The 56159-nt window shown below is 67.6% G+C and carries 57 protein-coding genes and 2 tRNA genes (2 of these 59 running past the window's edge); 35 read left to right on the top strand and 24 right to left on the bottom strand.

The genetic code is table 11. From position 1 onward, the window contains the following. The 12 genes from ACIBI4_RS22220 to ACIBI4_RS22165 all read left to right on the top strand — a co-directional run. A protein-coding gene (locus ACIBI4_RS22220; RefSeq protein WP_399205694.1) for a DUF2637 domain-containing protein crosses the window boundary here: on the top strand, positions 1 to 466 show its 3' portion. 173 nt of this gene lie to the left of the window's left edge; only the last 466 of its 639 coding nucleotides appear in the window; its start codon lies beyond the left edge, outside the window; its stop codon occupies positions 464 to 466. A gap of 12 nt (positions 467 to 478) precedes the next feature. Further along, entirely contained in the window at positions 479 to 667 is a 189-nt protein-coding gene (locus tag ACIBI4_RS22215) for a hypothetical protein (protein ID WP_399205693.1), read from the top strand. 25 nt (positions 668 to 692) lie between these two features. Beyond that, positions 693 to 1028, top strand: a complete 336-nt coding sequence (locus ACIBI4_RS22210; RefSeq protein ID WP_399205692.1) for a SpdD-like protein — start codon at positions 693 to 695, stop codon at positions 1026 to 1028. A gap of 90 nt (positions 1029 to 1118) precedes the next feature. Next, a complete protein-coding gene (locus tag ACIBI4_RS22205; protein ID WP_399205691.1) occupies positions 1119 to 1301 on the top strand; it encodes a hypothetical protein in 183 nt (60 codons plus the stop codon). After that, the gene (locus ACIBI4_RS22200; protein WP_399205690.1) at positions 1294 to 1494 is read left to right on the top strand and encodes a hypothetical protein; all 201 of its coding nucleotides are present in this window, start codon (positions 1294 to 1296) and stop codon (positions 1492 to 1494) included. The genes ACIBI4_RS22205 and ACIBI4_RS22200 overlap by 8 nt, the downstream gene beginning before the upstream one ends. Then, a complete protein-coding gene (locus ACIBI4_RS22195; RefSeq protein WP_399205689.1) occupies positions 1491 to 2924 on the top strand; it encodes a DNA cytosine methyltransferase in 1434 nt (477 codons plus the stop codon). The genes ACIBI4_RS22200 and ACIBI4_RS22195 overlap by 4 nt, the downstream gene beginning before the upstream one ends. After that, complete coding sequence (locus ACIBI4_RS22190) at positions 2924 to 3334, top strand: hypothetical protein (protein WP_399205688.1); 411 nt, start codon at positions 2924 to 2926, stop codon at positions 3332 to 3334. Before ACIBI4_RS22195 ends, ACIBI4_RS22190 begins: the two co-directional genes overlap by 1 nt. Continuing rightward, positions 3327 to 4703 carry a replication initiator protein RepSA gene (gene repSA / locus ACIBI4_RS22185; protein WP_399205687.1) on the top strand — a complete coding sequence of 459 codons (1377 nt, stop codon included), beginning with the start codon at positions 3327 to 3329 and terminating at the stop codon, positions 4701 to 4703. The genes ACIBI4_RS22190 and repSA overlap by 8 nt, the downstream gene beginning before the upstream one ends. A 2-nt stretch (positions 4704 to 4705) precedes the next feature. After that, positions 4706 to 4903 carry a helix-turn-helix transcriptional regulator gene (locus tag ACIBI4_RS22180; protein WP_399205686.1) on the top strand — a complete coding sequence of 66 codons (198 nt, stop codon included), beginning with the start codon at positions 4706 to 4708 and terminating at the stop codon, positions 4901 to 4903. Beyond that, positions 4903 to 6165: a tyrosine-type recombinase/integrase gene (locus ACIBI4_RS22175; RefSeq protein WP_399205685.1), complete on the top strand. Its 1263-nt coding sequence runs from the start codon at positions 4903 to 4905 to the stop codon at positions 6163 to 6165. Before ACIBI4_RS22180 ends, ACIBI4_RS22175 begins: the two co-directional genes overlap by 1 nt. A gap of 267 nt (positions 6166 to 6432) precedes the next feature. Then, entirely contained in the window at positions 6433 to 6681 is a 249-nt protein-coding gene (locus ACIBI4_RS22170) for an SCO4226 family nickel-binding protein (protein ID WP_399205684.1), read from the top strand. Positions 6682 to 6777: 96 nt separating this feature from the next. Continuing rightward, on the top strand, positions 6778 to 7269 hold the full coding sequence (locus ACIBI4_RS22165; RefSeq protein WP_399205683.1) for a GNAT family N-acetyltransferase: 492 nt from the start codon (positions 6778 to 6780) through the stop codon (positions 7267 to 7269). 233 nt (positions 7270 to 7502) lie between these two features. Here ACIBI4_RS22165 and ACIBI4_RS22160 read toward each other — a convergent pair whose 3' ends face one another. The 6 genes from ACIBI4_RS22160 to ACIBI4_RS22135 all read right to left on the bottom strand — a co-directional run bounded on the left by ACIBI4_RS22160 (position 7503) and on the right by ACIBI4_RS22135 (position 15329). Further along, positions 7503 to 7964, bottom strand: a complete 462-nt coding sequence (locus tag ACIBI4_RS22160; RefSeq protein WP_399205682.1) for a hemerythrin domain-containing protein — start codon at positions 7962 to 7964, stop codon at positions 7503 to 7505. After that, positions 7954 to 8916, bottom strand: a complete 963-nt coding sequence (locus ACIBI4_RS22155; RefSeq protein WP_399205681.1) for an alpha/beta hydrolase — start codon at positions 8914 to 8916, stop codon at positions 7954 to 7956. The genes ACIBI4_RS22160 and ACIBI4_RS22155 overlap by 11 nt, the downstream gene beginning before the upstream one ends. Positions 8917 to 9421: 505 nt before the next feature. Further along, complete coding sequence (locus ACIBI4_RS22150; RefSeq protein ID WP_399205680.1) at positions 9422 to 10894, bottom strand: Cys-Gln thioester bond-forming surface protein; 1473 nt, start codon at positions 10892 to 10894, stop codon at positions 9422 to 9424. Positions 10895 to 11156: 262 nt separating this feature from the next. Next, positions 11157 to 11681: a single-stranded DNA-binding protein gene (locus tag ACIBI4_RS22145; RefSeq protein WP_399205679.1), complete on the bottom strand. Its 525-nt coding sequence runs from the start codon at positions 11679 to 11681 to the stop codon at positions 11157 to 11159. A 139-nt stretch (positions 11682 to 11820) separates the two neighbouring features. Next, positions 11821 to 13743 (bottom strand): GTPase, encoded by a 1923-nt coding sequence (locus tag ACIBI4_RS22140; protein WP_399205678.1) that lies wholly within the window; start codon positions 13741 to 13743, stop codon positions 11821 to 11823. Positions 13744 to 13748: 5 nt separating this feature from the next. After that, a complete protein-coding gene (locus ACIBI4_RS22135) occupies positions 13749 to 15329 on the bottom strand; it encodes a dynamin family protein (RefSeq protein ID WP_399205677.1) in 1581 nt (526 codons plus the stop codon). Between the two features lie 331 nt (positions 15330 to 15660). Between ACIBI4_RS22135 and ACIBI4_RS22130 the strand changes: the two genes are divergently transcribed. Next, positions 15661 to 15736: transfer RNA gene (locus tag ACIBI4_RS22130), tRNA-Arg, on the top strand. 277 nt (positions 15737 to 16013) lie between these two features. Beyond that, positions 16014 to 16754 carry a TIGR02391 family protein gene (locus ACIBI4_RS22125; protein WP_399205676.1) on the top strand — a complete coding sequence of 247 codons (741 nt, stop codon included), beginning with the start codon at positions 16014 to 16016 and terminating at the stop codon, positions 16752 to 16754. A gap of 38 nt (positions 16755 to 16792) precedes the next feature. Here the strand turns inward: ACIBI4_RS22125 and ACIBI4_RS22120 are convergent, their stop codons facing one another. The 3 genes from ACIBI4_RS22120 to ACIBI4_RS22110 form a co-directional block, all read right to left on the bottom strand. Continuing rightward, positions 16793 to 17659, bottom strand: coding sequence for a carbohydrate ABC transporter permease (locus ACIBI4_RS22120; protein WP_399205675.1), 867 nt, complete (start codon positions 17657 to 17659; stop codon positions 16793 to 16795). Continuing rightward, positions 17656 to 18573: a carbohydrate ABC transporter permease gene (locus ACIBI4_RS22115; protein WP_399205674.1), complete on the bottom strand. Its 918-nt coding sequence runs from the start codon at positions 18571 to 18573 to the stop codon at positions 17656 to 17658. The genes ACIBI4_RS22120 and ACIBI4_RS22115 overlap by 4 nt, the downstream gene beginning before the upstream one ends. Positions 18574 to 18718: 145 nt before the next feature. Then, a complete protein-coding gene (locus ACIBI4_RS22110) occupies positions 18719 to 20041 on the bottom strand; it encodes an ABC transporter substrate-binding protein (protein ID WP_399205673.1) in 1323 nt (440 codons plus the stop codon). 269 nt (positions 20042 to 20310) lie between these two features. Here ACIBI4_RS22110 and ACIBI4_RS22105 point away from each other — a divergent pair, with 269 nt between their 5' ends. Together ACIBI4_RS22105 and ACIBI4_RS22100 are read left to right on the top strand one after the other, a co-directional pair. Continuing rightward, entirely contained in the window at positions 20311 to 22725 is a 2415-nt protein-coding gene (locus tag ACIBI4_RS22105; RefSeq protein ID WP_399205672.1) for a glycoside hydrolase family 2 protein, read from the top strand. Then, the gene (locus ACIBI4_RS22100) at positions 22722 to 23759 is read left to right on the top strand and encodes a LacI family DNA-binding transcriptional regulator (protein WP_399205671.1); all 1038 of its coding nucleotides are present in this window, start codon (positions 22722 to 22724) and stop codon (positions 23757 to 23759) included. Before ACIBI4_RS22105 ends, ACIBI4_RS22100 begins: the two co-directional genes overlap by 4 nt. A 35-nt stretch (positions 23760 to 23794) precedes the next feature. On the opposite strand, the gene ACIBI4_RS22095 is transcribed toward ACIBI4_RS22100, so the two are convergent. The 5 genes from ACIBI4_RS22095 to ACIBI4_RS22075 form a co-directional block, all read right to left on the bottom strand. Continuing rightward, positions 23795 to 24814, bottom strand: a complete 1020-nt coding sequence (locus ACIBI4_RS22095) for a LacI family DNA-binding transcriptional regulator (RefSeq protein WP_399205670.1) — start codon at positions 24812 to 24814, stop codon at positions 23795 to 23797. 163 nt (positions 24815 to 24977) lie between these two features. Continuing rightward, positions 24978 to 26330: a cellulase family glycosylhydrolase gene (locus tag ACIBI4_RS22090; protein WP_399205669.1), complete on the bottom strand. Its 1353-nt coding sequence runs from the start codon at positions 26328 to 26330 to the stop codon at positions 24978 to 24980. A gap of 395 nt (positions 26331 to 26725) precedes the next feature. Beyond that, positions 26726 to 27691 (bottom strand): ROK family protein, encoded by a 966-nt coding sequence (locus ACIBI4_RS22085; RefSeq protein WP_399205668.1) that lies wholly within the window; start codon positions 27689 to 27691, stop codon positions 26726 to 26728. Between the two features lie 337 nt (positions 27692 to 28028). Continuing rightward, complete coding sequence (locus tag ACIBI4_RS22080) at positions 28029 to 29474, bottom strand: tyrosine-type recombinase/integrase (RefSeq protein WP_399205667.1); 1446 nt, start codon at positions 29472 to 29474, stop codon at positions 28029 to 28031. Next, positions 29471 to 29671, bottom strand: a complete 201-nt coding sequence (locus ACIBI4_RS22075) for a helix-turn-helix transcriptional regulator (RefSeq protein ID WP_399205666.1) — start codon at positions 29669 to 29671, stop codon at positions 29471 to 29473. Before ACIBI4_RS22075 ends, ACIBI4_RS22080 begins: the two co-directional genes overlap by 4 nt. A 587-nt stretch (positions 29672 to 30258) precedes the next feature. Here ACIBI4_RS22075 and ACIBI4_RS22070 point away from each other — a divergent pair. The 6 genes from ACIBI4_RS22070 (at position 30259) to ACIBI4_RS22045 (ending at position 35597) form a co-directional block, all read left to right on the top strand. Then, a complete protein-coding gene (locus ACIBI4_RS22070) occupies positions 30259 to 30678 on the top strand; it encodes a hypothetical protein (RefSeq protein ID WP_399205665.1) in 420 nt (139 codons plus the stop codon). Positions 30679 to 30718: 40 nt separating this feature from the next. Next, the gene (locus tag ACIBI4_RS22065; RefSeq protein WP_399205723.1) at positions 30719 to 31084 is read left to right on the top strand and encodes a hypothetical protein; all 366 of its coding nucleotides are present in this window, start codon (positions 30719 to 30721) and stop codon (positions 31082 to 31084) included. A 5-nt stretch (positions 31085 to 31089) separates the two neighbouring features. Next, positions 31090 to 31785 (top strand): hypothetical protein, encoded by a 696-nt coding sequence (locus ACIBI4_RS22060; RefSeq protein WP_399205722.1) that lies wholly within the window; start codon positions 31090 to 31092, stop codon positions 31783 to 31785. Between the two features lie 607 nt (positions 31786 to 32392). Next, the gene (locus ACIBI4_RS22055) at positions 32393 to 33211 is read left to right on the top strand and encodes a DUF2637 domain-containing protein (protein ID WP_399205664.1); all 819 of its coding nucleotides are present in this window, start codon (positions 32393 to 32395) and stop codon (positions 33209 to 33211) included. Between the two features lie 342 nt (positions 33212 to 33553). Further along, positions 33554 to 33895 carry a plasmid mobilization protein gene (locus ACIBI4_RS22050; RefSeq protein WP_399205663.1) on the top strand — a complete coding sequence of 114 codons (342 nt, stop codon included), beginning with the start codon at positions 33554 to 33556 and terminating at the stop codon, positions 33893 to 33895. A gap of 4 nt (positions 33896 to 33899) precedes the next feature. After that, a complete protein-coding gene (locus ACIBI4_RS22045) occupies positions 33900 to 35597 on the top strand; it encodes a mobilization protein (protein WP_399205662.1) in 1698 nt (565 codons plus the stop codon). Positions 35598 to 35666: 69 nt separating this feature from the next. Here ACIBI4_RS22045 and ACIBI4_RS22040 read toward each other — a convergent pair whose 3' ends face one another. From ACIBI4_RS22040 to ACIBI4_RS22020, 5 genes are all read right to left on the bottom strand, one after another. After that, a complete protein-coding gene (locus ACIBI4_RS22040; RefSeq protein WP_399205661.1) occupies positions 35667 to 35882 on the bottom strand; it encodes a hypothetical protein in 216 nt (71 codons plus the stop codon). Positions 35883 to 35905: 23 nt separating this feature from the next. Further along, positions 35906 to 36514 carry a restriction endonuclease gene (locus ACIBI4_RS22035; RefSeq protein ID WP_399205660.1) on the bottom strand — a complete coding sequence of 203 codons (609 nt, stop codon included), beginning with the start codon at positions 36512 to 36514 and terminating at the stop codon, positions 35906 to 35908. 311 nt (positions 36515 to 36825) lie between these two features. Beyond that, entirely contained in the window at positions 36826 to 37572 is a 747-nt protein-coding gene (locus tag ACIBI4_RS22030) for a WbqC family protein (protein WP_399205659.1), read from the bottom strand. A 34-nt stretch (positions 37573 to 37606) separates the two neighbouring features. Further along, positions 37607 to 38296 carry a YdcF family protein gene (locus ACIBI4_RS22025; protein ID WP_399205658.1) on the bottom strand — a complete coding sequence of 230 codons (690 nt, stop codon included), beginning with the start codon at positions 38294 to 38296 and terminating at the stop codon, positions 37607 to 37609. After that, on the bottom strand, positions 38293 to 39339 hold the full coding sequence (locus tag ACIBI4_RS22020) for a helix-turn-helix domain-containing protein (protein ID WP_399205657.1): 1047 nt from the start codon (positions 39337 to 39339) through the stop codon (positions 38293 to 38295). Before ACIBI4_RS22020 ends, ACIBI4_RS22025 begins: the two co-directional genes overlap by 4 nt. A gap of 119 nt (positions 39340 to 39458) precedes the next feature. Between ACIBI4_RS22020 and ACIBI4_RS22015 the strand changes: the two genes are divergently transcribed. The 8 genes from ACIBI4_RS22015 (at position 39459) to ACIBI4_RS21980 (ending at position 46341) form a co-directional block, all read left to right on the top strand. Beyond that, positions 39459 to 39869: a hypothetical protein gene (locus ACIBI4_RS22015; protein WP_399205656.1), complete on the top strand. Its 411-nt coding sequence runs from the start codon at positions 39459 to 39461 to the stop codon at positions 39867 to 39869. After that, on the top strand, positions 39869 to 40366 hold the full coding sequence (locus ACIBI4_RS22010) for a hypothetical protein (RefSeq protein ID WP_399205655.1): 498 nt from the start codon (positions 39869 to 39871) through the stop codon (positions 40364 to 40366). Before ACIBI4_RS22015 ends, ACIBI4_RS22010 begins: the two co-directional genes overlap by 1 nt. Then, positions 40276 to 41400: an adenosylhomocysteinase gene (locus tag ACIBI4_RS22005; protein ID WP_399205654.1), complete on the top strand. Its 1125-nt coding sequence runs from the start codon at positions 40276 to 40278 to the stop codon at positions 41398 to 41400. Before ACIBI4_RS22010 ends, ACIBI4_RS22005 begins: the two co-directional genes overlap by 91 nt. Before the next feature lie 10 nt (positions 41401 to 41410). After that, positions 41411 to 41953, top strand: a complete 543-nt coding sequence (locus tag ACIBI4_RS22000) for an NUDIX hydrolase (RefSeq protein WP_399205653.1) — start codon at positions 41411 to 41413, stop codon at positions 41951 to 41953. 124 nt (positions 41954 to 42077) lie between these two features. Continuing rightward, positions 42078 to 43661 carry a restriction endonuclease gene (locus ACIBI4_RS21995; RefSeq protein WP_399205652.1) on the top strand — a complete coding sequence of 528 codons (1584 nt, stop codon included), beginning with the start codon at positions 42078 to 42080 and terminating at the stop codon, positions 43659 to 43661. 150 nt (positions 43662 to 43811) lie between these two features. Continuing rightward, positions 43812 to 44315 (top strand): DUF4365 domain-containing protein, encoded by a 504-nt coding sequence (locus ACIBI4_RS21990; RefSeq protein ID WP_399205651.1) that lies wholly within the window; start codon positions 43812 to 43814, stop codon positions 44313 to 44315. Position 44316: 1 nt separating this feature from the next. After that, positions 44317 to 45453 carry a hypothetical protein gene (locus tag ACIBI4_RS21985; RefSeq protein ID WP_399205650.1) on the top strand — a complete coding sequence of 379 codons (1137 nt, stop codon included), beginning with the start codon at positions 44317 to 44319 and terminating at the stop codon, positions 45451 to 45453. A gap of 102 nt (positions 45454 to 45555) precedes the next feature. Continuing rightward, positions 45556 to 46341, top strand: a complete 786-nt coding sequence (locus ACIBI4_RS21980; protein WP_399205649.1) for a hypothetical protein — start codon at positions 45556 to 45558, stop codon at positions 46339 to 46341. Between the two features lie 133 nt (positions 46342 to 46474). Here ACIBI4_RS21980 and ACIBI4_RS21975 read toward each other — a convergent pair whose 3' ends face one another. From ACIBI4_RS21975 to ACIBI4_RS21960, 4 genes are all read right to left on the bottom strand, one after another. Then, positions 46475 to 47350, bottom strand: a complete 876-nt coding sequence (locus ACIBI4_RS21975) for a transporter (RefSeq protein WP_399205648.1) — start codon at positions 47348 to 47350, stop codon at positions 46475 to 46477. Between the two features lie 433 nt (positions 47351 to 47783). After that, complete coding sequence (locus tag ACIBI4_RS21970) at positions 47784 to 48572, bottom strand: tyrosine-type recombinase/integrase (protein WP_399205647.1); 789 nt, start codon at positions 48570 to 48572, stop codon at positions 47784 to 47786. Between the two features lie 650 nt (positions 48573 to 49222). After that, positions 49223 to 50134, bottom strand: a complete 912-nt coding sequence (locus ACIBI4_RS21965) for a XamI family restriction endonuclease (protein WP_399205646.1) — start codon at positions 50132 to 50134, stop codon at positions 49223 to 49225. A 5-nt stretch (positions 50135 to 50139) separates the two neighbouring features. Next, positions 50140 to 51378, bottom strand: coding sequence for a DNA cytosine methyltransferase (locus ACIBI4_RS21960; protein ID WP_399205645.1), 1239 nt, complete (start codon positions 51376 to 51378; stop codon positions 50140 to 50142). 594 nt (positions 51379 to 51972) lie between these two features. Here ACIBI4_RS21960 and ACIBI4_RS21955 point away from each other — a divergent pair. From ACIBI4_RS21955 to ACIBI4_RS21935, 5 genes are all read left to right on the top strand, one after another. After that, positions 51973 to 53112, top strand: a complete 1140-nt coding sequence (locus ACIBI4_RS21955; RefSeq protein WP_399205644.1) for a DUF262 domain-containing protein — start codon at positions 51973 to 51975, stop codon at positions 53110 to 53112. A gap of 2 nt (positions 53113 to 53114) precedes the next feature. Then, a complete protein-coding gene (locus ACIBI4_RS21950) occupies positions 53115 to 53873 on the top strand; it encodes a HEPN domain-containing protein (protein ID WP_399205643.1) in 759 nt (252 codons plus the stop codon). 177 nt (positions 53874 to 54050) lie between these two features. Further along, positions 54051 to 54344 (top strand): hypothetical protein, encoded by a 294-nt coding sequence (locus tag ACIBI4_RS21945; RefSeq protein ID WP_399205642.1) that lies wholly within the window; start codon positions 54051 to 54053, stop codon positions 54342 to 54344. Between the two features lie 86 nt (positions 54345 to 54430). Further along, positions 54431 to 54524 (top strand) — tRNA-Arg (locus ACIBI4_RS21940). Positions 54525 to 54782: 258 nt separating this feature from the next. Further along, complete coding sequence (locus tag ACIBI4_RS21935) at positions 54783 to 55094, top strand: hypothetical protein (protein WP_399205641.1); 312 nt, start codon at positions 54783 to 54785, stop codon at positions 55092 to 55094. Positions 55095 to 55189: 95 nt separating this feature from the next. Here the strand turns inward: ACIBI4_RS21935 and ACIBI4_RS21930 are convergent, their stop codons facing one another. Further along, on the bottom strand, positions 55190 to 56159 hold the 3' portion of the coding sequence (locus tag ACIBI4_RS21930) for a cytochrome P450 (RefSeq protein ID WP_399205640.1). Its footprint extends 104 nt past the window's final position; 970 of the gene's 1074 nt are visible here — the last part of the coding sequence; its start codon lies off the right edge, out of view; it ends in the stop codon at positions 55190 to 55192.

Genomic DNA, 56159 nt, shown 5'->3' with positions numbered 1-56159 from the left:
GACCGGACAGACCCCGCGCCTTGCGTGGTCCTGGTTCCTCGTCGCCTTGGTCGCCTCGCTCGGGGCGAACGTCGCCACCGCCGGATTCCTCGACCTCGACCAGCCTCCGGCCTGGCTGCGGTTCCTGGTGGCCGGCTGGCCCGCGCTCGCCTTCCTCGGCGGCACTCTGCTCGCCCACGCCCCGGGTGCCGACGAGCAGCCCGAGCCTGTCCCGGCGGTGGAGATCGAGCGCGACGGACCGGCTGATCCACAGTCTGTGGACACCGCGACCGTGCGCGAAGAGCCTGCCCCGGTCCCGGAGTTGCCGCCTGCTGTGGCGGTCCCGGGTGCGCTGCTCGCTCAGGCCCGGAAGATCGCTGACTCTCACCGTGCCACGACCGGCGAGCAGATCGACGCGGACACCCTCAGTGCCCGCCTTCGGGTGCCCGCCCCGATGGCCGCCGCCATCGCCTCCCAACTTGCCTGAAAGGAACCAGTCGTGTCCGTGCCGCTGTGGCTCTTCCTCCTGATCGTCGGCTGGCTTGGCGTGAAGCTCTTCCGCCCGCCCCTGTGGCTGGTCGTGGTGCTCCTGCTCGGCGGCTACCTGCTGGCCGACACCTTCCTGGCCCCCGCCATCGACTCCGGTACCGAGACCGGCACCTCAGTCGTCAATGAGCCCAACAAGTGACCTTGCTCTGAAAGGAGTTCAGTTCATGTTCAAGCCCCACGTGCCGTCGAATCCGGTTCCGACCGGGGAGATCATCCCGACCATCACCACCCTGGGCCAGGCACCCACCGTGCCGCACGTCCAGGCACCCGCTCCCTGCGCCTGCCATCACCCGCACCACGCGCCGGCTGCCCCGGTCCGATCCGGGATGAGCCCCGGCACCGTGATCGCACTCGCCGCTGCCGGAACCGTCGGCGCCCTCGTGATCGGCGTGGTCCTGGTCTCCATGGTCCTCGCGGTCGCCCTCACCGGCATCTCACTCGCCGTGTGCGTCCTCGCGCTGCGCTCGCTCCTGACCACACCGGACACGAAGCGACGCTGACCGGCCCCCGGGGCGGCATCAACCGCCAAGTCTCACCGCCCCGGACGGCCACGCCCCAACCAACCCAATGAATCGGAAGGAACACCCATCATGCCCGAGAACACCGCTGCCCCTGTCCGCATCTGCTCCGACTGCGATGGGTTCGCTTCCGTCGCGATCACCCTCGGCGGACGGGACCGGAACGGTCACCTGCGCACCATCACCGCGCACTGCAAGACGTGCGTGGGCACCGGCACCCGCCGCAACGCTCCCCGGGCGGTGGCCCATGTCTGACTTGACGCCCACGCATGAGTTCCCTGGCATCCGTATCGGCCTGCACGCACCCGATGACGAGCCGTTCGCCGACTACGTCTGTGGCGGCTGCGGAGCAACCAACCAGGCCACCGGAACAGAGAACGTGACGGCCCTGGTGCGGCACTGGGAGCTCAATCACGGGCCCGCCCACGCGCAGGTGGTGGCCCGATGATGCGCCGCTCCGCGACTTCACGCCCCACCTCCATTCACCTGTTCTGCGGTGCGGGTGGTGACTCCGACGGCTTCCGCCGCGCCGGCTTCGACGTCGTCCTCGGTGCCAACCACTGGAACCGTGCGGTCGAGACGCACGCGGCGAACTTCCCCGAGGCTGAGCACCTGTGCGTCGATCTCGACCACTACGACATGCGGCGTCTGCCCAAAGCGAGGGTCCTGGTCGGCTCCCCGATCTGCACCGAAGGAAGCCCCGCAGACGGAATTGCTCGACCCAAGGCCGCGCCCACTGCCGGGCAGTTGGATCTGTTCGAAGAGGGGCCTATCGCGGATGCGGCCTGGGAGCGGACGCGTGCCACGGCGTACGACATCCTGCGCGCTGCCGAGGTGCACAACTTCGATGCGGTGGTGTGTGAGAACGTGCCGCGCTTCGCGACCGCCTGGCCGCTGTTCTCCTGGTGGCTGCACGGGATGGAGATCCTTGGCTTCCGGCATCAGATCGTCTCCGTCACTGCCGCCCACATCGGCGACGACGGCAACGAGCATGCCGCGCAGTGGCGTGACCGGATTTTCATCGTCTTCACTCGCCGCGAGATGCGCGCCCCAGACCTCGACGTGCGCCCGCCGGCCTGGTGCACAGAGTGCGAGTCGGACGTCTTAGCGGTGCAGTCCTGGCGCATCAACCGGAAGACCAAGCGGGCGCACACGATCGGCAAGTACCGCCAGCAGTACGACTTCCGCTGCCCCAACATGGCCTGCCGACACCAGATCGTAGAGCCCTACGTCCGCCCCGCCGCCTCAGTGATCAACTGGTCTGATCCAGGGATCCGGATCGGCGACCGCCCCGCGCATGGCAGGGGCCCGCTGGCCGCATCCACGCTGCGCAAGATTCGGCTTGGGCTGGCCAAGCACCGGGTGCCGACCATGGTCACGGTCAACCACTCCGACACCGGGGACGGCCGCGCGTTCCCCGCCCACGCCTCTCCGCTGCCGACCCGCACGGTCCGGATCGGTGACGGCCTCGCGGTCCCGCCGGGACTGGCTCCGTTCATCACTGAGCACCGAGGCGGCGGCTCCACCACCCGTGCGATCCATGACCCGCTGGCATCGATCACCGCCGGGGGCAACCACCACGGGCTCGTGATCCCATACCGCAAGGGCGATGCGACCAGCACCGCCGCGCCGCTGCACACGATCGCCACTCGCACATCCGCCGGCGTGGTCCTCGGTACCGACGCGGACCCCGAGCAGATCGCGTTGGAGGACTGCTACTTCCGGATGCTCTCCCCGCGCGAGCACCTGCGCGCCCAGCGCTTCACCGACGACTACACCGTGCTCGGGCACGGCGGCGAGCAGACCAAACAGGCAGGCAACGCCGTGCCCGCCAATGTCGCCCAGTGGATCGCCACGGCCCTTCTGGAGGTGCTGTGATGACCGCACCCGCAGAGGTTCGCGCGCTCACCCTGTGGCAGCCCTGGGCGTCCGCCATGGCGTATGGCACCAAGCGTGTGGAGAACCGGCGTTGGGCCACGGACTACCGGGGATGGGTCCTGATCCACGCCGGACTGACGACGGACCGCGAGGCATACGGGCTGCCGCTCGCCCGGCCGTTCCTCAACCGCCCTCAGCCCCGGGGCGCGATCGTCGCGGTTGGCCGGCTCGTCGACTGCCACGAAGGCGACGGGTACTGCACCCTGTGGTCCGCTCCCGGGCAATGGCATTGGAAGTTCACCGACCTGCGCACCCTGAGCGAGCCCCTGCCTTGGTCGGGTGCACGCGGCCTGTGGACCCCCACACCTGGGCTCGTCGCCTCCGTCCGGGAGGTGCTCGCCCATGCCTGAGGCTGACACGGGCACGCTGGATCCGGTCGTGCTCGCGGACGTGCTGCGGGTCGCCTCCGCCCCGGACTTCGACGCCTGGCGCGAGCAGATCCGCCGCACCGGGGGCTGCTCCAACCCGATCCACCTGACCGGCTGGTCCGTGGTCAAGGACAAGACCACGGGCCAGGTGCTGCACCACACCGACACCGGGTCCCAGCCTGGCGGCCGGCTCCGCATCGCCTGCGGAAACCGCCGCGCCTCCCGCTGCGAACCGTGCGCCTACCTCTACGCCGGAGACGCCTTCCACCTCGTCCGAGCCGGGCTGACCGGTGACGACCGCATGGGCATCCCCGACCAGGTGCGCGACCGCCCAAGGGTCTTCGCCACCCTCACCGCCCCGTCATTCGGCCCGGTGCACAACCGCCCCGACGCCGGCCGCTGCCGCTGCGGTGCCCGCCACGGCGAGGATGACCCCGCCCTCGGCACCCCGCTCGACCCCGAGACCTACGACTACGCCGGGACCGTGCTCTTCAACAACCATGCCGGGGAGTTGTGGCACCGCTTCACCAACCGGCTGCGCCGCGAGCTGGCCTCTGCCGCTGGACTGACTCAGGCTGCGTTCCGCGAGACGGCCCGGCTGTCGTTCGGGAAGGTCGCCGAATTTCAGAAGCGCGGCGCCATCCACTTCCACGCCGTGATCCGCATCGACGGACCCGACGGCCCCGACACTGCTCCGCCGGTCTGGGCCACGCTCGATCTGCTCACCGACTGCATCCGAACTGCCGCCGCACACCCGTACGTCTCCACCCCGGTACGCGCTGCGGAGGGTCAGCCGACTCGGATCCTGCGGTGGGGCTCACAGCTCGACATCCGGCCCATCAAGGCCTTCGGCGACGGACGCGACCTCACCGAAGGCGCCGTTGCCTCCTACGTCGCCAAGTACGCCACCAAAGCAGCCGAGACGACCGGCACCCTGGACCGGCGCATCGGTGAACTCGCCGAACTCGACCGCGCCCACGTGCCCGAGCACGCCCGCCGGCTGATCCGCGCCTGCCACGACCTCGACCCGCTCTACCCCGACCGCAAGCTCTGGCTCTGGGCCCACATCCTCGGCTTCCGGGGCCACTTCCTCACCAAGTCCCGCGCCTACTCCTCGACCTTCGGCGAACGCCGGGGCGTCCGCGCAGACTTCCGCGCCGAACAGCAACGCCAAACCCTCGGCCTCCCCGACCCTGACACCACCCTCGTCCTCGCCCACTGGGCCTACGCCGGCCACGGCCACACCCCCGGCGAATCCGCCCTCGCCGCAACCATCGCCCACGACATCGCCCTCAACCGCGAAACCGCCCGAGAAGAACGTCCAGCCCACAACAGCAAAGAGGAGTGGTGACCATGGCCCAGTCCCTGCCCGACCGGTACCTCACCCCGATCGACGTCGCCGACCTCCTCGGCGTACCGATCGAAACCGTCTACCAGTGGCGCCGCAAGCGCACCGGGCCCAAGGGCTTCCGCGTCGGCCGACACCTGCGCTACGACCCCGCCGACGTACGAGCCTGGGTCGACTCCCTCATGGAAGGGGCTGCTGCCTGATGGCCGGACACATCCAGGACCGCTGGTTCAAGGTCGAGACGAGTCCCGACGGGAAACAGGTCAAGGTCAAGTCCGATCGCCATGGTGTAGGTCTGCGCTATCGCGCCCGCTACATCGCTCCGGACGGAACCGAGAAGTCCAAGAGCTTCCCTGACAAGCAAAAGCGCCTCGCCGAGAACTGGTTGACCAACATCGAAGCGGACATGACTCGCGGGCAGTACATCGACCCGCGAGCCGCCCGTACGACGTTCCGGGAGTATGCAGAACGCTGGCTCGCTGCGCTGACGACCGACCTGACGAGCCGTGCTGCTGTCGAGGGCCGACTACGCCTGCACGCCCTTCCGTACCTCGGCGCGCGCCCGATCGGCTCGTTCCAGCCTGAGCACATCCGCGAGTGGAACCGGCAGCTCGAAGCAGCCCTATCGTCCCCGACGTACCGGCGTCTGATCTTCGATGCGGTCTCCTCGGTGTTCAACGCGGCGGTGGATGATCGCCTGTTGGCCACGAATCCCTGTCGTGCGCGCTCGGTGAAGGCGCCTCGCCCCACTCCATCGCGGGTGCACCCGTGGACGGCTGCCCAGGTCTTCGCTGTACGCTCCGGGCTCCCGGACCGCTACCAGGCCATGGCGGATGTCGGCGCCGGCTGTGGCCTCCGACAGGGCGAACTGTTCGGTCTCGCCGTGGACAACATCGGGGATCTCGGCTGGCTCTACGTCCGCCAACAGGTGAAGAAGGTTCGCGGAACGCTCGTCTTCGCCCCGCCCAAGCGCGGCAAGCTCCGGGACGTACCGCTGGACCCCGAGGTGTCCGCAGCGCTGACCGAGCACATGAAGCGGTTCCCTCCGGTTGAGGTGACCTTGCCGTGGCTCACTCCGACAGGCCCTATGAGGACGTACCGGCTGATCTTCACGGGCAGCGGTGGCAACGCGCTGTGGAGCAATGACTTCAACGACCGCGTATGGAAGCCCGCGCTCGCCCTGGGCGGGATCATCCCTGTGCCGACGAAGGGGCAGCGTCATGCCGCCGCTCGGGAGCACGGGATGCATGCTCTACGGCACTTCTACGCCTCGGTGCTGCTCGACGCCGGCGAGAACATCAAGGCTCTGAGCCTCTACCTCGGGCACAGCGACCCGGGGTTCACGCTCCGCGTGTACACGCACCTCATGCCGTCCAGCGAGACCCGGACCCGCAAGGCCATCAGCGCCATGTACCGCGCGGCCGGTCACGCCCACGACGGCCCAGAGACGGCCCAAGCCGCCTGACACGGCCCCTCATTGGCGCTAAACCCGCTGGTGAGGGGCTGTTTTATGCCCTCGCGCGGCAAGTAACACCCCATCTTGCCTGACGGCTACCCCTGGGGGGAAACCCGTATGGTCGAGCGCCGCTGACCTGGGATTCTGCGGCCTGATACGTCCCAGCCCATACGGTCGCCGCCACGTCCGTACAGGCGCAGAATAGAAGTGATGGCTGGCAAGTGGGTTTGCCAGTCGCAGCAGCGGGACGCGGAAGTTGGAAGGAGGTGCGACGCCATGCCCCAGTTCATGGACGTCCACCACGGGATGAAGGACATCACGGCCGACCAGCTGAGGGAGGCCCACAAGGCCGATCTCGCCATCGAAGGACAAGAAGGCGTCCACTTCGAAAGGGCCTGGGCGGACCCGGAGTCCGGCACGGTCTACTGCCTCTCCGAGGCTCCCTCGGCCGCAGCGGTCAACCGCATTCACGAACGCACTGGTCACCCGGCCGACGAGATCCACCCGGTTCCCCTCACTGTGTGAACGGAGCCCACCACCGCCTGTTACACTTCGGACAGCTCTCCCGGCACAGCAAGCCTCCCGGCCCGGACACCGTCCGCCGCCGCGGAGGCTTTTTTCATGCCTTCCTACGCGCACCTCGCCCACGCCCACGACCGCCCGGCCCTGGAACGCCTCTGGCTGATGTTCCGCCATGACATGTCCCAGTACCAGGGACAACTGCCCCACCCCGACGGCACGTTCCGCGACGACCGGTTGCGGGCGGCCTTCGTGGATCCCGGGTGGGCGCCGTATCTGCTGCGGATCGGCGAGGCTCCCGCGGGGCTCGCCCTCGTTCGCGGTCTGGACGAGCCCGTCCGCGTCCTGAACAGCTTCTTCGTCGTACGCGGCGCGCGGCGCCGTGGGATCGGGCTGCGGGCGGTGCGGGAGGTCACCGCGCGGCACCCGGGCCCGTGGAAGGTCGCCTTCCAGGACTCCAACGCGGGCGCGGTGGCCTTCTGGCGCCGCGTCGCCACGGAGATCGCGGGCGCGGAGGGCTGGGCGGAGACCCGTCACGCGGTCCCGGACCGGCCCGACCTCCCGCCGGACGTGTGGATCTCGTTCACGGCGTGAGGCCGCCCAAAGACCCGGCCCTCTGGTCCTCCTGGAGTGGGGTCGTCACCGTGCGCGACGCCCCGGCCGGGATGGTGTGCTCGGTGCCCATGAGCGAGAACGTGAACGGGTACGTGGCGACCGGCCGCGTCGCCCCGGAGGATGACTTCGCTTCGTGCGCCGGACAGGGTCTTGAGGCTGCTCGGACAGGCACACCCGACGGGGCCGTGTGTGTCGGCCCCGGCGGGTGTGGGTCAGGTGATCGGACCGAAGATCACTTCGGGGTCGAAGTCGGTTTCGGTGGCGTCGAGGACCGCGACCAGTTCGCGCTCCTCGTACTTGAAGTGGGTCTCCATGACCGCCTCGATGCCGTCCAGGTGGCGGTGCACCACCTCGGGATCGGTCGACTCGGTCACGGCCTTCTGCAGACCGCCGATGAGGTGCTCGATCATGTTGTGGTCCGCGCTCAGCTTCGCGATCACCGGCGCCAGGTCGGGGCGGGCCCGCACCAGCTCCGGGAACAGCGCGCCGTCCTCGGCGCGGTGGTGGCCGGAGAGCGCCGCGCAGAAGCCGTGGCAGAACAGCAGCAGGTCGGTGGTGGCCTCGCCGGGCGCACCGCCGTCCAGCCCGGCCCTCGCCAGCGCGAGGGCCGTCCGCAGCTTGCCGTGTACGCGCCGCAGCTCGGCGCCCCACGCGGTGACTCGGTCAGCCGGCACGGACGTCCTCCTGTCCGGTACCGACGTCCGCCCGCCCATTGAGGACGCCCTCGCGGCGCAGCCAGGCGGCGCATGCGGTCGTCCACGAGGCGGTGTGCGGCTCGTGCGCGATGAACTTGTGCGCCGCGCCGCCGTATTCGACGCCGTCGGCCAGTCCGATGCCGTGGCTGCCGCCCGGGTAGATGTGCAGTTCCACCGGAACCGCGGCGGCGGCCAGGGCCCGGGTCCATTCGAGGGCGTTCGGCAGGCCCGGCGGATCCTGGGCGGTGGCCCACACGAACGTCGGGCACACCGATGCGTCCACGTGCTTGGCCGGGGACAGCTCGTCCTTGAGGGGCAGCAGATCGCCCAGCAGGTTCGCCACCACCGGCGGCGGCAACAGGTCGAGGTCGGCGAGCGCGTAGGCAAGGATCGCGAAGTCCGGCCGGGGCGGGTCGACGACCCCCTCCTCGATGGTCAGGACCCGGCCGGTCATCAGCAGACCGGCAAGCTGGCCGCCGGCGCTGGAACCGATGACGCCGATCCGGTCGGTGTCGATCTCGACACCGGGACCGTGGTCGCCCTTACGGAGGTGGTCGAGAGCGGCCCGGGCGTCTTCGAGCGGGGCCGGAAAACGCTCCGGCAGCAACCGGTACGAGAGGACGAAGGCGTGGATGCCGAGGCCGGACAGCCAGCGGGCATAGCCTTCGCCCTCGTGCGGCGGGAGCTCCCTGAACCCTCCGCCGGGCAGGACGAGAACGGCGGGCCGTGGCCCCTGATACCGGTCATCCGCGGGGTAGTGCGTGAGCTTCTGTGCGATGGGGGCGGGTATGGCCGTGGCCACCTTTCGATTCGGCGCCTCCATGCCTGACGTTTCCTCCGCCACCGGCACGCGACGCTGCGCGACAGCGTAATCGCCAAGATCGTCGGTGTCAGGGGGTTTCGGCGAGGCGCTCGACGGGTCGGCGCCCACGGCTCGGGAGCGTGAACTGCCGGGTGTGCGGGGTGGGTTGGTGCGGTACAACGGATTGGCGCCGTCCGGCGGGTCCGGCATGTGCCACCGGCTCGGGCCCGTACGGCGGCTCCGTCCCCCTTCCCCTCAGCGTCAACCTCCCCCGGCCGGCCTCCATCCCGCCTCGCCCCGGATCCGCTTCGTCCGACCCCAGGCTGCCAGGACCGCCAGGACCGCCAGGGCATCGGGAGGCGTGGGCGTCCGAGGGTCCACGGCGGTGCGTCGGCGCCAATCGTCGGCTATGGCGAGGTCGTCCGCGGTCCAGGGCTCCGGCTCCGCCACCTCGGCCAGTCTCCGCAATTAGCGGGCGTACCGCGCAGACTCGGCCGGTTCCGGGCCGTCGGGATCAAGGTCCGCTCCCCCACGGGCCGACGACCGCGCGCCGGCCGCGGGCCCACGCCTCCCGGAACGGACCCGTTCAACCCCTCCCCCAAGCGGTCCGACGCATCACCTGCCGCAGCAGCGCTCACTCACTCCCCTCAATCGCGCCCTTCCTGCGCAGCAGGAACACGACCAGGCCGCCCAGCACCAGGAACCCCACCGCGACCCCCGCGATCACCGGCGTGGCGTCGGAGCTTCCCGTCTCGGCCAGATCGTGGCCCGTGCCCGACGCACCCCCGGCCGTGGCGGGACTCGGGGCGGACTGGGGGGCTATGTCATTGCCCTCGGTGGCCGCGGTCTTCGTGGCGCAGTCGAGGACGCCCGTGAAGCGCTCCTCGAAGCCGCCCGTGCCCGTGACGGTGAAGTCGTAGGCCTGGTCCTCCTGCAGCGGGATCGTGACCGTGCGCTGCGCGCCCGCCGCGATCGTGTGCTCGGAGTCCATCAGCGAGAACGTGAAGTCCTCGTCGCCCTCGTTGCGGGCGGTGATGTCCACCCCGCCCTTGGCGCAGTTGCGCTCGGCGAAGAGCGCCGGGATCGGGCCCTTCTCCGCCCAGTTGACCGTGGCGCTCGCCGACACCGTCGACTCGCTCGAGCCGGCCACGATCTGCGTCTGGCTCCGCGTCTCCGCGACGAAGGCCCGGCCGACCGGCACGCTCGTCGACGCCTGCACCGTGAGCTCCGCCGAACCCGCCGCACCCTTCGGCACGTCGAAGTACAGCTCGCTGCCGTCGGCCGCCGACGTGACCGGCCTGCCGTCCGCGCCGACGACCTTCACTCCGCTCGCCGCCGCGTCGACCGGCGGGCTCACCGTCACGCTGCGCGCGCCGGTCCGCACCGTGACCGGGCCGACCCGCTCGCCGGACTTCCCGGAGACCGCCGGCGGGTCCAGGACCAGGGACGCCTTCGGCTCCCCCACGCCCCGCGCCTGCCGCGCCGCCTTCTCCAGGTGGTCCGCGAGCCGCTCCGCCTGCGGATCGGTCGCGGACACGTCCGCGCCGTCCGAGAACCGCCAGATCGCGACCTGTGTGCCGGCCGCCGCGTCCGCCTCGGTCAGCCCCTTCGCGTTCGCCTTGCGGGCCAGCTCCGCCAGATCGTTCACCTGCGGATACGAGTTCCGCAGGATCCAGTGGATCCTCCCCGCGTCCCGGTTGGCGTGCAACGAGGTCGCGCTCCAGGACGTCTCGCGGTACGTGGCGTCCTGCTGGGTCGGGTTGTCGATGTCGATGCAGTACGTCTTGATCATGCCGCCGCCGTCGACGGACATCTCGAAGAGCCCGGCCGGTATCTGCCACTCGGCACCGTCCGCGCGGACGACCGCCTGGCCGTAGGTCTCCAGACCGCCGAGCGTGGCGGCCGCACCGCCCGGCAGCTGCGGCGCCTCATCGGCGGCCGCCGGGCCCGCGGCCGCGAGCGCGCCGGCCATGACGAGACCGGGGACGAGCAGCCCCGGCGCCGTCCGCGTCACCGCGAGGCGGGCGGCGCCCCTGCCACGGGCCAGACCGCGTACAAGTCCGAGTACGGCTGCGCGTACAACGGACGACGAGCACGAAGAAAACACGAACTTCCCCTCCGGGCGGAACCCATGAACACCTGACCCCACGACCACGTGGGGCGGGACGGTCCCGCCAGCACACCCAACTCAACAGCCCCGTGAGCTACGCCCGGCATCCTAGGGACGCGCGCCATCACGGATCCCGATCATGCGGTCCCATCGGCCTACTGACGCGTAATCGTTATCGCCGGTCAGGCAGAGGCCGACGGGTCCGGCGGAGGGCCGGTGCAGGTCCTGTGAACGCCCCGGCCGCTCCGCCCCGCAGGCCTCAGAAGACGGGCTCCGGCTCACGGTCCGGCAGGAACCCCGGCTGCGCACCCCCGACTTCACCGCCCGGATCCCGTTCGAACTGCGGTTCCGTACCCCGGCCGCCCTGCCCGGCCCCCGCTCCCCCGCCGCCGCCCGGACGCTCCACGAGTGACGTGTTGGCCCGCGACACCCGGCGGAACGCGGCCGTGCCCCGCGACAGGTCGTGCCCGAGCGCGACGGCCTCGATGTCCACGCCGAGCAAGGACTGGTTCCCTGGCGTCCCGTTGTCCTGACGGACTTTCAATTTGCCGTGCACCACGACGGGATCACCCACCCCGACCGATGAGGCGATGTTCTCCGCGAGGGAGCGCCAGGCGAACACCGTGAGGAAGTTCGTGTGCCCGTCCCGCCACGCCTGCGTCGAGCGGTCGTAGAGCCGTGAGGTCGACGCGAGCCGGAACCTGACCATCGGTCCGCCCGCCGTGATCCGCGACAACGGCTCCGTGGCCACGTTCCCCACGATCGTCACCAAGGTCTCGTTCATCTCGATCTACCTCCCCCTGTGCGCCGGTCCGCGCACGACATGCCGACGGGCCCGTCCCGTACGGCTGCGGCGAAGACCGTGGCGCTCCGCCGCGATCCCAGCTTCCGCCGAACGGCACGAGCCCGCTCGAGCCTGTGGACTACCGACCGGTTGTGGACAACTCCGTCACCCTCCCGAGGGCGGCACCGGCGGACCCGCCGACGGACCCGCCCGCCGCACTGCCCACCGCGAACGCCCCGGTCACCGGCCCCAGCACCCCGGATCCGGCCCCGGACCCCATGGGCGGCACGCCTCCGCCGAGCACCCTCACGTACTGCTCCCTGACCTCCCGGTACCGCAACAGCTCCGCCGCGACCGGATCGAGCACGCGCTGCCGCCCGCACGCCGCGGCCGCCTCCCGCAGGGACCGTTCGGCCTCCTGTCCGTACCGCCGTGCGGGCCCGCGCGCCGCCATCCGGCACGCCCACTCCACACAGGGTCCGCCCACGATGCCCGCCACCATCAGGAGCACCGGAGCGATCAGGTTGGGCTCGGCGACCCCGACGACCTGCCCGAACAGCCAGAGTCCGCCCACCACTTGGAGCAGTGTCATCAGCGCCTGCACGAGCACGGCCATCGGCCACCAGCCGGGCCGCGGGGGCTTGCGCGCAGGCTGCCCCGCGTCGGCCGCGAGCTCGTCGAGCGCCTCCGGCAGCCCTTCGCCGCCGCGCGCCGCGGCGTCCCGTACCGCATGCGCCCAGGGCGCCGGAAGCCCGGACACCGCTTCGTCGCCGACCGTGCGCACCGCCTGCTCCACGCGCTGGCGCGCGGTCGCCTCCTCGTCCACGGGCGCCGATTCGGCCTGTACGGAGGTGGGTCCGGTGCGCTGCGCCTCGTACCAGCGCCACAACCGCAGCCACGGCGTCCCGCACGCCTTGTTCGCGCCACGCCGCCAGGCCCGCTCGGCCGCCTCGCCCGCGGCTCCCGCGCCGACCGCCTCGGCCAGCCGGTCCGCGAACTCCTCGCGTGCCCGCTCGCTCAGGCCGACCCGCCGGCCCGGCGAGTACACGGGCTTGAGCTTGGCGGCCGCCGCGTCCAGATCGGCCGCGATACGGCGGGCCGCCGCCCCGCGCTCGTCGACGAACTGACCGAGCGCGTCGCGCAGTTCACCGACGCCTTCGCCGGTCAGCGCGGAGAGCGCGAGCACGGTGGCGCCCGGCTCCCCGTGCTCGCCGAGCGCGATTCCGTCCTCGTCGAGCAGCCGCCGCAGGTCGTCGAGGACCAGGTCGGCGCTGTCCCCGGGCAGCCGGTCGGTCTGGTTGAGGACGACGAAGGTGACCTCCGCGTGGCCCGCGAGCGGCCGCAGATAGCGCTCGTGCAGCACGGCATCCGCGTACTTCTCGGGGTCCACGACCCAGATCACGGCGTCGACCAGGCCCAGCATCCGCTCCACATGCTCGCGGTGTTCGAGCGCGGCGGAGTCGTGGTCGGGCAGATCGATCAGGACGAGACCGGCGAGGCGCGGGTCGGGGTCGGGGCCCTGCAGCGGCCGGCGCCGCAGCCGCCCCGGGATGCTCAGCCGGTCAAGGAGGGCCGCCGCACCGTCGGACCAGCTGCAGGCCAGCGGCGCCGCGGTGGTCGGGCGGCGCACGCCCGTGTCCGAAATGGCCACCCCGGCCAGCGCGTTGAACAGCGTCGACTTCCCGCTCCCGGTCGCCCCGGCCACGGCCACCACGGTGTGCCGCTCGGAGAGACCGCGGCGTGCGGCCGCCTGGTCGAGCACCCGCCCGGCCTCGGCCAGCGTCCCGCCGTCGAGCCGGGTACGGGACAGCCCGACGAGTTCACGCAACGCGTCGAGCCGTGCCTTGAGCGCCGCGTCGTACGTCAACCCGCGCGGGCGTGAGTCCTCCTCACGCGCCGTACGCACCTCCTCCTCCACGAAACGGCGCGCGATCAGCCCGTCGTCCCACGCGCTCTCCTCCGCCTCTTCTGCCCCGTCCGCCCCGTTCGCCGTGTCGATCTCGGGGGACTCGGGCGCGGGCTCCTGCCCGCCGGAGCCGGTGTGGTCAGTGACGGCGGTCATCGCGGTCACCTCTCCTTCTGCAGTACGGACAGGGCGGCGATCAACTCGGCCTGGGGATCCGGATGGACGTCGAGGGAGTCGAGGGGGGCCAGGCGCCGGTCCCGTTCGGCCTTGAGCGCCTTCTCCACGTACGAGGTGAGAAGCCGGCCGCCGCGGTCCCGCAGCCGGAGCGCGCCCTGCGCCCCGATCCGCTCGGCCAGCGCCTCCCCCGCGCCGCGCGCCCGCCGCCCGCCGAGCAGCGCGGTCGCGAGCAGCGCGGCGACGGCCTCGGGGTCGGGCGGGTTCTCGTTGGCACGCAGCTCGTCCTCCACGTACTCCTCCAGCACCCGCCGCCACCTGCGGACGCACAGCCCGACGCGGTGCTCGGCGCCCTCTCCGTCGGGGGCGCGGACGGTCAGTTCGGCGGCGGCCGGCTCGCGCTGCCAGCCGTCGTCGATGCGCCGGTCGGCGGCCGAGACGGCGCAGACGAGGACAGTTCCCAGGCTCTCCACCACGGCGTCGAGCAGCTCGCCCGCGGTGCAGTCCAGCGGATAGGCGCGCCACCGCGCGAGCGCCCCGCCGGCCAGCACCGCCCCGGCCTGCAGGCGCCCGCGCACCCGCGTCTGCTCGTTCTCGTACGCCTCGTCGACCACGGTCGTCAGCCGCACCGCGGCCGCGTGCTGCGCTGCGACGGCCCCGGCGAGCTCGGGCATCCGCGCGTTCAGCGAGTCCAGCAAGCCCGTCGCCGTACGGCTGAGAGCGAAGGCCCTGGCCTGTTCATCCTGTACGCGATGGGTGAGCCAGGCGCGCAGCGGAGCCACGGCCGTGGCCGGCAACAGCCCGCCCCCACCGGTCGATTCGGGCAGCTCGGGCACCGTGAACCGCGGCACATCACCGAGCCCGGCCTTCGCGAGCAGCGCGCCGTACTGCCGCGACACCTCGGCCACGACCTGATGCGGTACGCGATCGAGGACGCTCACCAGCGTGGCGTCGTACTCCTTGGCGGTGCGCAGCAGATGCCACGGCACGGCGTCGGCGTACCGCGCGGCGGTCGTCACCATCACCCACACGTCGGCGGCACTGATCAACTCGGCCGCGAGCACCCGGTTTTCGGCGATCAGCGAATCGATGTCCGGCGCGTCCAGAAGCGCGAGCCCCTTCGGCAGCGTGCCCGCGGTCTCGACCCGGAGCGCCCGCTCCCCCTTCCTGACCGCGGCGCCGTCACCTTCCGCCGCCCAGACCCGCGTGAGCTCCGGCAGCACGCGCAGTCCGGCGAACCAGTGGTGATCGTCGGGATGGCACACGAGCACCGGGGTACGCGTGGTGGGACGCAACACCCCCGCCTCGCTCACCTGCCGCCCCACCAGCGAGTTCACCAGCGTGGACTTGCCGGCACCGGTGGACCCGCCGATGACGACGAGCAGCGGCGCTTCGGGCTGCTTGAGACGGGGCACCAGATAGTCGTCGAGCTGCGCGAGCAGCTCCTCCCGGTTCACCCGCGCCCGTGGCGCCCCTGGCAGCGGAAGCGGAAAGCGCGCGGCGGCGACACGGTCGCGCAGGGCGGAGAGTGCGTCGAGCAGCTGAGGCCGTACGTCCAAGGTCACCACATGCGAAGAATGCCCAATATTGTTGCTTTTCTGAAGGATATGGCCCCTTCTGCGCGCCGATGGTCGTCTGATCAACACGATTCGCGCACGCGCGGACCACCGTGACGTGTGGGGCGCAGGCATAACGAGTGCACAACACCCGGGGCGTGAGGTGCCAAAAGCGCTGCACGATTCGCACCTGCCTGCGATTATCAGAAACCGCTTCACTCAAACTCCACATCGAGCCACGGAGCGAAGCGCGCGGGACAAGGGGCGGCGACCCCTATCCTTGTCCCCGGCAAGGTCACGGATCACCCCCCAGTCCGCCGACCAGGCCACCGGCCACACACCGGCCCCCGTAGCTCAGTGGATAGAGCAGGCGCCTTCTAAGCGCTTGGCCGCAGGTTCGAGTCCTGCCGGGGGCGCCACCCAATGGCTCCGCTTCGGTGGGGCCTTTTTGCTGGTCAGGGGCATGATGCGCGTGCGGCTGCCCGGTCGACGGACCGGGATTCGACCGAGGCAGGAGTCCGGCTGGGCACGGTTCCAGACGGGTTTTGGCGGGTGTTCTTCCCGAAAACTTCCCGAAGTTTCGGTGCGCTCTCTCGGGCGCACGGCGGGCCCCCGTGCCCATACCCGATGCGCCGGAGCGCAGCCAGGACACTGTCGGCCGTGCCGGTTGTCAGTGGCACGCGTCACCATGGACACGTGAGCATTGATATCCCTTGGGCCCGCGCCGAGTTGGCCGAGTTCCTGAAGCTGACCGAGCTGTACCGTCCGGCCGACCCGCCCGGCGTCGTCAGCTTCACCACCAGGCTGAGCAACCGTGGCAAGGACGCCGAGATTCATGCCAGCGCCCACGTGGTGGAGAAGATCCTCGACCGCGTCCTGCCTCGGTGGCGCGCGGAGGTTCCTTCCGCCCGCAACAGGGACGTCAATCGATGGTGCCAGCACCGCGAGGCCGCACAGCGTGCCGACGCCGCACTCCAGCGCGACGCCGAGATTCGCGAGCGGCTCGGTGACGACGCCCCGCAGCTCAGCGCGGCAACCATGCATCCATGGGTGTGGAGTGGTGCCCGGTCTTTGTGGCAGAGCGGCCATTTCCGTGAGGCCGTGACGGCTGCCGCCAAGAAGGTCAACGCGGAGACGCAGAACAAGGTCGGCCGCCGTGACACCAGCGAAACGCCCTTGTTCCAAAGCGCTTTCTCCAAGGACGACCCCAAGCCAGGACAGCCGCGTCTACGACTCATGCCCAACGATGGCAGTGACACCTTCAAAAGCCTTCAGCGCGGTGCCGCTGCCTTCGCGGAGGGCTGTTTCGCCGGGATCCGGAATCCGAACAGTCACGAGGACGGCCTGCCCGAGCTCGCCGAGAACGTGGCGCTGGAGCAACTGGCGGCATTCAGTGTGCTGGCCCGGTGGGTGGACACTGCCGACCTCGCGACCTGATCGGTCTCGCGCACCTGCATCTGGTGAGACCCGCCCGGCTACTTCGTAGCGCCCTGGGCGAAGCCGTTGTAGATGTAGCGCTGCAGGAAGAGGAAGACCAGCAGGGTCGGCACGATCACCAGGATCGCGCCGGCCGAGATGTTCTCCCAGTGCGCGCCGAACGGGCCCTTGAAGCGGAACAGCGCGGTGGAAATCGTCCCCTTGTCCTCGGACGGCATGTAGAGGAAGGGGATGTAGAAGTCGTTGTACGTCGTGATGCCCTTGACGATGACGACGGTGGCGATCGCCGGCTTGAGCAGCGGCAGGATGATCTTGCGGTAGATGGTGAACGTGTTCGCGCCGTCCAGCCGGGCCGCCTCGTCCAGCGACGTCGGAATGCCACGGATGAACTGCAGGAAAATGTAGATCGACACGATGTCGGTGCCCATGTAGAGCAGGATCGGCGCCCAGCGCGTGTCCACCAGGCCGAAGCTGTTGACCACTTGGAAGGTCGCCACCTGCGTCGTCACACCAGGCACCAGCGTGGCGATCAGGAACAGGGCCATGACCGTCTTCTTCAGGCGGAAGTCGAACCGGTCGATCGCGTACGCCGTCATCGAACCGATCAGCACGGTGCCGGCGATCGAGAACAGCAGGATGAACGCCGTGTTCCCGAAGGCCGCGAGCATCTTGCCGTCGTTGAAGGCGGTCACGTAGTTGGAGAAGTTGAGCCAGTCGCCGGGCAGGCTCAACGCCCCGCCCTCGGCCACCTCACCGGACGTCTTCAGTGAGGTGAGGAAGACGACGGTCAGCGGGACCAGGACCACGAGCGAGGCGACGACCAACGAGAGATACGTCAGGACGCTGCCCACGCGGGGCGGTCGCAGGGCGCTGCGGGTGCGCCGGTCAGGGGTCAGCGTGGTCATACGAGGTCCACCTTGTCGTCGGGCACGAGCCGCCGCTGGATCCAGGTGACGAGCAGGATGATCAGGAGCAGCACGACGGCACAGGCCGAAGCCAGGCCCGTCTTGTTGAACTGGAAGGCGAGCTTCACCGTCTGGATGACGAAGGTCTGCGTGCCGGTGGCGCCGCCGGTCATGATGTACGGGATCTCGAAGACGGCCAGCGAGCCGGAGATCGCGAGGATGACGCTGAGGCTCAGTACGGGCCGGATGCTCGGCGCGATGATGTGCCTGAACTGCTGCCAGCGGCTGGCGCCGTCGAGCTGGGCCGCTTCGTAGAGCTCACCAGGGATGGACTGGATCGCGCCGAGGAAGAGCACGAAGTTCAGCCCGGTGAAGCGCCATACGGACACACCAGCGAGCGAGCTGTTGGCGGACTCCGGATCGCCGAGCCAGGCATGGTCGCCGCCGACGCCGAACCAGCCGAGTACCGCGTCGAGGGTGCCGCCGTCCTGGAAGAAATACAGGAACACGAAACCGATGGCGACGCCGTTGATCAGGTAGGGGAAGAAGAGGATCCCCTTGAAGAAGTTACGGAACCGCAGGTCGAAGCTGAGGACCGTGGCGAAGTAGAGCGCGATCACGATCTGCACGGCGGACGCCGCAAGGTAGTAGAAGCTGACGAAGAACACTCGGAACAGCTCGGGCCGGGTGAACAGTTGGGTGTAGTTGTCCAGGCCGGTGAAGTTCCGGTCCGGGCTCACGCCGTCCCAGTCCGTGAAGCTGTAATAGATCATGTTGCCCACGGGGACGTACGTGAACGTGATCAGCAGCGCCAGCGGTGCCAGCAGGAACAGCCACGGCGTGATCCGCCGCAGCGGGTGATCACGCCAGGATCGGGTGGGCGGGGTGGTGCGCCGCGCCTGTCGCCGGGGCATCCGGGCTACGGGCCGTGGGTGCGCGGGCGGTGCTTTGGACGTGGTGTGGGTCATGGTCGGACGGCCTCTCGTGATCCGCTTCGAGCGTCGTGCGGGCGGGTGCCCGGCCCGTCATGCAGGCCGGGCACCCGCGCTGGCGTCCGATTCAGCTGCCGGCGATCGCGGCCGCATCAGCCCAGCGCTTGTCCAGTTCGTCGAAGTAGTCCTGCAAGGACCCCTTCTGCGCGCCGCGGGCGATGTCGATCAGCTTCTGTCGGTAGTCCGGCTTGGCGAGGCCGATCTCGGAGGCGTTGTCGATGGCATTGACCTGCTCCGTCTTGGCCTCGGAGCGCTCGATGAAGCTGACATCGTTGTCCTCGAACGGCTGGACCACGTCCGGAAGGTTCATGGACTTGAGCGCCGGGACCCCGCCCTCCTTCTCGGCGAACCCGGACTTCTCGGTGAACCAGTCGATCCACGCCCGTGCGGCGGGCTTGTTCTCCGAGTGGGTGTTCACGGCGAGCTGGTAGTCGGAGAGCATCGTCGCGCAGAACTTGCCGTCCTTCTGCGCGGGGAAGGGCATGAAGCCGATGTCATCCGGGTTCCCTCCGGCCTTGGTGGCGGCGTCGCGCATCTGGTTCACGGCCCAGGAGCCGAGCAGCATGCTGCTGATCTTCCCCTTGGCAAGGTCCGTCTTGGAGGTCTCCCAGTTGGTGGTGGCGGGATCCTTCTCGGACAGGCCCCCGTGGACGATGCCGTGGAGGAGGCCGTCGATGACGTTGAGGTCGCTCCCCTTGGCCCACGGCTTGTCGGATCCGGCGAGCTCGTCCGAGGCAGCCTCGTCGCAGCTGATGGAGCCGATGCTGTTGGTCCAGGGGCTGCTCAGCGGCCAGCCATCCTTGAAGTTGGTGTAGTACGGCGTGGCGCCGGTCTCCGCCTTGATCTGCTTCAGGTCGGCGAGGAACTCCTCGGGGGTGGTGGGCCAGTCGGTGATGCCGGCCTTCTCCCAAACCGCCTTGTTGTAGACGAGACCGTTGACGGTGCCGAAGTTGGCTATGCCGTACGTCTTTCCCTTCACATCGGTCTTCCCGGTGAAGCGGTACTTGGACTCCATGTCCTTGGTGTCGCCGAGCGGCGCGAAGAACTTCGGATAGTCGCCCTTGGCGACCACCGAGGGGATCAGCAGGACGTCCCCGTAGTTATCGGTGTTCATCCGGATCTTGACCTCCCCCTCGTAGTCCGTGAGGCCCTGGAACTTCACCGTCACCTTGGGATAGGTCTTCTTGAACTCGGCCGCATACTTCTTCATCGTGCCGTCCTGCACGAGATCGGTGCGATTGGTCAGCACCGTTATCGTGCCCGACACCTTCTCCGGGTCCTTGGGAGCGGTGGCCGCTTCCCCGGACGAGGCTCCTCCGCCACCACCACACCCCGCGACGGTCAGCAGCGCGGTGGCAAGCAGCACCGCGCTCAGCGGCTTCCTCCTCATGTGCCCAACTCCTTCCAAGGGTTACGGCTCAGGCCCCAGCGGCTGACCGCACTATGTCAGCGATATCTGAACCGGTAAAGTGTTGATTTCCAGCGCGATACGCAATCGTTACCGCCGAGCCCGGGGCCGATCGGCCAGCACCCTCCTCCATCTGCACTCTTGTGTTCAGCCCTGATCGCTTCTGGGGACTGGACCGGTTAATCAACGGGAGGTTAAGTTGACCGATGTCACCCAGACCAGGGCCTGCGCCTGTCCGATAGGAGCCGCTGATGAAGGACGTCGTCCAGCTGACCGAAGGCTGGGAACTCGGCCACGAAGGGACCCGGCTCGACGCCCGCGTCCCCGGCTGCGTCCACACCGATCTGCTCGCCGCGGGCCTCATCCCCGACCCCTTCATCGGTGCGAACGAGCGGGACGTGGCCTGGGTCGGACACAAGTCCTGGACCTACACGCGCCAGTTGGGCGGCGAGCAGGATCAAAGCGCGATACGGCATGAGCGCACCGACCTGGTCTTCGACGGCCTGGACACGGCCGCACTCATCACGCTGGACGGTGACGAGCTGGGCCGGACGCGCAACATGCACCGCTCCTACCGCTTCGATGTCACCGACCGCAGCGGCGAGTTGAGCGTCACCTTCACCTCCGCCTACGAAGAGGCCGAATCCGTACGCCGGTTGACCGGTGACCGTCCCAACGTCTATCCCGAGCCCTTCCAGTACATCCGCAAGATGGCGGCCAACTTCGGCTGGGACTGGGGTCCGACCGTGGTCACCGCGGGCATGTGGCGACCGGTCCGTCTTGAACGCTGGTCCACGGCCCGTATCGCACAGGTGCGTCCACTGGTCACCGTCGATGCGACCCGCGGCCGGGTCGAGCTGCGCATCGACATCGAGCGCACCGCCGCCGGCGCAGGCCGGCCGCTGGCCGTGCACGCGACAGTTGCGGGCACGAGCGTGCGGGCGGACCTCGGCGGTGACTACGCCACAGTCGTTCTCGATGTGCCCGACGTGGGACTTTGGTGGCCGCGCGGATACGGTCAGCAGCCTTTGTACGACGTGGAGTTGACGCTGCTCGACGGCGAACAGCCGCTGGACGCGTGGCGGCGGCGGGTGGGATTCCGCACCATCGAGCTGGATCGCGGCACCGATGCGCATGGCACCGGCTTCACCTTCGTCGTCAACGGCGAGCGGATCTTCGTACGTGGAGTGAACTGGATTCCCGACGACGTGCTGCCGTCCCGTATCACCCCCGAGCGCTACCGCCACCGACTGGAGCAGACGGCTGCAGCCAACGTCGACCTTGTCCGCATTTGGGGTGGCGGCATCTATGAGGACGAAGCGTTCTACGACGCGTGCGACGAACTCGGCCTGATGGTCTGGCAGGACTTCTTGTTCGCATGCGCCGCCTACCCCGAGGAACAGCCGCTGCGCGGGGAGGTAGAGGCCGAGGCCCGCGAGAACGTCGTACGCCTCATGCCGCACCCCAGCCTCGTGCTGTGGAACGGCAACAACGAGAACCTGTGGGGCTTTCGCGACTGGGACTGGGAGCAGCCGCTTGCCGGCGACTCCTGGGGCGAGGGCTACTACCTGGGAGTGCTCCCCCGGGTGGTCGCCGAGCTCGACCCGACGCGCGCGTACAGCGCGGGCAGCCCGTGGTCGGGCTCCTGGGACCACCATCCCAACGACCCGGACCACGGCACGTACCACTCGTGGGAGGTGTGGAACCGGCAGGACTACACCGAGTACCTCGCGAACGTGCCTCGTTTCGTCTCGGAATTCGGCTGGCAGGCACCCCCGGCACTGGCCACCCTGCGCCGCGCACTGCCCGGCGAGAAGCTCGCGCCCGACTCTCCCGGGATGCTGCACCACCAGAAGGCCGAAGACGGCAACGGCAAGCTGAACCGTGGCATCGCCCGCCATTTCACCCTGCCCGAGGGCGACTTCGATCGCTGGCACTATCTCGCCCAGGTCGTCCAGGCGCGCGCCGTCGCCACCGGAATCGAGCACTGGCGCGCCCACTGGCCGCGCTGCGCGGGCACCGTGGTCTGGCAGATCAACGACTGCTGGCCGGTCAGCTCCTGGTCGGCGATCGACGGCGACGGCCGCCTCAAGCCGCTCCACCACGAACTGCGCCGCGTCTACGCCGACCGGCTGCTCACCCTGCACCCGGGCGCCGACGGCCCCGAACTCACCTTGTCCAACCTGGGAGCCGAGCCGTGGGCCACCGACGTCACCCTGCGGCTGCTGCGGACCGACGGCACCCTGTCCGCCCGCCTCTCCCTGCATCTGACCGTGCCGGCACGCGAGGTGCTGCGTCTGCCGGTGCCCCCGGAGGTCCGGGCAGCCACCGGCGCCACGAAGGAGTACCTGGTGGCCGACGCCGATGACCTGAGGGCCGTCCATCTCCCCGTAAGAGACAAGGAGTTCGGCTACCCCGTGCCGCGCTTCGAGATCGCTGTGGAGACCGTGGGCGGCGATCCGGACACCGTCGACGTGGTGGTGAGCGCGCACACGCTCGTACGCGATCTGCTGCTCCAGGCCGACCGCATCGCCCCGCAGGCGACGGCCGACCGGGGCCTGATCACCCTGCTGCCGGGCGAACGGGTCCGCATCCGAGTGCACGGGGTCGCGGGCGCGGGTGCGAACGCGATCCGCGCGGCCCTGTTCTGTGTGGAACCGGCGTGAGTACTCCCACCCAGCGCATCACCATCAAGGACGTAGCAGCCGCTGCAGGGGTGTCCAAAGGGGCGGTGTCGATCGCGTTCAACCACAAGCCCGGCCTGTCCGAGGCCACGAGGCAGCGCATCTTCACCGTCGCGCAGGAGCTGGGCTGGGCACCCAACTCCTCCGCCCGGAGTCTGTCGACCCGGCGCACCGACACCATCGGCCTGGCGCTGTGCCGGCCTGCGCGGCTGCTCGGTCTCGAGCCGTTCTACATGGACTTCATCTCGGGCATCGAGAGCGTGCTCGCCGAGCGGTCCTGCTCCCTGTTGCTCCGCCTCGTCAGCACCCTGGACGAGGAGATCGCGCTGCAGGAGACGTGGTGGCGCGAACGGCAGGTCGGCGGGTCGATCCTGGTCGACTTCCACCAGGACGACCCCCGTATCGCACCGCTCAAAGAGCTGGGCATACCGGCGGTGGCGGTCGGCCATCCGGACCTGACCGGGGGGATCGCATCGATATGGACGGACGACGCGGCGGCGGTGTCCGAGGCTGTGCGCTACCTCGCCGCGCTCGGGCACCGGCGCATCGCCCGCGTGGGCGGCCCTGAAGGTCTGGGGCACAGCGCCATCCGCGAGCGGGCCTTCCAGACCAGCCTGCTGGAGTTGGGACTTGCGGCGAGCGCTCCGGTGACCACGGGATTCGCCGGCGAGGAAGGGGCACGCGCGACTCGCTCCCTGCTGCTGCGGGCCGAGCGGCCGACCGCCATCGTCTACGACAACGACATCATGGCCGTCGCCGGTCTCGGAGTAGCCGCGGAGATGGGGGTCTCGGTGCCGGACGAGCTGTCCTTGCTGGCCTGGGACGACTCCCAGCTGTGCCGGCTGACGCATCCTGCGCTGTCCGCGATGAGCCATGACGTGCACGGATTCGGGGCCGAGGTCGCCCGCGAACTGTTCACGGTCATCGCCGGCCGCACCCCGCGGCCCCGGCCGGTCCTGACCCCCTCCCTCACGCCCCGCGGCTCCACCGGCCCGCCCCGCACGGCGTCACGGTGATACGCGGGCGCCCGTGCCAGCGGGCGTGTGGCGTGTCAGCGGGTGTGCGGCGAGCCGGTGCTCGCCCGGGGCACCAGCCGCGCGGCCGGCACCTGGCTATGTGACACGGGCTCCTTGGCGACCGCGGCAAGCAGCGTGCGGGCGGCGTGTGCCCCGTAGGCGCCGATGTCCCGTGTCAGGGCAGTCAGCTGAGGACGCACTGCCCGGGTGAAGGGCGAGTCGTCCCAGGCGACCAGCGACAACTCCCGCGGGACCTGAACGTTCAGCTCCTGTGCGACGGACAGGCCCGCGAGCGCCATGATGTCGTTGTCGTAGATGATCGCCGTGGGGCGTTCGGGGGCAATCAGGAGCGTGCGTGTGGCGCCAGCACCCTGATCGCCGGAGTAGTCGGTGTGCACCACCACGGGCGCGGGCAGGCCCGCCGCCCGGCAGCTGTCCTCGAACGCCGTATCGCGCGCGCTCGTGTGCGCGAGGTGCCGCAGCCCGGCCACCCGAGCGATAGCGCGATGGCCCAGCGCGGCGAGATAGGCGACGGTTTCGTGGATGCTCGCACCGTCGTCGGACCAGACGGAGGGCACGCCGCCGGCCGCCCCTGGCGGTCCGAGAACCACCGCCGGCAGATCCATGGTCTCCAGCGCCGCCACGCGGGCGTCGTCGTCATGCAGATCCACCATGAGGACTCCGTCCACCCGGCCCTCGCCCCACCAGCGGCGGTACAGCTCGATCTCGGCTTCGTGGCTGGTGACGATCTGCAGCATCAACGCGATCGAGCGCGGGGCGAGTTCGGACTCGATGCCCCCGACCAGTTCCATGAAGAACGGCTCGACCCCAAGCGTGCGAGCCGGCCGGCACACGGCAAGGCCCACCGCCCGCGCCTGCGCACCGTTGAGGGCACGCGCGGCGCTGCTCGGGCGCCAACCCACCTCCGCGGCGATCGCCTTGATCCGCGCCCGGGTCTGCTCGGAGACACCGGGCTGGTCGTTGAGCGCGTAGGAGACCGCGACCTTGGAGACCCCCGCCTGGCGCGCGATGTCCGCGATCGTCGGCCTCTTCATGCGCCCTCCTGCTGTACCGGTTCCGCACCTCGGTGGCCGACCTTACCCGTCGGGCACCGAGGTGCGGTCATCCGGTCAACTGAACGAGCAGTCAGGCCGTAGCCGCGCCAGCAGGCGGATCACATCTGGGGCAGCGGCAGGCGGGGCCCACCAGGAACAGCTGTCACGCCACGGCGCACCGGTTGCCGTCGAGAGCGAAGGCCGCCGGTGCGGTGTTGGTGCCGCTGGAGGAGCCGTTGAGCCCGAAGCTCACCGATCCGCCCGCAGGGATCGAGCGGGTCCAGGACTCGGGCGTGATACGGACACGGGCATTGTCCTGGCTCGCCTTCGCGTTCCACACCGAGTTGATCTTCTGCTGACCGGTGAAGGTGAAGTCCAGGTTCCAGCCGTCCATGGTCTGAGCGGAGGTGTTGCGGACCGTGATGTCGGCATTGAAGGAGCTGCCCCAGTCGCTCAGCCGGTAGGTGACCGTGCAGGCGCCGTCATCACCTGGCTCGACGGGGTCGGTGCCCCCGCCGCCGCCGAACACGCCGGCTTCCTTGGCGGTCGCCTTGATCCCGTCGGCCCCGTCGAACAGGCGCTTACCCCAGTCGGTCAGTTGGCTCGCGTCGAAGTTCTGCGCCAGGTCGAGGTACTCGACCCCGCTGCCGTTGCCGCTCCAGGACCAGCCCATGTAGCCGATGCCCCGCGACTGTGCGGTCGCCATGATGGCGTCCTCATCCGGGTTGCCATCGGAGTGCATGTCGCCGAACTCGCCCACGACAATAGGGAGTTTCGCGGCGGTGAACCGCCCCAGGTAGTCACTGACCTCGGCCGGGGTGTCGTAGACCCCGTACATGTGGATGCCGAAGAGAACGTTGCGGTCCGGGTCGGCGGCCAGCACCCCGGCGGCGTTGTCGCGCATGGTGAAGGACCAGTCCTGGCCCCAGTTCGGAGCGTCCACCATCAGCGTGTGGTCAAGGCCGCCTGCACGCAGCCGGCCGATGGCGGCCTTGGTGTCGTCGGTCCAGGCGGTGTAGTTGGTGTTGCCGTAGGGCTCGTTGCCAATGTTGACCAGGACGTACTTCTCCTGGCCGACGAGGGAGTCCTTGATGTCGAGCCAGTAGTCCACCGCCTTTGACAACGATGTCGCAGCCCCGGCCTCGCCATAGCCCGTCGTGTCATGGGCCTCCAGGACACAGATGAGCCGGTTCTGCTTGCACTCGTCGATCACGTGCGCCACGTCGGCGGCGTCGTTCCTGGTCCACTGGTCGCCGGTGCTCAGGACGACCCGTACCGAGTTGGCACCCTTGGCCTTGATGTCCGCGAGAGCCTGGTCGGTGCGGTCGGGATACCAGGTGTGGGCGTGATTGACCCCGCGCATGACGAAGTCCTGGCCACCTGCGTCGAGGAGGCGACCGTCCTGGATGTGGAAGCCGGGGGCTTCGGCGGCCTCGGCGGATGCCGTGGTGCCGAGGAGTGCGGTGCAGGCGGCCAGCAGGCCCGCCGAGGCGAGGGCGGCTCGTGTTCGTCTCATCTACTGCTCCTGGTTCGATCGGTACGCGCCCACCGCGGGCAGCCCAAATCGACTGCCTGGGGTACGCGTTGTCATCAGGGGCGGTGCAGGCCACGCTCCCCCGTCAGCGGGGAGCGTGGCAGTCCGGGCGCATCGGCTGGGCGCCAGGCCGGCCGCCGCCCGGGTAACGCGGCTCGCACGCCGGGCGGCGGCCTGTCCGAGCGGTACGCGGGGAGCCGCCGGCACACCGACCGGTCCGCACGGACACGGGGATGGCGCGCCGGCTTCGGTGCTTCCGCTCGGCGACGGCCACGACACTAGGGGCGCCGATTCGGCTGCACAATACTTTTCACGGAACCGGTTAAGTTTGCATAGCCAGCCCTTGAACTCCCTTGGATGCACCACGCGCAACGCCCCTACGCGGGCAGCCGGACAGGGCCGGAGGTGGTCGGGCCGAAGGGCAGCGCATGCACGGCCGCGGCGGCTCCGACCAGGCCCGCATCCTGCGCGAGGGCCGCAGGCCGTACTTCCAGGCCCCGGACGAAGTCCAGCGCCGCGTAGGCGTCGAGGTGACGCCGCAGCGGCGCGAACAGCACGTCACCGGCCTGCGCGACCCCACCCCCGATGACCGCCACATCGATCTCCACCAACGCGGCGGTGGCAGCTATTGCCGCCGCGAGCGCCTGCCCGGCCCGGTCGAACGCCACCAACGCGGCCCCGTCCCCCTGCCCTGCCGCGACCGCGACCGCTGCCGCCGTCACCTGTACCCCCGGCTCGGGCTCCCAGCCCGCCGCCAACGCCTGCCTGACGATCGCACCCCCGCTGGCCAGCCCCTCGACACAACCTCGGGCCCCGCACGGACAGGAAGAACCGTCGAGGTCCACGCTGATGTGCCCGATGTGCCCCGCGTTGCCGGAACGCCCGGGATGCAGGCGCCCATTGAGCACCAGGCCGCCACCGACCCCCGTGGAGACCACCATGCACAGCGCGTTACCGATGTCGCGCGCGGCACCTTTCCAATGCTCGGCCGCGGCCACCGCCACCGCATCCCCCACCAGCACGGGCAGCGTTCCGGCAGGCAGCATCGAGTGCGCACGCACTTCATCCACCAGCGGAAATCGCCGCCAGGCAGGGATGTTGACCGGGCTGACCGTTCCCTTGCCGCTATCAATCGGGCCGGCGCTGGCGACACCGATGCCGCGGATCGCACTCCATGCCCGGTCACCGGCCAGTTCATCCAGTACGGCACCGACGGCCCTCATCAACACCCCTGCCGACTCGCTTGCGGGAGTGGGCCGCTGAACGCGCCGCACCACACCCCCTTCGGCATCGACGAGCGCCCCGGCGATCTTCGTGCCCCCGATGTCCAGTGCCGCGTACATGACCCTCCCTTTCCGGCACGGGCCAGTCGCCGTGCCGAGCAACGTTGAGAACGCTGGGGGAGAGCATACTTAACCGATTCAGTACGATGGATCGTCTCGGCGTTGCGACGCCTCCTCGCCGGACGCCCGCTGCGCCCCCGCGCGCAGGCAGCGGTGAAGAAGCCTGCACTGCGGGTTGAAGGGGCCGACATCGAGACCGTCAACTCTCCACCACCGGCGACGGGACAAGCGTCGTAGTGGGCCTTCGCAGGGGCCGGGTACATCATGACCAGCGAGGTGACGGCGAGGGTCAGCGAGGCGCCGCGAATCTCGACCGTTGTCGCCGCGCTGCTCGGCATCACCTGACCCGGCGCGCCCGTCCGCTCGGCGAAGCGCTACCCGGGGCCAGAGGCATTCGCACGGCACTTCCAAGAGAAGGAAGCTGCTGTGGGCCCTCAATGCGCTGCTGCAGCTCTGCAAGCTGACCGGTGATGCGCCGCGCGTACGTGGCCAGCAGGATCGGGACGCTGTTGCCCGCCCACTCCGCGACCTGGGCTGGCGGGATCCTGCTGTTGAGCCACGTGGTCAGGCAGGTGTGGCGCAGGTCGTAGACGCGCTTGCCCGTCGGTGACGCGTACTCGTGCTCGGGCAGTACCGCCTCACGGGCCTTGTTCCACGCCCGGCGGAAGACCGAGCCGGCGAGCAGGCCGCCCTTCTCGCCGGGGAAGAGGAGGTCGCCTGGCTTCAGGCCATCCCGCTTGATCAGCTCGCGGAGGACGGCGACGAGCGCGGGGTGGGCCGGTACGACGCGGGTGTCGCCTTCGGCTCGGCCCTTGAGGTGGCGGGTCTCGTGGACCCGGCCGTCGTCGGTCCACTGACTGCCGACCTCGGGTTCGGCTGTGTGGACGAGGAGTTGGCCCCAGTCGGCGGGAGGCAGGGTCGTGGCACTGACGCGCAGGGCGACGGCCTCCTCGGGGCGCAGGCCCGCGTAGTAGAGCGTCGCGAAGAACGCGTGGAGGCGGTAACCCGTGCGCGGGCGGTCGGCGATCCAGGTGAGGAGGCTCGCGACCTGGGCGGGATTGAGCAGGGAGCGCTTGTCGACCGCCTCGGCGACCTTCGGTGTCGCGCCTTCCTCCTTTCCCTTGGGCAGCAGGTTGTTGGTGAGGATCTTCTGTCGGATGGCGTACCTGATCGCGACGTTCAGGATCCGGCGCTCGCGTCTGACCGAGCTGGCGGCGGCCGGGCTGCCGTCGAGTCGGATGGCGAGCGCGTGCAGCACCGCGTCGACGTGCTTGGTGTCCTCCCAGGCCGAGACGGCAAGGGAGTTGCGGCTGATCCACGACAGGATTGTGCGGATTTCGGGCGGGGCCTCGGAGCGGCGGATTTTGTTGAAGGCGTACTCGCGCAGCGCCCTGCGCACGTCGACCGGGTCGAAACGGTCCGGGACGTCGGTACGGAGGAGCGCGAGGGTGGCCTTCGTGAGGGCCTTGGCGGTGTTCTTGCGGTTGTTCGCCGAGATGCGGGGCCACTTCGCGTCGACGTACTGGAGGGCGAACTCGTACGCGGTGAGCTCGGAGGCCGGCCCGGCATGGGAGACCGGCAGTCCGGTCTCCATGTCGAAGGGCTCACCGTTGTTCGCGGCGACCAGCAGCGTCGCGCGGAACGACTCCGCGAGCGCGCTGGTGGCGAACCCCTGGCCGCGGCGCCGGCCGTTGACCGACCAGCGCACGGTGTAGGTGGTCTTGCGCTTCCCCTTGTAGACCTCCGTGTCGTAGAAGCGGACCTTGAAGGACCGGTGGCTCACGCAGCGCCCTCGCAGTCGGTGAGCCAGTTCTCGTAGTCGCTGCGCCGGATACGCAGGGCGCCGTTGGGGATGCGTATGCAGCGCGGGGCGCGGCCCTTCTTCCGCCAGTCGTAGAACGTGGAGCGGGAGATGCGCAGGTCGGCGCAGAACTCCTCGACCGTGAGTTTGTCGGCGGGGCGGCGGGACGGAGTCGTCAAGCGCGGTTCCTTCGGTGCGGGCAGGCAACAGGCAGCCTGGAATCGGGTCAGGGAATTGCCGCAGCGGGATTTCCGCGGCGACATCGATCACTGCCCTGTTGTAGCTCTGGATCCCCGGTTTCGGTAACCGGGGATCCGCTGTTATGTTGCGCGGCTTTGTTGTCAGATTCGCTGCCCGCCGATGGAAAGCGGCGCAACATAGCACGGGATCCCCGGTTGCCGAAATGGCAGCCCATCAGAGGCTCCCGGCCGACAGACCTTCACGCGACGCATGTGGCATGAGCTGCAGTGACGCGAGCCAAAGCCGGTGGCGAATCCGCCGGACAACGAGTGGGCAATTGTCCGGTTTCGACCCGCGAATTCACGAACGATTTCGGCAACCGGGGAACGGGATTTACAGTTTCACTCCCCCTCCAGGGAAGTGTTCGCCGTCAGCTGTGCGCTTTATGCGACGCATTCCTGGACTTACGCGAGCAGGTGTGGCTGTCTTGGTCAGCGCCGGAAAGGCGCTGCCGATCTGGGGGCCCGGCCCCCCAGGCACCCACGCCGAAATCTCCACTTCCTCACTCCTCAGGAGCCGCCGCCCAATGAGCCACGACGCCCGCACCTGGGTCTGGGATCACAGCCACAGCAAAGGAAACGCACGGCTGGTCCTCGCGCTGATCGCCGACCGCTGCCTCGATCGCCACTGCGTCGCGTACGCGTCGGTCCCCGCTCTGATGAAGCGCGCGAACGCGTCGCGCTCCGCCGTGCGGGATGCCCTCAACAAGCTCGCCGAGGACGGCGAGTTGCGGCGCCTGCCTCACCGGAAGGGGCCGCGTGGCGAGACCTACTACCAGCTGCCGGAGGCCGCCCGATACCTCGCAGACCGGGCCGCCGAGGAGGGCCGGATGCCGCCTCTGGAGGGGCCGGAATCCGGCCCGGCCAGTCGGATTGTGACCGGGCCGGAGAACGACCCCCGGGGAGCGGACTCCGACCCCCGGGTGGGCCGGAAATCAGCCCCCTGACGGCACGGATTCCGGCCCCCAGAACAGTAGTGAACTGTCATTGAACGGTAAGGGCAGCAGCTCTGCCGCACTCATCCCCGCCACCGAATGGCAGCCCGACGAAGCCACCGAAGCCTGGCTGGAGCGTGAGGGCCACGCCCGCCGCCTCGGACTGGATGGCCTGCGCGCTGCCGATGACAAGTGGCGCACGTACCGGGCGCCGTGGGCGCCGCGCGTCGCCGCCTCCTGGGGTGCCGACTGGCGCTCCTGGATCGCCCGCGAACACACCCCCACAGCCGACCGCCCTCAGCTGCGTGTCCTGCCCGGCGATGCCGGCACCACGCACACACCCCGCCGCATGACCCGCACCGAGACGTACATGGCCGCCCTCGTGGACGCCGTGAACGGCATGGATGGAATGGAGTAACTGCCCTGGACCGCCGTGAAATTGCCGCCGCACTCGCCTACATCGGCCGACTCGACTCCCGGACCCCGCTGGCCGACCCCGACGAGGTACGCGACCGGGTCGCGCAGTGGCAGGAGCTGCTGAGCGACGTGCCCCTGGTGGTCGGCCAAGACTGGGACGTACGAGGAGTGATACGGGAGCACGTGCTCGCCTCGCCGTATCCGATCCTGCCCGTCGACATAGCGCGTGCGTGGCACGCCTTCAGCCGCGAGCGCCTGCGACGGCACACCGACCCGACGCCGGCCGCGGACCCCGACGACCCCGCCGCATGGCGAGCCGAACTGCTCGCCCGCCGTCGAGCGGTGGCCACCGGCCAAGCGGCGCCCTCGTCGCACCGCCAGCTCACTGGTGGCGGCCCGCATCCCGATGTCGCCGCCCGCCTCGCTGCCATCGGCTCCTACATACCGCCGGACGTACGCGCCGAGCTCGCCCCGTACCGGCCGGCGCGTGCCGCCCGAGAAGCCGCCGTCTCCGCGGGACGGGCCGACGCCCTGAGCGTTCGGTGCGAGTGGTGCCACGCGGCCGAGGGCGAGCTGTGCCGTAGCCGGCGCGTGGGACTCGACGGGCATGCGCGGGGCAACGCGCCCCGCGTGACTCCGCACCCGAGTCGCGTGGACCTTGCCGCAAGGATGACCGCCTCGCGGACGACTGAAGCCGCATGATCACCAACCCGCGCCCCGCAGCTCACCTGAATTCCCACCCCTGTTCCCACACGAAGGAAATCCCTGTTGACGACACCTCCGCATGAGTCCACCTCAACCATCGCGCTCATCGCCTACGGGGTTCTCCTGGCCACGTGGCTTCTCGCGTTCCCCCTGCTGGGCCAAGACCGATCCGCCAAGCCAACCCGTCGGTTCGCCTGGCCGACGGTCGTGGCTACGATCGCCGCCCTCGCGTGCACCGCCCTGAGCGCTCAGGCCAGTTGAAGATTCACCGACCACTACCTCGGTTTGCACAACACCATCGAACGTGGCGCATACTTCGCCACCGGCCAACTCGCCATGATCGCCTGCGCACTGCTGGCCCGCAGCGAAGCACGCGAGGCACAGTGGCCGACCGGTGCGCCTCGAGCCCTGATCTGGCTCATCGCCGCAGTGCTCACCATCCCCCTACGCCGAGTTCGGACCGGCTCTCGGCACCGCGCATGCGCTCTTCGGCCCCTAGATGGCAGCGCCTTGTGGCACCAGATCGCCACCATGCCGCTGCGGCGCCTCTCTTCATAGAGCACCGCCCACACCCGCCCGCTCCCGCGTCACGGAAGAGACCCGCTTGCCCACGCCTGCCCCAACACCCTTCGCGGAGATACCCGGAAACCGATCCCTCCGCAGAGCCATCATCCTGCTCGGCGCCGTCGGCTTCGCCCTCTCCTACGACGCCCTGCGCCAGATGGCAGTCGCCGTCCACATCCGCTGGCTGCTCACCTATCTCTTCCCGCTCGTGATCGACGGCTTCATCGCCATCGGTGTCGTCGCCTTGCTGCTCCTGCGCACTGCGCCATGGCGCTCCCGCCTATACGTGTGGACGCTCGTCGGCGGCGCCACCATCACCAGCGTCTGGGCGAACGCCCTGCACGCCATCCGCCTCAACGAAAGGACCCGCCTGGTCCTCGACAACGCCACCGTCGGCGCCCTGTCCGCCATCGCGCCGCTCGCCCTGGCGGGCGCCGTGCACCTCTACCTCGTCATCAACCGCCATCTGACCGCCACCCGCACGGCGGCCGAACCGCCATCCGCCAGATCGTCGGCGAAGCCGCTGCCGCCAGATGCCATGCGTCCGCCCCGCCAAGAGAAGCGCCAAAACGATGACGCCGGCGCGCCATCCGCCAAGGCCCTAACCGCCACCGCCACTCCGCCGCGATCCGTCAAGGCGAGCCCCAAGAAGGGCGGCAACCGCCAGACCGTTCCCGATGACGTCTTGCACGCCACGGCGCACCGCATCGGAGCTGAGTCCGGGGTAGTTCCCCGCACCACCCTGGAGGACACAGTCAGGGCGCAGGGCTACACGATCCAGAAGGACCGGGCCAAGGAAGTCGCCAAGTCGGTCACGGCAGAACTCGCGGCCGCGAGGGCGAACAGCAACGCGGCGTAGCCCGGCAACGCACCACGCTGCACTAGGCCCCGCCCTATCGACACTTCGTACGGACTCATTCCCACCACGATCCGGAGACTCCACTTGCACGACCTCGAACCCCTGCCGAACGGCAAACCCACACGCAACACCTCAACCCCAGACGCAGCAAGTTGTCGGGTAAGGAGTCCTTACCCGGCCTCCTCCCCGGTGGTGGCGGAGGCATCCGGCGCCGAGGGGGCGCCGGGGTCGGTCGGCCCGGGGGTGCCGACCGGAGGAGAGGGCGAAGCAATGTCGTCGAGCGCGCCGTCTCCGCGCGCACCGCGTCGCCGTCTGCGTGACAAACAGCTGCGAGAGCATCGCGTGCATCCCCGTTACAACGACGCCGAGTTCGCCCTCGTACTCAATGCCGCCGGCCAGAGCCGTATGGCCGTCGGCGGCTACGTCGCCGAGTGCTCGCTGGCCGCCGCCCGCGCCGATGACCCCACCGCGGCGGTCGCCGACTACCGCGCCATGGTGCAGGCGCTGATGGCCGCCAACGGCCAGCTCGGCAGGATCGGCGGGAACCTCAACCAGCTCGCCGGCCATCTGAATCGGGATGGCGGCTGGCCCCACACCGCCACCCTCGATCGGCTCCTCGCTCGCGTGGCGGCTTCCGTCGATGAGGTGGATGCCGCCATCGCCCAGGTCATCGAGGCGCGGTGAGCCGTTGATACCGAAGATCATCCTCGGCACGAGGAGCACCCGTGGACTGATCCGCTACCTCTTCAGCCCGGGTGACGCCAACGAACACGTCGACCCACACCTCGTGGCGTCATGGAACGACTTCGCTCCCGACCCGGGCCGCAGCCCGCATCGCGACTCCGACGAGGTGGAGAAGCAACTCGCGGAGCAGCTGGACCAGCCCGTGACGATGCTGGGCGACAAGGCCCCGGAGACCACCTTCTGGCACTGCCCCGTACGAGCCGCACCCGAGGACCCGATCCTCACCGACGACCAGTGGGCAGAGATCGCACGCCGGATCGTGGCGGCCGCCGGCATCGCACCCGAAGGCGACACGGAAGCCTGCCGCTGGGTAGCCGTCCGTCACGCCGACGACCACATCCACATCGCCGCCACCCTCGTACGCCAGGACGGCCGCCGCCCTCAGCGCGATTACGACCAGCGCGCCGTACAGAGGGAAGCCCGGCAGATCGAAATCGACTACGGGCTACGCCGGTTGAAGCCCGGCGACGGAACTGCAGCCAAGCGACCCACCAGCAAGGAGCACTTCAAGGCCAAGCGCCTGGGGCAGAACGCCACTTCTCGCGAGCTCCTGCGTACTCGGGTGCGCCGTGCGGTGGCCGCCGCACGGGACGAGTCAGAGTTCTTCGCGCTCCTGGATGCCACGGGAGTGACCGTACGTCTCAAGCACGGCCCGTCCGGAGACGCGCTCGGCTGCAACTTCGCCCTGCCCGGCGACACCAACGACGTGGGCGAGCCGGTCTTCTACGCGGGATCAACCCTGGCCCCGGACCTCTCCCTGCCCCAGATCCGTCAGCGTCTCGCCACCACCAGTGCCGAGCCGGCCGTCGTCCGCCCGAGCAACCCGTGGCACCAGGCCACCGCAGCTACGGAACGCGTCCCTCATCGCCTCACCGGCACGGATGACCACATGGCGCAAGGCCAGTTGGTCGCACTCGGCGGCATGCTGGACCTTCTGCCGCTCGCTGCTTCCGGAGCGGCGAGAGCCGAACTCGAGCAGGCGGCCATCGCCTTCGAGCGCGCCACGCGCTCTCGTATCGCCGCCGACCTCGACAGCACGCGCGTACTGCGCCGGAGCGTCCAAGCGATCCTGCACGATCCACATCCTGTGGACGCGGGCTCCGGACTGGCGATGCTGCTGGACGCCGCCCTTGTTGCGGTGGCGTACGCAATGCACTGGCACCGCACCCGCCACCACGCCCAACAGGAAGAGGCCGCCCGGCAGGCCCTTGCTCACCTCACCACTGCGCACCGCGAGGTGACCGCCCCGGCACTGGAAGCGCTGGCCAGCCGGAGCCCCGGGCAGCAGGTCCAGCATCGGTACGCCCACCACATCCGTCAGCTCGTCCCCGATCACACTCAGCGCATCCTCGACGACGATGCCTGGGACGCCCTGACCGCCGTGCTCGCGGAGGCCGAAGCCGCTGGCCATAACCCGGCCGTGCTCCTAGGCCACGCATTGGGCCAGCGCGCCCTCGACGACGCACGGCACCCTGCAGCCGCCCTGACCTGGCGCATACGCAGGCTTGGCGAGCGGCACGTTCCCGGCCTTCGGGCTCAGGCCGCCAACTCCCTCAGCCCGTACGTAAATGAGCGGGTTCAGGTCGGGGCAGCACCTGCGCCCCTGCCGAGTACCGCCGCAACGCGAGGTCCTCGTCGCTGATCATGCGCTCACTCCGAACGGCCCGGCACTGATGAAGCAGTGCCGGGCCGTTGTCCGTCCCCAGGCGAGTCACCGGCTATCGGTCTGCGAGAAGCCTTGGACGAGTTGGCCAATGACATCCAGGGCTCCCTGGCCGAAGTCTGTCGGGGCGATGAGCAGGCCGAATACGAGCACGATCGTCACGGTCATCCATTGATCGGAGCGACTACGGGCCTGCACGCGGCGGCGTATGCGGAAGTAGATGATGACGGCGAGTACGACCGCCAGGTTGAGCGTCAGGATCATTGCGTCGACTCCCCCTCGATGAGTCAGGACAGTGCCGTCGGGCGCCGTGGTGGCGGGATCCGGTCGAGCAGGTCCCACAAGCGGCGTGATCCGGCTGTCCATTCGCCGAGTAGACGGCGGTCGACGAGATGGATGCGGTGTTCGCGCCCCCACGGAATGGCCTTGGAGGTGAAGCGGCCGTTGGTCAGGACTACCGCGATGTCCGCGCCGTGGACTTGCCGGGCCGTGCCGTTGACCTGCTGGAGCACGCCGACACCGACGGCTGATCCGCGGATGCCGTCGCGGCGGTGCTTGCACTGGATCGCACAGACGCGGCCCGCCGGGTCGACCGCACGCACGTCGCATGCGTCGTCCCCCGCGCCTCCGAGCCGCTCGGCCTGGCAGCCGTCTCGCCGCATGAGGTCCCTGACAGCGAACTCGAACGCCTTGTGGTCCAAGCCGTCGATCTCCGCCAGACCCAGCCGAAGTGCCTGCGCGCGCGCCCGAGCCCATTCCGCCCGCTGCCGCGTTTGCTGGACCCACAGAACACCGAGAGCCGTGGCGACCGCGCCGATGATCAGCAGCACCCACCAGTGGGCGAGCAGCCACTGCACGAGAGCGCCGACAAGGCTGATCGCGACCACCAGAGCCACGACGACGGCTATCGCCTGGTCCTCGCCTTTGCTCCGCCTGGCCGGCGCGCGCCGGGTACTGCGCCGACGCGCCGGACGACGCCGGCTCATCGCTCGACTCCCCACCGGATCCGCGCAGCCTCCTGTGTGGCCATCCCAAATCCCCCTCCGGCCCATGCCGTTGACGCCTCCCCGCGCAGGAAGCATGAGAGCACGCGACACTGACAGAAGGTAAGAAGACGATCACGAATGGTGATGGGTTTTCGGTCAACTGCGCCTTGGGCGCTTCCGGAGCAAGAGACGGCCACCTGCGTGAACACAGGACGGGCCGATCAACTTGCGCCGATTCCCGCTCCTTGGGTCGGCGTGGGCCGCAAAGCGTCGGTGCATCGCACTCGCGCCAGCTCGGTCTCTAGCGCATCTGGTCCGACTGTGGCCAGCGCCCATAGCGCGCTCACCGTGCGCGCTTCGCCCCATAGAGACGTGTGGCTCGGCGTGCGGAATGGGACGACCTCGATCCCGTTCCGCATGAAGGGGGCAGGGTCCAGATATCTCATGCCGCCGGTACCGCAGAGGTACGTGGGGCTACCAGTCGCAAGGGCGAGGTCGGCCAGCCGTATTGAACGGCCGGTGCGGGAAGGGAGCGCGCTGCTGCGCAGGACCTCGCCTTTCCATCCCACGGCTGCGAGCAGCGCCAGGGTGGAGAGCTCCGCGACATCCGAGAGCCGATCGGTGACGGCGAGGCGGTCAAGGACTGGGGCCACGATCTCCTGGATCACCGACCAATGGCGGCTGCGGCCGTAGTGCTGCCGGATCATCCCCGCCGTCCGGCGCCTGCAGCCCACCGGATCAGCCAGGCGCGCATCCCGGATCAAGGTCGATCGGCCCTGCGGCAGATGCGTGGCCAGGGACAGCCACTGCCACCTGGCCGGGTCGTCCAGTGCAGCAAGGCGTGTGCGGTGCTGGTAGTCCCGGCGCGCGAATTGGACGTCGTCGAGGACGATCCACAGGTCGGCCGCGTACAGCTTGGCCAGGGTGGACAGGCGCGGGAAGAGGTTGGGCTGGTGGATCGCGCACACCCGTGCGGAGTGCGCGATCCGGGCTGTCGCGGGGTCAGGAGCTGATGAGCCGGCTGTCGAAGCCGGAGCGCAGGAGGCGCCCGTATGCGGCATGCACGTCCTCCGGTACGTCCTGCTCGACGGCGAAGCCCTGCTTCGGGTACTCGATGATCCGCTGGAGGTCGCCGACGAGCATGTCGACGACGAGCTTTTCGTCGCCGATCGACTTGATGTAGTCGTCCAGTTCGAGTGGCTCGGAGGCGCAGATGACCTCGGCCTCGGGCCACAGCTTGCGGCAGGTCGCGTACGAGCGTCGCTCCATGTACGGCTTGGAGATCAGCATCAGGGAGTCGACCTGGATGCCGGCCTGCTGGAGCAGGTCGCGGGAAAGCGTGATGTTCTGCCCGGTGTTGCCGGCGTTCGCCTCGACGAGGATCGCCTCGTCCGGTACGCCGAGGGACATGGCGTGCTCGCGGTAGTGCACCGCTTCGCCGCGCGGGAAACGGGCGCGGGTGGTGGGGCTGTTCCCGCCGCTGAAGACGACGACCGGGAAGAGGCCGGCGCGGTAGAGGTCGGCGGAGGCGGTGGCCACTCCGAGGTCGTGACTGCCCAGCCCGATCGCCGCCGAGCAGGGGCGGAGCTCGTGGCCCATCTGGTGGTAGTTCCAGATGAGTTCGGCGTCGTGGAACTGCTCGTCGGTGATGCTGCGCTGCTCGCGGTCCGGCACTGCGACTCCCTGGCTCATCCTCGCTGACCCTGTCGAATGCCCTCGATGCTGCGCAGCTGATGGCTCAGGCCGTACTGCTGAGCCACCTGTGCTGCTTGGTCGAGGACGGACAGCCCATCATTCCGGGTTGCCGGGTCGGACAGAAGGATGTGCCCGTGCGCGGTGTCCAGGCGCACGCGTTGCATCGGGGAGTCGACAGTGCCGCTCTGCCGGGCGATATCGATGTAGTGCAGAGCTTGGGTCAGATCGCCCGCACCTCGGTGGGCAAGGGCGAGCTTCTGGTGAGCGACGAACCAGTCCTCGGGCTCGCCGAGGTCCTCGAACTCGCGGGTGGCGGCCGTCATGGCGGTAGTGGCGTACGGATGGTTGCCCTCCTTACTCAGTGCGGTGCCGACCCACAGCCGGGCACGCGCCCGGTCACGTCGGCTGAGGCGCTCGTCCGTCGCAAGCTGTTCGTACTGGCGGGCCGACTGATCCAGCTGGCCGGCCATCTCGTTCACGACGGCCAGGGACAGTTCGATCTGGGCGACGCGACGGGGGATGTCGAGTTCGGTGAACAGGCCGCGGGCATTGGCGTAGGACTGGCGGGCCGAGAGTGGGCCGAGGATGGCGCCCTGGTCGCGCTGCAGGTCACCGAGGAGGGCGAGCGAACGCCCGTACAGATACTGGCCTTTAGGGTCAAGGCTGCGTGGGTGGTGGGCGCCGAGCCAGCGGTTGAGCAGGCTGGAAGCGAAGGTGAAGTTCTGCCGACTGAGGCACACGATGGTGCGGTCGATGTCCTCGGTCCATGTCTCGTAGTCAGCTGCCCGCACACCCGCCTGATCTCTGCCGAAGATCAGTCGTTCAAAGCGAGCCTGGGACTGCGTATCAGCGCGAGCCAGTGCGGTGTCAAGGATGGCCTGCGTATCCGGGCGGGGCTGCGTCGTCTCGCCCAGGTCCTCCCACTTGGCCACCGTACGAAGAGCAACGCCCAAGTGCTCGGCGAAGGCCCGCATGCTCATCCGCAGCGCAGCACGCAGTGCGCTCGCCTCTCGGCCGGTCCACTGCTGCACGCTGACCACGGGCTGCCTCCCTCCGCAACGTATGGAAGCACGCACAGTGAGCAACCGAAGCGGAAAGTGCAACGCAAGTGCAACAGGCGGTCATTTCAAGGCCGTTCGGTTCGCTCGACGCTGCTGCCATGGCATTCGAACCCCTCACGGAGCACCGCCCCGTCCACGGACCATGCGTCTACGGGTACCTGCGCCACGGACGAGGCGGGCCTGCGCGACGCCGGGCCCTCACCGAGTCGCTGTCCCTCTACTGCAGCCAGCACGAACTCACGCTGTGCGGCGTCTTCACCGAGGCCGACGCCCTTGCGCGCGACATCCGCTCGCCGGCCTTCATTGGCGCGCTCGACGCCCTGGCCATGCCCGATGCGTACGGGCTCGTCGTGCCCGCTCGGAATCACCTCGGGCCCCGGCACATCGCTGCGGAGCGCGAGCGGCAGATAGCAGATCTCGATGTCCGCCTGATGATGATCCGTCCTCCGCATCCGAGGCGGTCTCGCACCGCCGCAGGAGTCGGTCGACGGACGGAGAGCGGTGGCTGATGCACCTCCGCGAGGCTCTGCGCAGTGCACCACAAATCGGCGATGTGCCCGGCCTGTACTTCCTGGCGGCCGGTGGCAACTGGGATCTGCTGCGGGTTCCCGCAGAACCCGGATTCCTGGCACTGGCCTTGTTGCGTACGACCGGTGAGGCCATCGGGCCTGTGCTGTACGACCGGCCCGGCGCGCGCCTGTACTTCGCCGTTCCCTCGGGCACGGCCGGCACATGGCGCGACCTGCCGGTACGGCTGCTATCCCAAGGCTCCTGGCTGGTCGCCCCCAACCCGTACCGCGCCGACGAATACTTCGGCGGATGGTGCGAACTGCCCGACGACGACACCCTCACCGACCCCGAGAAGCTCCGCCATGCCCTCCACCAGTACACCGTCGCCACGGAAGAGAGGCCGCTATGGAGACCTTCGAACGCGCCCGCCTTGACGCCTACTTCAGCCGTATCGCCTCCCGCTTCACGCCGGCCGAGCGCCCTGCCGCGTTCCTGATCACCCATCTGTTGCCCGAGCGGCCAGCGTTCGTACGAGGGGTGGGTGCCGTCACCAAGCTGCGTGCCGTCCTGCCCAAGCCCAAGTCCGTGCACGATCAGGCACTCCGGCAGGTTGAAGGCGACGGATTCGCCTGTGACCGTCTCAGCCGCGATCTGTTCGCCGATCCCGACCGGGCCCTGCGCTATCTCGAGGAGCGCGCGGCCGGCAGCCAGGTGGTGCTCCTCGACGTCGGCGGCTACTTCGCCCCCGCCCTCGACGCCCTGTGCGACCGGTTCTCCGGTCAGATCCTCGGCGTCGTCGAGGACACTGAGAACGGGCACCGCCGCTACGCCGAGCAGGACAAGCTGCCCTGTCCGGTGGTCTCCGTGGCCCGCTCCCCGCTCAAGGACCCCGAGGACTTCCTCGTCGGCCAGTCGGTCGTCTTTTCCGCCGAGGCACTGATGCGCAGCTGCGGCGACATCCTGCACGGCCGCACCGCCCTGGTGATCGGCTTCGGCAAGCTCGGCAGCTCCATCGCCCGCCTCCTGCATGCCAAGGGTGTACGGGTCACCGTCTACGACATCGACCCGGTGCGCCGTACCCAAGCGCTCTCCCAGGGCTTCACCGTCGCCCGTGACCGCGAAGCCGGCCTCAAGGAAGCCGGTCTGGTCCTCTGCGCGACCGGGTCTCTCGCGCTGCGCGGCGAGGACTTCCCCTACCTGCGCAACGGCGCCTACGTGGCCACGGTCACCAGCAGCGAGGACGAGCTCGAACTCGCGGGTCTACCCGATGTGTACGAGCGCGCCACGGTCACGGAACACATCACCCGCTACCTGACCACGGGCCATTACTTCTACCTGCTCAACGGAGGCAACGCCGTCAACTTCCTGCACGGCGCCAGCGTGGGACCGTTCATCTTCCTCGTCCAGGCCGAGATACTCGCCGCCTCCACCGCCCTCACGCGCGGCGGCCTCGATCCCGGACTGCATGAAATCCCGCCCACCGACCGCGCCACCATCGCCGCCACCTGGCTCGACTACTTCAACCGCTGAGGAGACACCCGTGCCTATCACCACCGGCCACATCCGCGACACCCTCGACAACTACCTCAACGCCCACCCCGACGAGAAGCAGCGCCTCGTCCCACTCTCCGAACTCCTCGACACCGAGGCGGACCTCGCCAGCCGCAAGGAATTCCGAGGGCACGTCACCGCGGGCGCGATCCTCGCCGACCCGATCGGCCGCATCCTCCACATCCGCCACCTCGCCCTGAACCGCTGGCTCCTGCCCGGAGGCCACGTCGAGCCCGAGGACGACAGTCTCCTCGCCGCCGCCCAGCGCGAGCTCACGGAGGAGACCGGCATCACCGCCTCGGCTGTCAGCCCGGCCGGGCATCGCCCCCTGCATATCGACGCCCACCCCATCCCCGCCAACCCGGCCAAGGACGAACCGGACCACCAGCACTTCGATTTCCGGTTTCTCTTCCGCACCTCGGCAGATGTCGGCGAGCTCCAGGCCGAAGAAGTCACCGCCGCTTCCTGGAGGGAGGCATACGACATCGAGGATCACGTGCTGCGCAACCGGGTCCTGCAGATGCTGCGCTGAAGTTCGGGCCTCCAGGCCGACCGCATGAACATCGCCAGACTTCCGAAGCCTCCTGATGTTGTCGTATGGGTACGTAATACTGCGGAGGATCGACTGGTGGATCATGCACTGACCTGGGGGCGGAGTGGCAGGCAGGAACGGGGCGGGCGGAAGCGACCCCTACGCAAGGGAGCTCGCCCGGCAGGCCAGAGAGCAGGAGAAGGCCCGCAGAGCCGCGGAGGCCGAGGCGAAGCGCAAGGCGCGTGAAGAGAAGCTCACCTACGAGGCAGCCCGTGCACAGGAAGCTGTCGACCGTACGTATGTGCTCGAGAACGACGTCGAGGACCTATCGACTCTGTTGCGCACAGCGGTGCTTGACCGCAAGCCGTTGACCTTCGAGAAGCTCAAGCAGAAGTTCATTCCCACCAACTTCACTCCTCCCAAGGGGCGGTCGAAGGCAGCTCACCAGCCGCGGTGGGAAGAGTACGAACCCGAGCCGCCACGCGGTCTGTTCGGTGCACTCGGATTCGGCCGCAAGGGGTACGACGCCGAAGTCGAGGCGGCACGCGGACGATTCGACAAGGCGCTGCGCAACCACGCGCGGGATGAGAAGAAGCGCGTCGAGAAGCTCAACAGACTCCGCGCCGAGCACGAGGAGCAGAACCGGCAGGAGGCTGCCCGGGTCGATGAGTGGAACGCTCGCATCGAGGAGCGTCGTGCCTCCTACCGCGAGCGGGACATCGAAGCCGTCGAGTGGTTCATCGACCAGGCGCTCGCCGCGTCCAAGTACCCACATGGCTTTCCCAAGGCACATCGGGTGTCGTTCCAGGCGGACACCGGCGATCTGCTCGTGGAGATCGACCTCCCTCTTGAGGAGGTAGTTCCAGCGGCTCGTGCATACCGCTACGTGAAGTCCCGTGACGAGATGAACCCGGTGCCGCGCCCGGACAAGGACCGCAGGGAGCTGTACGCCTCGGTCCTCGCCCAGACCGCGCTGCGCACCGTGTACGAGCTGTTCGCCGCCGACACCGAAGGCGCCGTTCAGTCCATCGCCCTCAACGGTCACGTGGCCACCATCGACCGCGCCACCGGCCGTGAGGTGCATCCCTGTCTGATCACCCTCCAGACGAGTCGCGAGGAGTTCGATCAGCTGGTCCTGACCCAGGTAGACCCCCGCGCCTGCCTCAAGCGGCTGCGCTCACTGATCTCGCCGAACCCGTACGAGCTGGAGCCGGTTCGTCCGTTGGTCACGTTCGATCTGAGCAAGTTCCGGCTCATGGACAGCCTGGACGTCGTAGCAGGACTCGACAGCCGCCCCGTCTTGATGGACCTGACGCCCACGGAGTTCGAGCACCTGATCCGGCAACTGTTCGAGGCCATCGGCCTGGACAGTGTGAATACCCAGCCGTCCAAGGACGAGGGTGTTGACGCGATCGCGATGAACACCGACCCGGTGATGAGGGGCCTGTGCATCATCCAGGCCAAGCGCACGAAGAACGTGGTGCCGTTCGAGACCGTCTCGGCACTCGCCGGCGTCGTGGAACACAAGCGGGCGGCCAAGGGCATCCTCGTGACGACATCCTGGTTCGGACGGGCCAGCGAGGCTTTCGCCAACGAACACGGCCGCCTCGAGCTCCTGGACGGCGCGAACCTGGTCCACTTGTTCAAGGAGCACATGGACCTCGACGTCATACCGGGGCCAGTGCCGCCGAAGCGCCGACCGCAGTAGACGTGTCTCGATCAGGGCCGCTGTGCCCTTCTCCGACGACGGCCAGCAGGCGGAGGAAACAGGGCTCCTGACCTCGGCATGCGCAAGGAGGCCCTATTCCCTCACAGAACGGTGGGACCTATCCTCGCGGTCACACGATGGGGGGCCAAAGTGGTTGCCGAGGCGACGAGTTGGCAGAAGGAACAAGTCAGCCGTGCGTACGTGCAAGCCCTCGCCACTCAGGGTGGATACACCATCTGTGACTGGAACGTGGACAAGGACGGTGTCGACGTCACCCTTCGTTCAAGGGGGCTCATGGTCGACATCCAACTGAAGTGCACGCAGAGCCCACGCGCTGTCCGTAGCGGCTACAGCTTCGATCTCGACGTCGAGACGTACGACAAACTGCGGGATCCAGAGCGGTCTGCGCCTGGTCATCTCGCCTTGCTCATCGTCCCACCGGACATAGGGCGCTGGGTGTCTCACCAGCCCGATTCGATCGTTCTGTCCTGCCACGGGTATTGGGCGTCCCTCCAGGGCATGGGCAAGGCCAAGAGCAGTGTCACCACGTCAATCTCGCTTCCCGAGCATCAACAGCTCACAGCGAAAGCCATGGGCACCATGTTCGATGCGGCGCGTCGTATGACGAGCGCCGGCGGCACGGGGGTGAACTGACATGGTGCATGTCGAACCGGACTTCGGCCCCGAGGAAATCCGCAGCTATCTGAAGGTCACGGGCTGGTCCCCCGTCTCCGGAGGAGACGTCGCCGAGCTGTGGAGTCTCCCTGGGCCTGCCGACGAGGTCGTACTAGTGCCCATGAAACCGGGAGCGCCTGACTTCACGAAGCGGGCCCGCATCCTGCTTCAGGATCTCTCGCGAGTCGAGTCCCAGGATGTGCAAGCGGTCCATGACGCCATCGCCACGGTGTACCACGACGTCACGGATCTCCGTGCCTCCCACCCTTCGCTGGGCGATGGGTCCATTCCTTTGGAAGCCGGATACGAGCTGTTCGTCTCCGCCAAGCGCTTGCGTGTGGCCTCGGCTGCGGCATCCATCCGCCGGCAGGGCCACTTCCGCAACTTCCCCGCCCGCGCCCGGGACCAGGCCCGGGAGGTGCGTCTCGGCCAGACTCGGCGTGGCTCATACATCGTCCCCATCATCAGCCAGGCTCGGTCTCCCGAGGACGTGTACTCGCCTGGCCAAAACCACATCGAGATCCAAGTCGAGGAGACCCTCTTCGACCGGCGGGTCACCGCGACGATGTCACGCGCTCTTGGCGTACTCGAAGACATGGCCACGGCCGAACGCGCACCGACCCCTAGCGAGATCACCGATTCCATCGGGGAGGGGGTCTCCTATGAACTCTGCCAGGCACTCGCCAAAGTGGTGAATACGGAATCAGTCAGTGCCTTGGACGTCTCCTTCAACTGGTCCCGCGTCGCCTCCCCGCCACCTGGCACCCCGCCCCGCGTGGAGTTCACCAGGGACGCGATCGAGATCGTGGACCGCGTATCCGAGCAGTTGAAAACCAGGGTCTACACAAGCCAGCACGTGATTTATGGCATCGTCACCGATCTCAGTAGGCATCCAGAAGACGAGACCGGACGGGTCGGAGTTCAGACACTGATCAAACGCCGAAGCAGGACCGTCTGGATGGACCTGCCGGACAGCACCTATCACTCCGCCGTGCACTGCCATGACGCCGGAATCCCCGTACGGGTACGTGGGGCACTAACCAGTCCCCCTGGCGGCCAGGCCACCATGGTGGTAACCGAGTTCGGCCCTGACCCCTCGCTGGGAGCGGACGACTGAGTGAAGTGCGGACCATCGCCGCGGCAGGAGGGACTGTGGTGGTGGCCACCACCAAGGGGCAGAAGCCTGCACCCCTCTCCGCTTCCCGAAGGGTCAGACCAAGTGCGCTACGGACAGAAGGCATTGCTGCCGGCCCCTGGAACGTTCCCTGACGAGAAGGCTCTTGCAGCATTCGTGCTCAGCAAAATGAACCGATGGTTCCACATCGAGGAGCAGGTACCAGGGCGCTATTGGACCGGCGAAGAGACACGAATAGACGCAGTACTGCGTCCCCGGGACCCGGACGGCTGGCACGATGCGGAACCAGCCTTCGGTATCGAGTTCAAGAACTTCGCCCCGAACACCAGCACCGGCGAGCGCTACGGCTGGGTTGCGCAAGCCGTCGGATACACGCAATGCCAATGGCAGGGGTACGGCAGGCTGGGAATCTTCCTGTGTCCCTCCCCTCTGACCTGGCTCCTGTCTCGCGCTGAGGAAATCGCCACTTTCCGTCAGCGGCAGATCAGCCCCGAGATGCTGGAGGAGGAACGGCAGCGCGTGCGCAAGTACGGGCGCCGCTTCGGCAAGGAGTACTCCGACGCGTACGTCGACGCCGAGGCGCTGATCGCGCATCGGCGTCGTCTCGGTGAGGCGTCCTACGAGGAATTCACCGCTCGCGCCGACGGATACGCGAATGCTGACGCACGAGAGCGCGAGCATGATCTACGGATGGCCAAGGAACTGACCCACGTCCTGGGACAGCTCAGCATCGGCGAACTCATGCCCTATGAGGACAGCGGCTGGACTCTCATGCGAGCGGAGTCACGGCTCTGGAGCGAGCACGAGGGCCCGGCGAAGGTCCGGTACGGGCTGCGTCCCCGTATCGGCTCCCAACGACGCAGGCGCTGAAACGTTGCCGGCCGCCGACATCCGGGCCCGACGTACCGGGGCGATTGGGGGCCATCCGATGTCATGGTGTGCGGACCAGAGAGTTTCGAGGAGTGCGGAAGTCAGCCCGTGTCCGTGACCACCACGAAGAGGTCTACGCGGCCGAGTAGCCGAGCTGGAACAGGTTTCTGGCGCGCTCCAAGTCCTTCTCCGAGCGCAGCCGAACTTCCAGCGAACCCGTGCCGTGGTGCCCGATGCCGGTCACATCGCGGGTGAAACCCGGGACGAGGTCGACCTCGCTCGGGTTCACCGACAGGTACAGCACAACCTCCCGCTGCTGGGTGCTGCCGACACAAGCGAAGTTCCGCAACCGGCGATACGCCCGGTACTGCTTGCGATCGACAGGTGTGACGTCATCGCCGAGAGCCGTCAGGACTTCGTCGACCGCCACCCTCAGCTCCGCTGTGGCTCGGCCCGAGGCAAGCTCCCTCTGCTTGAGCAGAGGTCGCAACCTCGGGTCCGGGCAGGCGGTGGAGACGACGGATTCCAAGGCAAGCAAGTTGTCACCGAAGTATCGATAGCGGACGAGGTCGATCGTGCGACGCATCTCCCGAACCGCATGGACGTCGTAGCGGGTGAACTCCTCCGCGATGCAGATCAGTCTCGGAGCAGCCCACGTCACCTGGGCCGCAGCCGCTGCTCCGAGACGCTCATGGACCAGGTGCTGGAACTCGGCTCGGTGGTCGGTCAGCCACGCCAGATAGAACAGCCCTTGGCTGATCACGCCGGCATCCTTGCCGCGCTTGTATTCGATGATCACGGGTGACCCATTCTCATCCACGCCGAGCGAGTCGATCCGGCCCCCGTGCAGCGGCCCAGTGCTGTACTCGCTCGCCAGAAAGCGCACCCCGAGCATCGCTTCCATGTTCGCCTCGACCAGGCGCTGCAGATCGCTCTCCACCATGGCCGTCCGCGCGGCAATCTCCACCGCCTTGTCCCCACCCACGTCGAACAGCTTCAGACCCGGCACCGTCCCCTCCTCGCCTCACACGCAGCGATCGGCAATCACCACGAGGGGCCGGATTGTTTCCGTCAGCCTGTGAGAGCGTCAAGGAAGTTCCGGGCCTCGAAGCCATGCCCGCACCACCGTTTCCCGAGAACGTCGGAAATTTACCTGACGCCCAATCAGGAATACACATCCGTGCAGGCCACAGACCCATCCACTCCACCCTCACCAGGCGCCTTCTAAGCGCTTGGCCGCAGGTTCGAGTCCTGCCGGGGGCGCCTTCAAATGGCTCCGCTTTGGCGGGGCCTTTTTGCTGGTCAGGGGCCGTTTCGCTGAGCATGCAGAAGCCCCGGTCGCTCCCTTGGTGATCAAGGAACGAGTCCAGGGCTGTCCGGCTGTCACCGGGTTTCTGCGGGTCGCTGTGTCGAATACGTGTCGAAGTTTCTGGGCGATCAGCTCAGTCGGCCGCGGGGAGGTCTTCCAGATCCCCAGCCGCTTCGAGCCGCCTCTTGAGGTCCGAAAGCTGACCGTCGACGCACCTGGCGTAGACCGCGAGGAGCACTGGCACGCTGTTGCCCGCCCATTCCGCTACCTGAGCCGGCGGGACTCCGTCGTTCAGCCACTTCGTCAGGCGGGTGTGCCGGAGGTCGTACACACGCTTGCCCATCGGTGACTCGAAGACGTGCGGGGCCAGCACTGCCTCACGGGCGCTTCGCCAGGCCCGGCGGATGACCGAGCCGGCGAGGATTCCGCTCTTCTCACCCTGGAACAGAAGGTCACCAGGCTTGAGTTCTTCGGCCGCGATGTGCTGCCGAAGGATCCGTGCCAGGGCGGGATGCCCCGGAACCGTTCGAGTGTCGCCTTCGGCGCGGCCCTTGAGGTCGCGCTGCTCGTGGATCTCTCCGGTGTCGGTCCACTGTTTGCCGACTTCCGGGGTCGCCGTGTGGATCAGCAGTTCGCACCACTGATCGGCCGCATCCGGGTCGGGGAGGTGCACGTCCGCTACCCGCATCGCTACTGCCTCTTCGGGCCGAGGCCCGCAGTAGTACATGGTCGCGAAGAAGGCGTGCAGTCGCTTGCCGCCTCGGGGGCGCTGCCGGACCCAGTCAAGGAGAGCCGCCGCCTGGCCAGGGTTGATCAAACAGCGCTTGTCGACGGCGTTCGTGGTCTTGGTCGTTGTGGTCGCGTCCTTCCCCTTGGGGAGAGGATTCGTGCGCAGGATGCGCCGCTTGATCGCGTACTTCATAGCGACGTTGAGGATGCGCCGGTGGCGCTTGCGGGACCACCCGCGCCTGAAGTGATCATGTCCATGACCGCGCGTGTACGTCGGCCTCGCCCCGCCGCCGCGATCCGGCCTCGGAGAGGGAAGAAGAGCGCCGGTTGATCTCGCCGAGCACAGTGCAGGCAGAACCCCAGAAACCCCAAGAACCACCAGGACACGAAGTAGATCCAAGTCCAGAAGGATAAATCCAAAGGATTGAGGGCCGCGCACAGCGCGGCGGCGGCCGGCCGCCACCGCACGCCCTCCACCATGTCTACGCCGGTAGGCGCGCGCGTCGGCGCCCGACCGCGCCCGCAAGGGGGGCGAAAACACATGGTCACAGGGGCAAGCGGGGACGCCATAACGTGCAGGTCAAAGACGCATTGTGCTTCGACTAAGGCCGGATCGCGGCGGCGGTGCAATGTCGACGACCCCGCTACCATGGCCGTTGCCCTTCGGCGGGGGCGGCCGGCTCCACGGCTTTACGCAGCCACTTTGGGGCGAGCCTCGAAGATCATGGCCCCAACGTCGTGCTTAACGGGCAGGTCAACAGACTGCCCGACTCGCGATGAGCTTACGGGGCCATGATCACTCGCCCCAAAGCAGCTCCAGCCCAAAGCCGCTGAGGTGGTTCCTCAACGCGAATGAATGGAATTAATGAATTCCATTAGAGGATCCAAGTCGTGTTGCCAAAAGACCCAGAGTCCATCCATGTTCTGCGCGCGTTCCAGACATGAGAGATCAAATGAGCCTGCAAGAACTGCAACAGTCATCACCTGCGTTCCGAAGTGCTGACGCCACGTCTCAGACTTTCCCCCACACTCCCTAATTAGACGCTTCCAGGAGTTTTTTGGGCCGTTAGAGACCTTGCACTCAACAGCCAGGAGCCGCCCGTCTGCAATCCGAATCGGGACATCGCACTTAGCTCCAGCGACCTTTCTCTCGCGAGAGAAGGAACGGCGCGTGAGGACGTCAAGGACGTCAATATCGTCTCTCCGGGGATCCAAAGAGTACCCAATATTCTCAAGTGCCTGAGCAACTTCAGCTTCCTGGCGCTTGCTCGCGTCCCCTCGACGTCTAGTACGCAAGAGCTCTAGTGCGAGAAGTGCGCTGGTCGCCATTACGGCAGATTCACGTTCCGTCTCAGTGGGCTTCCGTCTTTCCCGGGCCCATGAAAAGCGAACGGGGTCGAGTACCTCACGGATCACTTCGGCTGTGTCGTCAGCCAGCACCTCCGGTATTCTATTGCTGAACTTCTGCCCCACCAGGGTCCATAGATCTTCCTCGCTCACGGGAGGGGCGCAAAAGTATCGTAGGACTTTCCAGAGTGACGAGTCGAATATGAAGACTTGCCCAGTCAAATTCAGGAGGTCATCCGTCAGTTCGAGAGCTTCCCGCACGCGAGGCTCAACTTCTGCATAAACTCCCTCGAAAGCTCTAGGTCCTTCTTCTTTTCGCTCCTGCCGAAATAGTTCTTCGGAATGCGCGCGCCCCTCAATCAGTTGCCTCTCAGTCCAATTTTGAGGCAACTGCCACGCACGAACCATCACACTTACCTCGCCTTTTCTCTTTTCTCGCGAGCGGCAGCACGATGCTTACCGTTCGTATTGTGCTCCATCGCGGTATAGGCCATCCACTTATGGAACTCTGCAGGCCATGACGCTGAGACTGGAGACACCCTCTTGCTTGATGAAATGGATCTCATAAGCATCAGGCCGATCTTCTCGGCCATCTCAGCCTGCACCGCATTTCCGATCTGGCGAAACTTGCTGGCCGTGGTTCCCTGGAATGCCCACTCCCGCGGGAATCCCTGCAGTGCAGCACACTCGCGCCACGAGAGACGTCGCATTGAGCCGTCTTCAAGGCGAATCCAGTCTGGAGTTGTAGCTGCACGGATTGTTCGAGCGGGAAGCTTCAGATCTGCAAGGAAACGGTCCTGACGGTAACCCCAATGGCCGCTGGGGCGATTAGCCTCAACAATTCCGCCAGATTTTACTCCAGTTCCAGGGACTAGATTTGCAAGTTCATCGATCAATGACCCTGTCGGATGAATAATCTCAGAAGGGTCAGGTGCGGGTTGCCCCGAGAGAAACTCTCCCAGGGAAACCCAGGGCTTCACGCTGCCCAATAGTGTGTCGCCAGCGTCACGGGAGTGGGTCGGTTCTGGAAAATCAGGCAGCGCCCTGTCCTTCGCGGCAATCATGAAAAGCCTAATGCGCCGCTGAGGTGCGCCGAAGTCGGCGGCGTTTAGCAATTTGAAGCGGGTGGCGTATCCAATTTCTTCGAATGAAGAGCGAATCATGCGAAGTACACCCCCGGGCTCGCCATCCGGTGTCTTCGCCGTCACCAAACCGCGCACATTCTCAAAGAGAATGATTCGAGGCTTCAACTGATCTGCTAGGCTCACAAATTCCAGGAACAGTTTTCCGCGTGGGTCTTCGATTCCTCGCTGCCGACCAGCGGAGCTGAAGGGCTGGCATGGAGGACCGCCGGAGAGTACATCTGGGCGCCATCTCGAATTTGCCCCAGCCGGCCGCAGATCCGCAGGTGAGATGTCCTCTGCAGATGCGTGGATCAAGCGAGTTCCGTCGAGATGGAAACTCCCGGATTGCCCACGAACAGGGATTTTTGCCGACTGCACTTCCGCAAGCGTTTTCATGCAGTTGGCGTCAAAATCAGTAGCGCTTACTGTATGAAATCCCGCACGCTCAAGGCCCGCGTCAAGCCCTCCCGCCCCCGAAAAGAGGGAGACAAGAGTGGGCTTCCTCTCGCCACCACTAGCTGTACTCAAGGCTCTTCCTTACTAGCTAATACGCTCGACCAGAACTGTGCTACTACAGTTGGTTACGACTCTGGTTGATGTCAGTGGATGCTACCGGGGACCTCGGACCTCGTGTGGCTCTAGGGCTCAATCGCTCGTGTGGGGCCGTGTACTGGACGTGTAGTGAGCTGCATGCTTCGGTTTGGGCTGGACCTTCGGGCCACGATGCGTGAGAGGCCTACGTGAAGCGGTCCTGTGCGCCCATCTCGATGTCGCGGGCCGTCCCAGATCCGGAGCAAGGCTGATGCTCGCTGGCCGTGAGGTTGTCTGGCACGTCTCGCGGCGACTCATGTGTGTCCTGCCTTCTCGGCTACCTCGGTGGCGTGGCGTCCATTCCGGCATCGACAGAGAGGCCACGGCGGCCGGCGGGAGGGCGAGCAGTCTGACCGAGTTACCAACCAACGTGCGGCCCTCTGATGATGCGCGACCTCACACCAGGCAGGGGCACACCCGCCAAAGCCGTTCTACCGGCTTGCGTAGAGACAACCTCATGAGGGAGCGCCGATCAATACTCTTGAAGCGAGCAACACAGCGCTCTCGTTCCCGTACTGAAAGGCAGCCACGATGAGTAGCAGCGTTGAGCCTGACATCGAAGAGACCGCGGAACAGCTGGACAGCACTGAGAAGACCCTCGAGGAGAAGGAGTCTGCCCGAGCCCGATGGGAGCAAGGGCAACGTGACCTAGTCACTCAGGTAATCGACTACACGCTCGGGACGCTAGCAGACTTGGTAAAGGAGTCCTTTATTGACCTTGAGCCGGAATATCAGCGCCGCGATCGCTGGGATCTAACGCGCAAGTCTCGCTTGATTGAGTCGTTTCTGCTGAATATCCCGATTCCGCCAATCTTCCTGAACGAAGACGAGTACGGACAGTATTCGATCATCGACGGGAAACAGCGAGTTGGCGCCGTAATTGAGTTTCTAGATGATCGTTACGCACTCAAGGGGCTTGACGTATTTTATGAGGCGAACGATAAGACATTTAGCGAACTCGATATCACTCTCCAGCGCGTTCTCCGAACGCGCGCAAGCCTGCGGGCAACGATCTTGCTGCATGTCTCTGACCCGACCCTGAAGTATGACGTCTTCGACAGGCTGAACACGGGTGGAGTGGCACTGAATGCCCAGGAAGTTCGCAACAACGCCTTCAGGGGGCCCTATAACGCATTGATCATGGAAATCTCCGAGGCGCCGGAGTTTCACGACGCCCTCCGGATCGAAAGGAAGGAGACTTCGGCGATCTGGAGAGAAATGCGGGATGCCGAACTGGTCTTGAGGTACTTCACCTTCAGGGAGAATTGGAGGAGCTATTCGGGGTCCGTGGCCGTCGCCCTGAATGAGAATATGCGGCAAAACGTCAATCTGGATGAAACTCGCTTGAGCGCTCTGCGTGCGGAATTTTTTGAGTCCCTAGAAAAGGCTAAGGCTGCATTCGGAGAAGTATTGTTCCGAAGGTGGCAGCCACAGAAATCGGCGGCACGGAAGCAGCTGCTCGTGGCAATCTATGATGCACAGATGCTGGCGGTAAGGGATGTTTCTCTGGCTGCAATTGAGGCGAACGCAGCAGAAATCGAGGCCGGTATGAAGGCGCTCTTCTCTGATCCTGCCTTCGCGAGCACCGTTGATGCTGCCACCAATACAACCGCATCCTTCCATGTTCGAGTAGAAATGGTGAGCAAGCTAGTCCGTGAGACAGTGGGTTAGCGATGCCTAGGCAGAAGTTCATTGCTCAACTCCAGGACGTTTACGAACTTCTGGACCTGGCGGACGCCATCGCGAGTCGAAGTTCCGCAGTGTCATACCTGCCATTCAAACTCAGTATTCAGCCATTCATTTCAGGAGCGGTGGTGCTCCTCTGCGCACGATTCGAAGAGTTCCTGAGGGATTCGGTAACGTATGCATTGGATCAACATGGGGGAGCCACTCCGCCGATCTCCTTGACTGATTTACCAAACGCATTGCGGGTGCACATAGTTCAGCAGAACATGATGGCAGCCCTGCAGAGGAACAGATACGGCGTCGAAAGATCTGACCAGGTGAGGCTAGCGGAGAGCCTGATCATGGCTCAGCACTACGTCGCGGGAAGGATCTGGAGTGACTATGCCGTCGACACTGGTGGCAACCCTGGACCAGATACAGTCGCGACGCTCATGAAGCTGATTGGAGTAGAAGCTCCATGGCAGAAGGTGGGTAAAGAATTTACTGATAACTATCAGGCGCCAAACATTCCCGGAGCTATCAACCGGTCGACAGGAAAGCCGCAGGATCAGCTTCGCCAAATCGTTCAGGCGCGAAATACTGTGGCTCACAGTGGAACCCACCTGGCATTTTCTACGGCCGATGTGCGATTTGACGTGGACTTCATTGCTCAACTTTCTGGATGGATTTATGGGGTGCTCCAGAAGCATGTTGAAGAATTTGCTGTAATGAATGGCCGCGTCCCGGCAATTTGGAACCCGCAGTGATGGTACCCGAGGCTGCCACTCCGCCCGAATGGCTCAGTGCCAACGGAGAAGCCTAGGAACGCGGACTATTCGTGGACGCGCTCCGTTCGTTCGTCCATGAGAACTCTGTGACCTGCGCACCTGTCCGATACTCAACCGCCCTCCGGAGCCGTGTGCACGTGGCGGGAGGATGGCATCATGAGCAACGGATCCAGCAACGCCCCGTTCGAGAGCATGCGCGTCACGACCGTGACCGATGGTGTGGCGCAGGTCTTCACCTGGGATGAAGATGCAAGGATCGAGGTGAGGAACCTCGGGAGCACGGTGGTCGTCGAGGCGAATGCCGCAGGCCTCAGAACGCTGGCCGGCCATTTGCTCACCCTCGCGAACGACGGGGTGCCCGATGGGAGTCACCTTCATCTGGAGGACGGCAACGGCCTCGTGGAGGGGTCCGCTGAACTCGTTCTTGAACGGTGTGACGACGAGACATGAGGCTGACTTTGGCGACGGCCACGCCTGGCTAGCCGAGGTCGCCAGTCGAATGCGTGTCGAAGTGCACCGGATCCGCTTACGCTCAGGCAGGAACAGCCTGGTCAGCCCCCTCCGCAAACGCGATTGTCCCAGCGCCTTCTAAGCGCTTGGCCGCAGGTTCGAGTCCTGCCGGGGGCGCCATCTTTCGGCCTCGCTTCGGCGGGGCCTTTTTGCTGGGCAGGGGCCTGATACGAGTGCGGCTGCCTGGTCGACGGGCGGTTCTGGCGGCGGCAGGAGTCCGGCTGAAGCCGGTTCCAGACGGGTCTGGGCCAGGTTCCTCCCGAAGTCTTCCTTGACGGAAGGACGCTCCTATATCGCATCATCCTTGGCGCGCGCAGACCGTACTGTGTCCGCGGGCGCACCAACCGTCGCCGTCGCCGGCACAACATGGGAGCGGGTATGAGCAACAGGCTTCCCGTGGAGAACGGCGGGCAGCACCTCACCAGTCTGTTCGTCGAGCCATATGGTGAAGACTTCTGGATGTCTCCGGGGGAAGTCTTCACGGTCATCCCGTCTGTTGACGCGGACGTTGAGATCGAGTTCTCCGTGATCGTCAAGCCGGACCACGTCACGGTGTGGATGTTCCACGACGGGGACCCCTACAACGCAGTCCTCGACTTCAAAGTGGTCGGGCAAGACGGCGTCACCCTGGAATGCGGGCATCAACGCCCGCTCGACTCCCCTGAAGCATCACCGCGCACTGGAACATGACGGCGGTACTGACGGCAACGGTGGTTCGTTGCGACGGCTCTCGGTGGGGCGCAACCATCATCACCCTCGAGGCCGCTGCTGGTGGGGCGTGGAGGTCACCATCTGACGGGGAGTTCGGCGAGTCCGCCGGTCAATGTGTCGGTGCGGAGCCGGAGTTCGTCGGGCGGGACGGCCAGGGTCATCGTCGGGAAGCGTGTGGTGAGTGCGCCGAGGGCGACTTCGAGTTCCAGTCGGGCCAGTGGGGCGCCCAGGCAGTAGCGGGCGCCCCTGCCGAAGGTGAGGTGGGCGCCGGCTCGGCGGGTGATGTCGAAGCGGGCGGGGTCCGTGAAGGCTTTCTCGTCATGGTTGGCGGCGCCGTTGTCGAGCAGGATCAGGTCGCCGGCCTTGATGTCGTGGCCGTGGAGGCTGAGGTCGGTGCGCGCGTAGCGCGGGATGCCGCCTCCGCCGCGGCCGGGTGCGCGCAGGATTTCCTCGACGGCTCCGGGTGCGAGCGCGGGGTCGGCGCCCAGGGCCGCCCACTGGTCGGGGTGGGTGAGCAGGAGCAGGGCGCCCAGGCCGAGTTGGACGACGGTGGTCTCGTGGCCTGCGAAGAGCAGGGCCATGGCGAGCATGGCGATCTCGTCGTCGCCGAGTCCTTCGGTCTCGCACAGGCGGGTGAGGATGTCGTCGCCGGGCGTGGTGCGTTTGCCGGCCACCAACTCCTTTCCGCACGAGAAGAGTTCGCCCAGGCCTTGTTTCGAGCGTGCGCGGTCCTTGATGTCGGCGGCGGCCTGGGTCCATGTACGGAACCGCACGCGGTCCTCGTACGGGATGCCGAGGAGCTCGCAGATCACCAGGATCGGCAGCGGCAGGGCGAGTGCAGTGAGAAGGTCGGCGTGCGGGTCGGCGCCGCGCTCGGCGAGGGCGTCGAGGAGTTGGGTGGTCAGGGCCCCGACGCGGGGCCGGAACGCACGCATGCGGCCCGGCGTGAAGTGGGGTTGGAGCTGCGAGCGCATCCGCGCGTGATCGGCCCGCTCGGAGTCGAAGGCGCCCAACGGGCCACCGAACAGGGCGGATTCACTGACT

It is taken from the genome of Streptomyces sp. NPDC050418 (genome assembly GCF_044458745.1).
GTDB lineage: Bacteria > Actinomycetota > Actinomycetes > Streptomycetales > Streptomycetaceae > Streptomyces.
The sequence above is the reverse complement of the archived record's forward strand: the minus strand, read 5'-3'. Positions and strand labels throughout refer to the sequence as shown.

What these genes read in the sequence shown, in the direction of transcription:
- ACIBI4_RS22070 (WP_399205665.1), top strand. Translation starts at nt 30,259, where the DNA reads ATGAGCCACGACGCCCGCACCTGGGTCTGGGATCACAGCCACAGCAAA.
- ACIBI4_RS22090 (WP_399205669.1), bottom strand. Translation starts at nt 26,330, where the DNA reads ATGAGACGAACACGAGCCGCCCTCGCCTCGGCGGGCCTGCTGGCCGCC.
- ACIBI4_RS22165 (WP_399205683.1), top strand. Translation starts at nt 6,778, where the DNA reads ATGCCTTCCTACGCGCACCTCGCCCACGCCCACGACCGCCCGGCCCTG.
- ACIBI4_RS22200 (WP_399205690.1), top strand. Translation starts at nt 1,294, where the DNA reads ATGTCTGACTTGACGCCCACGCATGAGTTCCCTGGCATCCGTATCGGC.
- ACIBI4_RS22005 (WP_399205654.1), top strand. Translation starts at nt 40,276, where the DNA reads ATGGAGACCTTCGAACGCGCCCGCCTTGACGCCTACTTCAGCCGTATC.
- ACIBI4_RS22040 (WP_399205661.1), bottom strand. Translation starts at nt 35,882, where the DNA reads ATGATCCTGACGCTCAACCTGGCGGTCGTACTCGCCGTCATCATCTAC.
- ACIBI4_RS21945 (WP_399205642.1), top strand. Translation starts at nt 54,051, where the DNA reads ATGAGCAACGGATCCAGCAACGCCCCGTTCGAGAGCATGCGCGTCACG.
- repSA (WP_399205687.1), top strand. Translation starts at nt 3,327, where the DNA reads ATGCCTGAGGCTGACACGGGCACGCTGGATCCGGTCGTGCTCGCGGAC.
- ACIBI4_RS22025 (WP_399205658.1), bottom strand. Translation starts at nt 38,296, where the DNA reads ATGAGCCAGGGAGTCGCAGTGCCGGACCGCGAGCAGCGCAGCATCACC.
- ACIBI4_RS22205 (WP_399205691.1), top strand. Translation starts at nt 1,119, where the DNA reads ATGCCCGAGAACACCGCTGCCCCTGTCCGCATCTGCTCCGACTGCGAT.
- ACIBI4_RS21950 (WP_399205643.1), top strand. Translation starts at nt 53,115, where the DNA reads ATGCCTAGGCAGAAGTTCATTGCTCAACTCCAGGACGTTTACGAACTT.
- ACIBI4_RS22095 (WP_399205670.1), bottom strand. Translation starts at nt 24,814, where the DNA reads ATGAAGAGGCCGACGATCGCGGACATCGCGCGCCAGGCGGGGGTCTCC.
- ACIBI4_RS21955 (WP_399205644.1), top strand. Translation starts at nt 51,973, where the DNA reads ATGAGTAGCAGCGTTGAGCCTGACATCGAAGAGACCGCGGAACAGCTG.
- ACIBI4_RS22140 (WP_399205678.1), bottom strand. Translation starts at nt 13,743, where the DNA reads ATGACCGCCGTCACTGACCACACCGGCTCCGGCGGGCAGGAGCCCGCG.
- ACIBI4_RS22120 (WP_399205675.1), bottom strand. Translation starts at nt 17,659, where the DNA reads ATGACCACGCTGACCCCTGACCGGCGCACCCGCAGCGCCCTGCGACCG.
- ACIBI4_RS22210 (WP_399205692.1), top strand. Translation starts at nt 693, where the DNA reads ATGTTCAAGCCCCACGTGCCGTCGAATCCGGTTCCGACCGGGGAGATC.
- ACIBI4_RS22145 (WP_399205679.1), bottom strand. Translation starts at nt 11,681, where the DNA reads ATGAACGAGACCTTGGTGACGATCGTGGGGAACGTGGCCACGGAGCCG.
- ACIBI4_RS22170 (WP_399205684.1), top strand. Translation starts at nt 6,433, where the DNA reads ATGCCCCAGTTCATGGACGTCCACCACGGGATGAAGGACATCACGGCC.
- ACIBI4_RS22010 (WP_399205655.1), top strand. Translation starts at nt 39,869, where the DNA reads ATGCACCTCCGCGAGGCTCTGCGCAGTGCACCACAAATCGGCGATGTG.
- ACIBI4_RS21965 (WP_399205646.1), bottom strand. Translation starts at nt 50,134, where the DNA reads ATGGTTCGTGCGTGGCAGTTGCCTCAAAATTGGACTGAGAGGCAACTG.
- ACIBI4_RS21970 (WP_399205647.1), bottom strand. Translation starts at nt 48,572, where the DNA reads ATGAAGTACGCGATCAAGCGGCGCATCCTGCGCACGAATCCTCTCCCC.
- ACIBI4_RS22115 (WP_399205674.1), bottom strand. Translation starts at nt 18,573, where the DNA reads ATGCCCCGGCGACAGGCGCGGCGCACCACCCCGCCCACCCGATCCTGG.
- ACIBI4_RS22180 (WP_399205686.1), top strand. Translation starts at nt 4,706, where the DNA reads ATGGCCCAGTCCCTGCCCGACCGGTACCTCACCCCGATCGACGTCGCC.
- ACIBI4_RS22175 (WP_399205685.1), top strand. Translation starts at nt 4,903, where the DNA reads ATGGCCGGACACATCCAGGACCGCTGGTTCAAGGTCGAGACGAGTCCC.
- ACIBI4_RS22195 (WP_399205689.1), top strand. Translation starts at nt 1,491, where the DNA reads ATGATGCGCCGCTCCGCGACTTCACGCCCCACCTCCATTCACCTGTTC.
- ACIBI4_RS22110 (WP_399205673.1), bottom strand. Translation starts at nt 20,041, where the DNA reads ATGAGGAGGAAGCCGCTGAGCGCGGTGCTGCTTGCCACCGCGCTGCTG.
- ACIBI4_RS22085 (WP_399205668.1), bottom strand. Translation starts at nt 27,691, where the DNA reads ATGTACGCGGCACTGGACATCGGGGGCACGAAGATCGCCGGGGCGCTC.
- ACIBI4_RS21985 (WP_399205650.1), top strand. Translation starts at nt 44,317, where the DNA reads ATGGTGCATGTCGAACCGGACTTCGGCCCCGAGGAAATCCGCAGCTAT.
- ACIBI4_RS22190 (WP_399205688.1), top strand. Translation starts at nt 2,924, where the DNA reads ATGACCGCACCCGCAGAGGTTCGCGCGCTCACCCTGTGGCAGCCCTGG.
- ACIBI4_RS22105 (WP_399205672.1), top strand. Translation starts at nt 20,311, where the DNA reads ATGAAGGACGTCGTCCAGCTGACCGAAGGCTGGGAACTCGGCCACGAA.
- ACIBI4_RS22015 (WP_399205656.1), top strand. Translation starts at nt 39,459, where the DNA reads ATGGCATTCGAACCCCTCACGGAGCACCGCCCCGTCCACGGACCATGC.
- ACIBI4_RS21935 (WP_399205641.1), top strand. Translation starts at nt 54,783, where the DNA reads ATGAGCAACAGGCTTCCCGTGGAGAACGGCGGGCAGCACCTCACCAGT.